65 protein-coding genes and 1 riboswitch (2 of these 66 cut by a window edge) are annotated in these 56833 nt (G+C 47.6%); of the genes, 62 read left to right on the top strand and 3 right to left on the bottom strand.

Features of this window, described 5'->3' with window-relative positions:
• The 5 genes from pknB to B3S86_RS08430 form a co-directional block, all read left to right on the top strand.
• On the top strand, positions 1–856 hold the 3' portion of the coding sequence (gene pknB, locus B3S86_RS08450; RefSeq protein ID WP_214854573.1) for a Stk1 family PASTA domain-containing Ser/Thr kinase. 1079 nt of this gene lie to the left of the window's left edge; the window shows 856 of its 1935 coding nt (coding positions 1080–1935); the start codon falls outside the window, past its left edge; the stop codon is at positions 854–856.
• A gap of 25 nt (positions 857–881) precedes the next feature.
• Positions 882–1787, top strand: a complete 906-nt coding sequence (gene rsgA, locus B3S86_RS08445) for a ribosome small subunit-dependent GTPase A (RefSeq protein ID WP_290751467.1) — start codon at positions 882–884, stop codon at positions 1785–1787.
• A gap of 2 nt (positions 1788–1789) precedes the next feature.
• Positions 1790–2446, top strand: coding sequence for a ribulose-phosphate 3-epimerase (gene rpe, locus B3S86_RS08440; RefSeq protein WP_290751464.1), 657 nt, complete (start codon positions 1790–1792; stop codon positions 2444–2446).
• Between the two features lie 22 nt (positions 2447–2468).
• A riboswitch (TPP riboswitch) is annotated at positions 2469–2578 on the top strand.
• A gap of 60 nt (positions 2579–2638) precedes the next feature.
• Complete coding sequence (gene thiT, locus B3S86_RS08435) at positions 2639–3199, top strand: energy-coupled thiamine transporter ThiT (RefSeq protein ID WP_023468761.1); 561 nt, start codon at positions 2639–2641, stop codon at positions 3197–3199.
• Between the two features lies 1 nt (position 3200).
• Entirely contained in the window at positions 3201–3803 is a 603-nt protein-coding gene (locus B3S86_RS08430) for a thiamine diphosphokinase (protein WP_290751460.1), read from the top strand.
• 54 nt (positions 3804–3857) lie between these two features.
• Here B3S86_RS08430 and B3S86_RS08425 read toward each other — a convergent pair whose 3' ends face one another.
• A complete protein-coding gene (locus B3S86_RS08425; protein WP_290751457.1) occupies positions 3858–5261 on the bottom strand; it encodes an amino acid permease in 1404 nt (467 codons plus the stop codon).
• 140 nt (positions 5262–5401) lie between these two features.
• The gene (gene rpmB, locus B3S86_RS08420; protein ID WP_023468758.1) at positions 5402–5590 is read right to left on the bottom strand and encodes a 50S ribosomal protein L28; all 189 of its coding nucleotides are present in this window, start codon (positions 5588–5590) and stop codon (positions 5402–5404) included.
• Positions 5591–5873: 283 nt separating this feature from the next.
• On the opposite strand from rpmB, the gene B3S86_RS08415 reads away from it, so the two are divergent.
• The 11 genes from B3S86_RS08415 (at position 5874) to rnc (ending at position 16062) form a co-directional block, all read left to right on the top strand.
• The gene (locus B3S86_RS08415) at positions 5874–6236 is read left to right on the top strand and encodes an Asp23/Gls24 family envelope stress response protein (protein ID WP_023468757.1); all 363 of its coding nucleotides are present in this window, start codon (positions 5874–5876) and stop codon (positions 6234–6236) included.
• 25 nt (positions 6237–6261) lie between these two features.
• Positions 6262–7935, top strand: coding sequence for a DAK2 domain-containing protein (locus B3S86_RS08410; RefSeq protein ID WP_414651170.1), 1674 nt, complete (start codon positions 6262–6264; stop codon positions 7933–7935).
• 100 nt (positions 7936–8035) lie between these two features.
• Positions 8036–8698, top strand: coding sequence for an L-serine ammonia-lyase, iron-sulfur-dependent subunit beta (gene sdaAB, locus B3S86_RS08405; protein WP_023468755.1), 663 nt, complete (start codon positions 8036–8038; stop codon positions 8696–8698).
• 4 nt (positions 8699–8702) lie between these two features.
• Complete coding sequence (gene sdaAA, locus B3S86_RS08400) at positions 8703–9599, top strand: L-serine ammonia-lyase, iron-sulfur-dependent, subunit alpha (protein ID WP_035406913.1); 897 nt, start codon at positions 8703–8705, stop codon at positions 9597–9599.
• Positions 9583–11613, top strand: coding sequence for an ATP-dependent DNA helicase RecG (recG, locus tag B3S86_RS08395; protein WP_290751449.1), 2031 nt, complete (start codon positions 9583–9585; stop codon positions 11611–11613). Before sdaAA ends, recG begins: the two co-directional genes overlap by 17 nt.
• Before the next feature lie 85 nt (positions 11614–11698).
• Positions 11699–12268 (top strand): transcription factor FapR, encoded by a 570-nt coding sequence (gene fapR, locus B3S86_RS08390; protein ID WP_035406919.1) that lies wholly within the window; start codon positions 11699–11701, stop codon positions 12266–12268.
• Entirely contained in the window at positions 12265–13260 is a 996-nt protein-coding gene (gene plsX, locus B3S86_RS08385; RefSeq protein WP_290751444.1) for a phosphate acyltransferase PlsX, read from the top strand. The genes fapR and plsX overlap by 4 nt, the downstream gene beginning before the upstream one ends.
• Positions 13261–13276: 16 nt before the next feature.
• Positions 13277–14197 (top strand): ACP S-malonyltransferase, encoded by a 921-nt coding sequence (gene fabD, locus B3S86_RS08380; protein ID WP_214854551.1) that lies wholly within the window; start codon positions 13277–13279, stop codon positions 14195–14197.
• Positions 14194–14925 carry a 3-oxoacyl-[acyl-carrier-protein] reductase gene (gene fabG, locus B3S86_RS08375; protein ID WP_290751438.1) on the top strand — a complete coding sequence of 244 codons (732 nt, stop codon included), beginning with the start codon at positions 14194–14196 and terminating at the stop codon, positions 14923–14925. Before fabD ends, fabG begins: the two co-directional genes overlap by 4 nt.
• 70 nt (positions 14926–14995) lie before the next feature.
• Positions 14996–15235: an acyl carrier protein gene (acpP, locus tag B3S86_RS08370; protein ID WP_029342095.1), complete on the top strand. Its 240-nt coding sequence runs from the start codon at positions 14996–14998 to the stop codon at positions 15233–15235.
• A 56-nt stretch (positions 15236–15291) separates the two neighbouring features.
• Positions 15292–16062 (top strand): ribonuclease III, encoded by a 771-nt coding sequence (gene rnc / locus B3S86_RS08365; protein ID WP_035406932.1) that lies wholly within the window; start codon positions 15292–15294, stop codon positions 16060–16062.
• A gap of 70 nt (positions 16063–16132) precedes the next feature.
• Here the strand turns inward: rnc and B3S86_RS08360 are convergent, their stop codons facing one another.
• Positions 16133–16333 carry a DUF1128 family protein gene (locus B3S86_RS08360; protein WP_023468746.1) on the bottom strand — a complete coding sequence of 67 codons (201 nt, stop codon included), beginning with the start codon at positions 16331–16333 and terminating at the stop codon, positions 16133–16135.
• A gap of 126 nt (positions 16334–16459) precedes the next feature.
• On the opposite strand from B3S86_RS08360, the gene smc reads away from it, so the two are divergent.
• The 46 genes from smc to B3S86_RS08130 all read left to right on the top strand — a co-directional run.
• A complete protein-coding gene (gene smc, locus B3S86_RS08355; protein ID WP_290751433.1) occupies positions 16460–20023 on the top strand; it encodes a chromosome segregation protein SMC in 3564 nt (1187 codons plus the stop codon).
• Positions 20020–21024, top strand: coding sequence for a signal recognition particle-docking protein FtsY (gene ftsY, locus B3S86_RS08350; RefSeq protein ID WP_035406938.1), 1005 nt, complete (start codon positions 20020–20022; stop codon positions 21022–21024). The genes smc and ftsY overlap by 4 nt, the downstream gene beginning before the upstream one ends.
• Before the next feature lie 99 nt (positions 21025–21123).
• Entirely contained in the window at positions 21124–21444 is a 321-nt protein-coding gene (locus tag B3S86_RS08345; RefSeq protein ID WP_023468743.1) for a putative DNA-binding protein, read from the top strand.
• 12 nt (positions 21445–21456) lie between these two features.
• A complete protein-coding gene (gene ffh, locus B3S86_RS08340) occupies positions 21457–22806 on the top strand; it encodes a signal recognition particle protein (RefSeq protein WP_290751424.1) in 1350 nt (449 codons plus the stop codon).
• A 93-nt stretch (positions 22807–22899) separates the two neighbouring features.
• Positions 22900–23175: a 30S ribosomal protein S16 gene (rpsP, locus tag B3S86_RS08335; RefSeq protein ID WP_023468741.1), complete on the top strand. Its 276-nt coding sequence runs from the start codon at positions 22900–22902 to the stop codon at positions 23173–23175.
• A 62-nt stretch (positions 23176–23237) separates the two neighbouring features.
• Positions 23238–23747, top strand: a complete 510-nt coding sequence (rimM, locus tag B3S86_RS08330) for a ribosome maturation factor RimM (protein ID WP_290751421.1) — start codon at positions 23238–23240, stop codon at positions 23745–23747.
• Positions 23744–24472 carry a tRNA (guanosine(37)-N1)-methyltransferase TrmD gene (gene trmD / locus B3S86_RS08325; RefSeq protein WP_290751418.1) on the top strand — a complete coding sequence of 243 codons (729 nt, stop codon included), beginning with the start codon at positions 23744–23746 and terminating at the stop codon, positions 24470–24472. The genes rimM and trmD overlap by 4 nt, the downstream gene beginning before the upstream one ends.
• 112 nt (positions 24473–24584) lie before the next feature.
• Positions 24585–24938, top strand: coding sequence for a 50S ribosomal protein L19 (gene rplS, locus B3S86_RS08320; protein ID WP_023468738.1), 354 nt, complete (start codon positions 24585–24587; stop codon positions 24936–24938).
• A gap of 104 nt (positions 24939–25042) precedes the next feature.
• Positions 25043–25582 (top strand): signal peptidase I, encoded by a 540-nt coding sequence (gene lepB / locus B3S86_RS08315; protein ID WP_035406947.1) that lies wholly within the window; start codon positions 25043–25045, stop codon positions 25580–25582.
• A 147-nt stretch (positions 25583–25729) separates the two neighbouring features.
• Positions 25730–26593, top strand: coding sequence for a ribosome biogenesis GTPase YlqF (gene ylqF / locus B3S86_RS08310; protein ID WP_035409511.1), 864 nt, complete (start codon positions 25730–25732; stop codon positions 26591–26593).
• Positions 26594–26644: 51 nt separating this feature from the next.
• The gene (locus B3S86_RS08305; protein ID WP_290751413.1) at positions 26645–27397 is read left to right on the top strand and encodes a ribonuclease HII; all 753 of its coding nucleotides are present in this window, start codon (positions 26645–26647) and stop codon (positions 27395–27397) included.
• A gap of 12 nt (positions 27398–27409) precedes the next feature.
• Positions 27410–28276 carry a flagellar hook-length control protein FliK gene (locus B3S86_RS08300; RefSeq protein ID WP_290751410.1) on the top strand — a complete coding sequence of 289 codons (867 nt, stop codon included), beginning with the start codon at positions 27410–27412 and terminating at the stop codon, positions 28274–28276.
• Complete coding sequence (locus tag B3S86_RS08295) at positions 28273–28533, top strand: EscU/YscU/HrcU family type III secretion system export apparatus switch protein (protein WP_035406955.1); 261 nt, start codon at positions 28273–28275, stop codon at positions 28531–28533. Before B3S86_RS08300 ends, B3S86_RS08295 begins: the two co-directional genes overlap by 4 nt.
• A gap of 87 nt (positions 28534–28620) precedes the next feature.
• The gene (gene sucC / locus B3S86_RS08290; RefSeq protein WP_023468732.1) at positions 28621–29781 is read left to right on the top strand and encodes an ADP-forming succinate--CoA ligase subunit beta; all 1161 of its coding nucleotides are present in this window, start codon (positions 28621–28623) and stop codon (positions 29779–29781) included.
• A 13-nt stretch (positions 29782–29794) separates the two neighbouring features.
• The gene (sucD, locus tag B3S86_RS08285) at positions 29795–30712 is read left to right on the top strand and encodes a succinate--CoA ligase subunit alpha (RefSeq protein WP_035406957.1); all 918 of its coding nucleotides are present in this window, start codon (positions 29795–29797) and stop codon (positions 30710–30712) included.
• A gap of 82 nt (positions 30713–30794) precedes the next feature.
• Positions 30795–31622 (top strand): DNA-processing protein DprA, encoded by an 828-nt coding sequence (dprA, locus tag B3S86_RS08280; RefSeq protein WP_035406959.1) that lies wholly within the window; start codon positions 30795–30797, stop codon positions 31620–31622.
• A gap of 48 nt (positions 31623–31670) precedes the next feature.
• Positions 31671–33767 (top strand): type I DNA topoisomerase, encoded by a 2097-nt coding sequence (gene topA / locus B3S86_RS08275; protein WP_035406961.1) that lies wholly within the window; start codon positions 31671–31673, stop codon positions 33765–33767.
• 3 nt (positions 33768–33770) lie between these two features.
• On the top strand, positions 33771–35075 hold the full coding sequence (gene trmFO / locus B3S86_RS08270; RefSeq protein WP_290751400.1) for an FADH(2)-oxidizing methylenetetrahydrofolate--tRNA-(uracil(54)-C(5))-methyltransferase TrmFO: 1305 nt from the start codon (positions 33771–33773) through the stop codon (positions 35073–35075).
• 145 nt (positions 35076–35220) lie between these two features.
• Positions 35221–36126 (top strand): tyrosine recombinase XerC, encoded by a 906-nt coding sequence (locus B3S86_RS08265; protein ID WP_231496840.1) that lies wholly within the window; start codon positions 35221–35223, stop codon positions 36124–36126.
• Positions 36127–36140: 14 nt separating this feature from the next.
• Positions 36141–36692, top strand: coding sequence for an ATP-dependent protease subunit HslV (gene hslV / locus B3S86_RS08260; RefSeq protein ID WP_023468727.1), 552 nt, complete (start codon positions 36141–36143; stop codon positions 36690–36692).
• The gene (gene hslU, locus B3S86_RS08255; RefSeq protein ID WP_035406964.1) at positions 36685–38058 is read left to right on the top strand and encodes an ATP-dependent protease ATPase subunit HslU; all 1374 of its coding nucleotides are present in this window, start codon (positions 36685–36687) and stop codon (positions 38056–38058) included. Before hslV ends, hslU begins: the two co-directional genes overlap by 8 nt.
• A gap of 16 nt (positions 38059–38074) precedes the next feature.
• Positions 38075–38854: a GTP-sensing pleiotropic transcriptional regulator CodY gene (codY, locus tag B3S86_RS08250; RefSeq protein WP_023468725.1), complete on the top strand. Its 780-nt coding sequence runs from the start codon at positions 38075–38077 to the stop codon at positions 38852–38854.
• Between the two features lie 251 nt (positions 38855–39105).
• Positions 39106–39468 carry a flagellar basal body rod protein FlgB gene (gene flgB / locus B3S86_RS08245; RefSeq protein WP_035406967.1) on the top strand — a complete coding sequence of 121 codons (363 nt, stop codon included), beginning with the start codon at positions 39106–39108 and terminating at the stop codon, positions 39466–39468.
• Between the two features lie 3 nt (positions 39469–39471).
• Positions 39472–39870 (top strand): flagellar basal body rod protein FlgC, encoded by a 399-nt coding sequence (gene flgC / locus B3S86_RS08240; protein WP_035406970.1) that lies wholly within the window; start codon positions 39472–39474, stop codon positions 39868–39870.
• Between the two features lie 17 nt (positions 39871–39887).
• Positions 39888–40175 carry a flagellar hook-basal body complex protein FliE gene (fliE, locus tag B3S86_RS08235; protein WP_035406973.1) on the top strand — a complete coding sequence of 96 codons (288 nt, stop codon included), beginning with the start codon at positions 39888–39890 and terminating at the stop codon, positions 40173–40175.
• A gap of 28 nt (positions 40176–40203) precedes the next feature.
• Positions 40204–41772 carry a flagellar basal-body MS-ring/collar protein FliF gene (fliF, locus tag B3S86_RS08230; protein ID WP_290751392.1) on the top strand — a complete coding sequence of 523 codons (1569 nt, stop codon included), beginning with the start codon at positions 40204–40206 and terminating at the stop codon, positions 41770–41772.
• 4 nt (positions 41773–41776) lie between these two features.
• On the top strand, positions 41777–42784 hold the full coding sequence (gene fliG, locus B3S86_RS08225) for a flagellar motor switch protein FliG (protein ID WP_035406978.1): 1008 nt from the start codon (positions 41777–41779) through the stop codon (positions 42782–42784).
• On the top strand, positions 42768–43493 hold the full coding sequence (locus B3S86_RS08220; protein ID WP_290751385.1) for a FliH/SctL family protein: 726 nt from the start codon (positions 42768–42770) through the stop codon (positions 43491–43493). Before fliG ends, B3S86_RS08220 begins: the two co-directional genes overlap by 17 nt.
• A gap of 10 nt (positions 43494–43503) precedes the next feature.
• A complete protein-coding gene (gene fliI, locus B3S86_RS08215; RefSeq protein WP_290753250.1) occupies positions 43504–44799 on the top strand; it encodes a flagellar protein export ATPase FliI in 1296 nt (431 codons plus the stop codon).
• A gap of 12 nt (positions 44800–44811) precedes the next feature.
• The gene (locus B3S86_RS08210; RefSeq protein WP_290751383.1) at positions 44812–45246 is read left to right on the top strand and encodes a flagellar export protein FliJ; all 435 of its coding nucleotides are present in this window, start codon (positions 44812–44814) and stop codon (positions 45244–45246) included.
• The gene (locus B3S86_RS08205) at positions 45243–45785 is read left to right on the top strand and encodes a magnesium transporter MgtE N-terminal domain-containing protein (protein ID WP_056062230.1); all 543 of its coding nucleotides are present in this window, start codon (positions 45243–45245) and stop codon (positions 45783–45785) included. Before B3S86_RS08210 ends, B3S86_RS08205 begins: the two co-directional genes overlap by 4 nt.
• 13 nt (positions 45786–45798) lie before the next feature.
• Positions 45799–46917, top strand: coding sequence for a flagellar hook-length control protein FliK (locus B3S86_RS08200; RefSeq protein WP_290751376.1), 1119 nt, complete (start codon positions 45799–45801; stop codon positions 46915–46917).
• On the top strand, positions 46910–47380 hold the full coding sequence (locus B3S86_RS08195; RefSeq protein ID WP_035406995.1) for a flagellar hook capping FlgD N-terminal domain-containing protein: 471 nt from the start codon (positions 46910–46912) through the stop codon (positions 47378–47380). Before B3S86_RS08200 ends, B3S86_RS08195 begins: the two co-directional genes overlap by 8 nt.
• Entirely contained in the window at positions 47380–48231 is an 852-nt protein-coding gene (flgG, locus tag B3S86_RS08190; protein ID WP_035406998.1) for a flagellar basal body rod protein FlgG, read from the top strand. Before B3S86_RS08195 ends, flgG begins: the two co-directional genes overlap by 1 nt.
• Complete coding sequence (locus B3S86_RS08185; RefSeq protein WP_035407001.1) at positions 48228–48464, top strand: flagellar FlbD family protein; 237 nt, start codon at positions 48228–48230, stop codon at positions 48462–48464. Before flgG ends, B3S86_RS08185 begins: the two co-directional genes overlap by 4 nt.
• Positions 48439–48888 (top strand): flagellar basal body-associated FliL family protein, encoded by a 450-nt coding sequence (locus B3S86_RS08180; RefSeq protein WP_035407004.1) that lies wholly within the window; start codon positions 48439–48441, stop codon positions 48886–48888. The genes B3S86_RS08185 and B3S86_RS08180 overlap by 26 nt, the downstream gene beginning before the upstream one ends.
• Positions 48889–48897: 9 nt before the next feature.
• Positions 48898–49881 carry a flagellar motor switch protein FliM gene (gene fliM / locus B3S86_RS08175; RefSeq protein WP_029342065.1) on the top strand — a complete coding sequence of 328 codons (984 nt, stop codon included), beginning with the start codon at positions 48898–48900 and terminating at the stop codon, positions 49879–49881.
• Position 49882: 1 nt separating this feature from the next.
• The gene (gene fliY, locus B3S86_RS08170; RefSeq protein WP_035407007.1) at positions 49883–51001 is read left to right on the top strand and encodes a flagellar motor switch phosphatase FliY; all 1119 of its coding nucleotides are present in this window, start codon (positions 49883–49885) and stop codon (positions 50999–51001) included.
• A 12-nt stretch (positions 51002–51013) separates the two neighbouring features.
• The gene (locus B3S86_RS08165; protein WP_035407009.1) at positions 51014–51379 is read left to right on the top strand and encodes a response regulator; all 366 of its coding nucleotides are present in this window, start codon (positions 51014–51016) and stop codon (positions 51377–51379) included.
• On the top strand, positions 51376–51867 hold the full coding sequence (locus tag B3S86_RS08160; protein ID WP_035407011.1) for a flagellar biosynthetic protein FliO: 492 nt from the start codon (positions 51376–51378) through the stop codon (positions 51865–51867). Before B3S86_RS08165 ends, B3S86_RS08160 begins: the two co-directional genes overlap by 4 nt.
• Entirely contained in the window at positions 51864–52532 is a 669-nt protein-coding gene (gene fliP, locus B3S86_RS08155; protein WP_035407016.1) for a flagellar type III secretion system pore protein FliP, read from the top strand. Before B3S86_RS08160 ends, fliP begins: the two co-directional genes overlap by 4 nt.
• 11 nt (positions 52533–52543) lie before the next feature.
• Complete coding sequence (fliQ, locus tag B3S86_RS08150; protein WP_023468705.1) at positions 52544–52816, top strand: flagellar biosynthesis protein FliQ; 273 nt, start codon at positions 52544–52546, stop codon at positions 52814–52816.
• Positions 52813–53580, top strand: coding sequence for a flagellar biosynthetic protein FliR (fliR, locus tag B3S86_RS08145; RefSeq protein WP_035407018.1), 768 nt, complete (start codon positions 52813–52815; stop codon positions 53578–53580). Before fliQ ends, fliR begins: the two co-directional genes overlap by 4 nt.
• 4 nt (positions 53581–53584) lie before the next feature.
• Entirely contained in the window at positions 53585–54676 is a 1092-nt protein-coding gene (gene flhB, locus B3S86_RS08140) for a flagellar biosynthesis protein FlhB (protein ID WP_035407021.1), read from the top strand.
• A gap of 14 nt (positions 54677–54690) precedes the next feature.
• The gene (flhA, locus tag B3S86_RS08135; protein WP_290751359.1) at positions 54691–56715 is read left to right on the top strand and encodes a flagellar biosynthesis protein FlhA; all 2025 of its coding nucleotides are present in this window, start codon (positions 54691–54693) and stop codon (positions 56713–56715) included.
• Between the two features lie 3 nt (positions 56716–56718).
• Positions 56719–56833 carry the beginning of a flagellar biosynthesis protein FlhF gene (locus B3S86_RS08130; RefSeq protein WP_290751354.1) on the top strand. 929 nt of this gene lie beyond the right edge of the window, so only the first 115 of its 1044 coding nucleotides appear in the window; the start codon lies at positions 56719–56721; its stop codon lies off the right edge, out of view.

Raw genomic sequence — 56833 nt, 5'->3', positions numbered from 1 at the left:
GGATGGAGATGAAGCGGAAACGAAGCTTGAGAAACTTGGATTCGTCGTTGAGACGACAGAACGAAACAGTGATACGGTCGATGAGGGAGACGTCATCAGTCAGACACCGCGTGAAAACGCGCAGGTGAAAAAGGGCTCGACAGTCAACTTGGTCGTCTCTACCGGAAGTGCTCCGGTCGAAGTACCGGATGTGACAGATGACGCTGAAAAAGAGGCGATTGAGACGCTAAAAGAGGCTGGATTCGCTAAAGTCGAGGTCGAACGTGAAAAGTCGGATGAAATCGAGCGAGGTAATGTGATCCGGCAATCGATCTCGGCTGGTACGGAGGTCATCGCGAAAGAACAAACGATTACGATCACCGTCTCGGAAGGAACATCTTCTTTCGAGTTGAAGGATTTGACGAACTTATCGAGTGACGAAGCAAAAGCCTACCTGGACGAAAAAGGGCTCGATGGAACGTTCGAGCAAGAATTTTCTAGCGACGTGAAACTCGATCAAGTTATCCGTCAATTCCCACAAGCAGGGACTCAAGTCGAACCGAACGACTCCGTGACGGTCTTCATCTCAAAAGGTGAGGAAGAAAAAACGTTGACAGCGACGTTCCCTGAAAAGGTCGTCTATGACGCGGTCAGCGAGAACGAGGACGAGGAACCACCGAAACAAGTCATCCGGATTGAGACGGAAGATGCGAAAGGGAAGCGGACCGTCATCGAGGAATCGATTGATCAAGATGAGACATTCGACGTGCCGGTGACGATTGATCCGGGAGAAGAAGGCAAGATTACGATTTATAAAGACGATACGGTGTATCGTTCAAAAACCATCACGTACAATCAAGCAAAAGACGCACAGTGAATGTGATGAAAAAGGAGTGCATAGGATGACGGAACAACGCATCGAAGAGAATCGAGAAGGAACGATCATACGCCTGCAGGGTGGCTTTTATGATGTCATGACACCAGAAGGAGAGGTCCGTTCACGGGCAAGAGGGAATTTCCGAAAACGCGGCATCAGTCCAGTCGTTGGAGACGAAGTCGTTCTTCATATCGAAAGTGAGACCGGGTATATTCTCGAAGTGAAGGAGCGGGACAACTTTTTAGTACGCCCGCCTGTCGCGAATATCGATCAAGCGTTGCTTGTCGTCTCGGCTGCAGAACCTGATTTTTCAGCGCACTTGCTCGATCGTTTCCTCGTCTTGATCGAAGCGAAGGAAATCCAACCCGTCATCCTGTTAACGAAGATGGACTTGCTTGATGATGTCAAAGGTCCTGCAGTTAGAGAGGCAATTGCCGCTTACCGGAAGATTGGTTATACGGTCATCGAGACATCAAGTGAGACATTGACAGGTGTTGAACAAGTCCGTCCGTTACTGGCCGGGAAAACGAGCGTTCTTGCCGGACAATCCGGTGTTGGGAAAAGTTCATTGCTCAATGCACTGGAGCCCTCTCTTGATTTAGAAACAAGTGCCATCTCGAAATCACTCGGACGCGGACGTCATACGACGCGCCACGTCACATTGATGCCGCTTGCCGAAGGATTGATTGCCGATACGCCAGGTTTCTCGAACCTCGATTTTCCGTATGATATGGAAATCGAGGATGTACGGTGGAGCTTCCCTGAATTCGTGGCTGTACAAGATGATTGCAAATACCGAGGTTGCTTGCATTTGAATGAACCCGGTTGTGCCGTCAAGGAAGCCGTCGAAGCCCAAGAAATCATGTCCTCTCGTTATGAGAACTATGGTATGTTTATAGACGAAATCAAGAATCGAGCCCGGAGGTATTGAAGATGATTAAAATTGCACCATCTATCTTATCAGCAGATTTTGCGAATCTCGAACGCGATGTTAAAGCAGTCGAAGCAGCAGGCGCGGACTATATCCATTTTGATGTCATGGACGGTCAGTTCGTACCGAACATCTCATTTGGATTACCTGTGCTTAGCAGCTTACGTCAAAAGACGGATATGATTCTCGATGTCCATTTGATGATCGACCAGCCAGAACGTTTCGTCGAGGATTTCGTCAAAGCAGGGGCGGACATCGTGACGTTCCACGTCGAAGCGACGAATCATGTCCATCGTGTCTTGCAACAAATCAAAGCAGCGGGCGCAAAGGCAGGAGTCGTCTTGAATCCCCATACGCCATTATCAACGATTGAACACGTCCTTGAGGATGTCGATATGGTCTTATTGATGACGGTCAATCCGGGCTTCGGTGGACAAGCCTTCATCGAGCGTGTCATGCCAAAACTCGCATCACTTGCGCAAATGAAAGCAGATCGCGGTCTGACATTTGAAATCGAGATTGACGGTGGCGTCAATCCGGAAACGGCAAAGCTTTGCATCGATAACGGTGCGAACGTTCTCGTCGCAGGATCAGCAATCTACAATGCACCAGATTATGCGGAAGCGATTACTAGCATTCGTCAAGGGGCTGCCGTATAATAAGAACGAGAAAACGAAATATGATGACCGCAAGGGGTGTCGCTTGAAAAGCGGCTGAGAGGAGTCTTTTAGACTTTAACCCTTCGAACCTGTTCCGTTCAAACGGACGTAGGGATGTGGCGCACGCAGGCAGTACGGCGTTCGTCGTACTGCCTTTTTGCGTCCTCTCGTACAATAAAGGAGGAAAATAGCATGAAACGGTTACAAATGATGATGGAAATTGCCATCTTCGCCAGTCTCGGAGTCGTCTTTGATTTACTGATTCCATTCAAAATGCCACAAGGTGGCTCGATCAGCTTAGCGATGTTACCGATCTTCGTCATGGCATTTCGCCACGGGGTCGTCGGAGGGGTCGTCACGGGAGCGCTTGTCGGTACGATTCAATTGATGTTCGCTCCACAAGTCTTGACGATCGTTCAACCGATGCTTGACTATACGATTGCGTATGGTGTCGTCGGATTAAGTGGTCTGTTCGCGCGTCAAGTCAGACTAGCCGCACGCAATGGACAAAAGAAAAGCTTGATGGCGTTCGTTCTCCTGGCGACGTTATTAGGCGCAGGACTCCGTTATATCTGTCATGTCATCAGTGGAATCGTCTTTTTTGCCGAGTATGCCGAAGGTCCAGTCGTACCGTATTCATTGATTTATAACGCGACATACATGGTACCGTCTTACGTTCTTTGTGGTGTCGTTGCGGGTCTTTTATTTACGACTGCGCCACGCTTACTCCGTTATTCGGCACGAGGCGTCTGAGATGCGGGCGATTCTCGTCTGTGCCGGTCCGCGAGAAGAAGCGCCGGATTTACGGACGTTTTGTCAGCCAGGTGATTTTATCGTCGGTGTCGACGGTGGTGTTCAGACGATTGAAGCGTTTGGGCTGACATGCGACCTGACGATTGGTGATTTTGATTCGCTTGGTTATGTACCAGAAGGGGCAATCGTTCATCCGGCCGAGAAAGATGAAACGGATCTCGAACTGGCACTTCGTACAGTCTCAGAGGAGAAACAGTTTGAGGATACCTTCATTATCGGGGCGACAGGTGGGCGGCTCGACATGACCGTCCAAAATGTATATCTATTGAAGCGATACCCAGAGGCACGACTCGTGACGAAACGAGAAGAGGTACGATACTTGGCTGAGGGAACGTATGCAGTCGAAGCAGGGAGCTATCATTATCTTTCGTTCATTCCACTCGTACCATCGACTTTAAGCTTATCCGGAGTCAAATATCCACTTGATGCACATCCAGTACCGGTCGGAGGTTCCTTGACCGTCAGTAATGAATGGTGTGCGTCAGAAGCGAAGGTAGAGCTCCATCAAGGAGAACTATTGATGATGCGGACGCTTAAGGAATAGCACAATCATAGGAAAGAGGCCGTGGATGACTCCGCGGCCTCTTTTTAGATGAAATTATTCTTCGAGTTGAGAAGGGGCGACACGGATGTCGCTTTGAGCGGATAGATGTTTTCCTTTGACGAAGAGATGATAACTTCCCCACATGACAAGGAAGAAAGGAACACCGATGTATAGAGCGATTCGTTGATCCGCTTGAAACGCAAGACTGACGAGGACGACGACGTTAAGTGTCAACGAAATCAGTGGTAACACCGGATAGAGTGGTGTCTTGAATTTCAGTTCGGATAGATCGTGTCCGTTTCGGACGAACTGACGACGAAATGCAAGCTGCGAAGCAGAGATTGAAATCCAGCCGACTTGAGCCCCGAGTCCGGCTAAGGACAAGAGCCAAATGAAGACGGTATCTTCTGCGAAAAATGCGGTCAGAAGCGATAACATCGCGAACATCATCGTAAAGAGCAACGCCCGCATCGGCACACCACGTGCATTGACGTAAGATAATTTCTTTGAAATCATCCCTTCTTGCGCCATTGCCCATAACATCCGAGTCGCCGCATATAATCCGGAGTTTCCGACGGACAACAGTGCCGTCAAGACGACGATGTTCATCAAATCAGCAGCGTACGGAATACCGATCGCATCAAAGACCATGATGAACGGACTGCTGACTCCGCCAGCTGTTTCATACGGAATTAATGCACCAACGATCGTAATCGATAAGACGAAGAAGATGAACGTCCGCCAGACTGTATTGCGGATCGCTTTTGGAATCGATTTTTCGGGCGTGTCGGACTCCCCAGCCGCAACACCAATCAATTCCGTTCCTTGGAAGGCGAAGTTGACGGCAATCATCGTCGTCAAGACACCGAGAATCCCGTTTGGAAACCAACCGCTTGCCGTAAAGTTCGCAAATAACGATGTTGGGCGATCTGCTTCCATCGGTAACCAGCCGAACCAAGCAGCGCCACCTAGAATGATGAAGAACAGGATCGCGAGGACCTTCAAACTCGAGAACCAGAATTCAGCTTCACCGAATGCTTTGGCGGAGACGGCATTCAGACCGAACAGTAAGACCGTAAAGACGGTACACCAGACGACAACGGGTACGTTCGGAAACCAGCGGTCCATCAAACTGCCGGCAGCTGTAATTTCGAGTGCCACCGTCACGGCCCAGCCGAGCCAATAAATCCAACCGACGGCAAAGCCGATTCCTGGTCCGATGAAGCGGGTCGTATAGGTCTGAAATGACCCCGAGACCGGCAGATAGACCGCTAATTCTCCTAGACATAACATCGTCAGATACATGATGGTCCCACCCACGATGTAACTGAGGACCGCCCCGAGAGGTCCTGCTTGTGAAATCGTTAACCCTGACCCTAAAAATAAGCCTGTTCCGATGATTCCGCCGAGTGAAATCATGAACAGGTGTCGACTCGTCATCTCTCGTTTGAGTTGCATGATGACTTCCCCCAATTCTGACAAAATAAAGTACGTTCCTATTGTAAGCGTTTTCAATAAAAGCGACAATTAGTTTATGAGAAAAATAAATGAGGGCATAAAAAAACCGGAAGGGAAGATTCCCATCCGGTGGTTGCGCCTTATACGCGTTCGACTTTACCTGATTTAAGAGCTCGAGCTGAAACCCAAACCTTTTTCGGCTTACCGTCGACGAGGATACGTACTTTTTGTACGTTGACTCCCCAAGTACGTTTTGTTTTGTTCAATGCGTGTGAACGGTTGTTACCCGACTTTGGCGATTTCCCAGTAACGTAGCATTTACGTGCCATGCGTTCCGCCTCCTTTTATGTTGTTTTGCGTTCGTCCTAATAGACACTTTGCTATCTTAGCATGGTGTCAGGGCGGTTGCAACATAAAAAAAGTAGCTGACAAGAAAAAAACTTGACAGACAACCTCGAAATTTAAAATAATGGATGAGGATGATGGTAAAAGTTCATTTGACCGCTACTATTTTTCACTTATTCATTGTATAGTCAGTACGGCGACTTTTCAATAGTAGGTCCTTATAGTAGAATTATGAGAAGAATACAATATTCAAAGGGGGCTACTCAGGTGGCGATCGAGATGAAAACGACCTATGGAAAGATTGATGTAGATAATGATGTCGTCGCGCAACTTGCGGGCGGCGCAGCAATGGAATGTTTTGGTGTCGTTGGTATGGCATCCCAGTCTCAAATCAAGGATGGTCTTGCTGAACTCTTAAAACGTGAGAACTTTGCACGCGGTGTCATTGTTCGACAGGCTTCAGAGCAGGTCCATATCGATATGCATATCATCGTAAGCTATGGAACGAAAATCTCAGAGGTGGCGAACAACGTACAGAGTCGCGTGAAATACACGCTCAGTCAGGCACTAGGTCTTGACGTGACATCTGTGAACATCTTTGTCCAAGGAGTCCGCTTGACGAATGTCTAAAGCGGGAATAGAGGAGGAAACTTTAGTGAGTGTAGATCGTTTAACAGGAGCGCAGTTAGTCAAGATGATTCAAAATGGTGCGGCGAATCTCTATCAAAATGCAGATTTCGTCGATTCATTGAACGTCTTCCCTGTGCCAGATGGTGATACGGGAACGAACATGAATTTGACGATGACTTCAGGTGCGAAAGAAGCAGGTAAATCAACTTCGGATTCTGTATCGGAAGTCGCGAACGTCTTCGCACGTGGATTATTGATGGGGGCGCGCGGAAACTCTGGCGTCATCTTAAGTCAATTGTTCCGTGGATTCTCGAAATCAATCGAAGGCAAAACAACGATTGATACGAAGGAATTCGCAGATGCGTTACAAAAAGGTGTCGATACAGCATACAAAGCAGTCATGAAACCGGTCGAAGGAACAATCTTGACGGTTGCCCGTGAAACAGCTGTCGCTGCTATCGCACAATCTGAGACGACGACGGATTTCTTAGAGTTGATGCGTCAACTCGTCGAAGCTTCGAAAGTATCGCTCGACGGTACACCAGAACTTCTTCCGGTATTAAAAGAAGTCGGCGTTGTTGACTCTGGTGGTCAAGGTCTCGTCTGTATCTATGAAGGATTCCTCGCGACACTCGAAGGAAAAGAACTCGACAAACCGCATGCGCCTGTCATGGAAGCACTCGTCGAAGCAGAGCATCATAAATCGGCTCAAAGCTTCATGTCGACAGAAGAGATCCATTACGGCTACTGTACGGAAATCATGGTTCGCTTCCAAGATGACAAGTTAGCAAATGCGCCGTTCAGTGAAGAAGCATTCCGGAACGAATTAGCGGAATTCGGTGATTCGTTGCTCGTCGTCGCGGACGAAGAGCTCCTTAAAGTTCACGTCCACGTCGAAACGCCAGGAGAAGTCATCACAAAAGGACAACGTTTCGGTGAGCTCGTTGCTGTTAAGATTGAAAATATGCGTCAACAACACTCGACGATCCTCGAAGAAGAGGGCGCGAACCAAGTCACTCCAGTCGCTGCACCGAAGACAAAAGCGAAAGCAGCCCTCGTGACAGTCGCAATGGGTGAAGGTATCAGTGAACTCTTTAAATCACTCGGTGTCAGTGTCGTCATCGAAGGCGGACAAACGATGAACCCGTCAACGGAAGACATCGTCAAGGCGATCGAGGATGCACACGCTGAACATGTCTATGTTTATCCGAACAACTCGAACATCATCATGGCCGCTGAACAAGCAGCTTCTGTTGCGAATTGTGGCGTAACTGTCGTGAAATCAAAGACAGTCCCACAAGGTTTGGCGGCGACGATCGTCTATAATCCGGAAGCGACTGTTGAAGAGAACGAAGCACACATGGAGGATGCGATCGCAGCTGTGAAGTCGGGTCAAGTCACATATGCCGTTCGTGATACGAATATTGATGGTGTTGAAATCAAGAAAGACGATCACATGGCGATTGCTGAAAAACAAATCGTTGCTACGGACACTTCGAGTCTTGGTGCTGTCAAGAAACTGGTCGATACACTCGTCACAGAGGACGACGAAATCATCACAGTTCTTTACGGTGAAGGCGTTTCGACAGAAGAAGTCGACGACCTCGTCGCGTACATCGAATCGGTTAATCCGGATGCTGAAGTGGAAGTCCACGACGGCAAACAACCACTTTATTCGTACATTTTAAGCGTCGAATAAAACCATCATACTGAAAAAGGGCGACTAGCCTTTTCACGAATCCCACCATCTGCGATAATAGAGGTGGGATTTCGTTTGTTTCATAGAGAGGGGAAAAGAAATGAAATATCGTAGCGTCTTTGACATCATCGGACCAGTCATGGTTGGTCCATCGAGCTCGCATACAGCAGGGGCTGCACGGATTGGATTGATGGCGGGTAAATTATTCGGGGAAACGCCTACTGTCATCCACATCACGTTTTACGGTTCATTCGCTGATACGTATCGTGGACATGGAACGGATGTCGCCATCATCGGCGGTGTTCTCGGATACGATACGTTTGACGACCGGATTCCGCAATCGATCGATATCGCGAAGTCGAAAGGGATTGAGATTCATTTCGAGACGAGTGAAGCGTTGACGGATCATCCGAATACGGCTCGTGTCCATTTGACGAATGGAGTAGAAGAGTTTGAATTGGTCGGTATTTCAATTGGTGGGGGAACGATTGAAATCACGGAATTAAATGGCGTACCGCTTCGTTTGTCCGGTGGGGGACCGGCACTTGTCGTCTTACACCATGACCGGTTCGGAGCAATTGCAGCCGTGACGAGCATTTTGGCTGATTACGAAATCAACATCGGGCATATGGAAGTATCACGGCACGAAAAAGGAAAACAAGCACTTATGGCAATTGAGATTGATGACCGGATAACGGCAGAAGTGTTGGAAGAAATCGATCGGTTACCTCAAGTCGAGCGTGCCGTCATGATGGGAGAGTGAAGAAATGTTTAAATCCGTTAAAGAACTCGTCGCCATCGCGACGGAACGAAATATTCCAATTTCGGAAGTCATGATCGAACAAGAGATGACGGTTCGTCATTTGGAGCGAGATGAAGTCTATGCGATGATGGAACGAAACCTACAAGTGATGGAAGATGCGGTCGCTCGTTCACTTGATGGCGACGGTGTCCAATCGGTGACAGGTTTAACTGGTGGAGATGCTGTCTTACTCCAGCGGTACCGTGCTTCAGGTAAAGGATTATCCGGTGATTTATTACTGGACGCCGTTAGTAAAGCAATCGGAACGAATGAAGTCAATGCTGCGATGGGAAAAATTTGTGCGACACCAACGGCAGGGAGTGCCGGCGTCGTGCCAGGTACGTTATTTGCGGTCAAAGATCGCTTAAACCCAACGCGTGAGCAAATGCTACGCTTCTTATTCACATCCGGTGCGTTCGGCTTCGTCGTCGCGAACAATGCGTCGATCTCCGGAGCGGCTGGTGGCTGTCAGGCAGAAGTTGGTTCAGCAACAGCGATGGCAGCTGCTGCCATCGTTGAGATGGCGGGCGGAACACCGGATCAGTCAGCACATGCCTTTGCGATCGCACTGAAGAACATGCTCGGACTCGTCTGTGATCCTGTCGCAGGACTCGTCGAAGTGCCATGCGTGAAACGCAATGCGATGGGCGGGGCGAATGCTGTTGTCGCTGCCGACATGGCACTCGCAGGAATCACGTCACGGATTCCGTGTGATGAAGTCATCTCAGCCATGCATGAGATTGGTCAGATGATGCCGTCTGCGCTTCGCGAGACAGCAAAAGGTGGACTCGCGAATACGCCGACGGGTCGCTGGCTCGAAGCGAAAATCTTCGGAGAGTTATCGAATGAATCCATCACGTGACGTCAAGACATTAAAAGGTGTCGGACGGGATTTGGCGAAAAAACTAGAAGAGATGAATATTCTCACCGTTGCGGACGTGCTCGAGCACGTCCCGTTTCGTTATGACGACTTCGTGACGGGAAGTCTAACGGAAGCAATCCATGAGGATAAAGTCAAGTTCACGGGTCAAGTCCAGTCTGAACCACTTGTGCGCTATTATGGCAAAGGAAAGAATCGTTTAACGTTCCGTCTGCTCGTTGAAGAACGGTATAGTGTGACCGTAACGATGTTCAACCGGGCATTCTACAAAGACCAATTGCAACTCGGAGCAGAAGTGACTGTCAGTGGCAAGTGGGATTTACACCGGATGACGATCTCTGCGACGGAATTGCAATTCGGGGCAATCGAAGGCGAATTGACACCCGTTTACTCGCTCCGGGGTGACATGCGGATGAAGACATTCCGACGCGTCGTCGACTTGGCGTTCAAGGAGACTGAGGCATTAGCTGAACGAATCCCGGATAGCATCCGGAAGACGTATCGGTTGCAAGACCGGATGACGATGTTGAAGTCGCTTCATTTCCCAACGAATCGACAAGAGTTGACGGCTGCTCGTCGCAGTTATGTCTACGAGGAGTGCCTCTATTTCCAGCTGAAATTACAGGCGTTACGTCTTGGACGACGGAAAGGTCGAGGGATGGCCTTGCCTTTACATGAAACGGATATCGCGAATTTCATCAAGAGCCTGCCGTTTCCGCTGACAGGTGCCCAGCAACGTGTGACAAAAGAGATCCTAGACGACATCGGTCGCGGCGAACGAATGAATCGGTTGCTGCAAGGGGATGTCGGAAGCGGGAAGACCGTCATTGCTGCCATCGCCTTGTTCGCGACGGTTCGTGCGGGAAGACAAGGCGCTTTGATGGTGCCGACCGAAATTTTAGCGGAACAGCATGCAGCGTCGCTTGCCCCATTGCTTGAACCACTTGGGATTCGTGTCGGTCTGCTGACGAGTTCAGTCAAAGGAAAAGCGCGCGCGCACTTGCTAGAAGCCCTCGTGACAGGAGAAATCGACGTCTTGGTCGGAACACATGCGCTGATTCAAGACACCGTCCAGTTCAAGGTATTACACCTCGTCATCACCGATGAACAACATCGCTTCGGTGTCGAACAACGGAAACGATTGCGCGCGAAAGCCGAACAGGCAGATGTATTATATATGACAGCGACACCGATTCCGCGTACGCTTGCGATATCGGTCTTTGGAGATATGGATGTTTCGATCATCGATGAGATGCCGGCGGGACGAAAGGAAATCGAGACCTACTGGGCGAAACCGCAACAGATGGAACGCGTTTTCGGGTTCGTCGAGAAAGAATTGTCGCAAGGTCGACAAGCCTACGTCATCACGCCATTGATCGAGGAATCCGAATCACTCGAAGTTCAAAATGCGATCGAATTACATGCGACATTGACCGAGCGGTTCAAGCCCTATCATGTCGGTTTGATGCATGGGCGCTTGACTTCTTCAGAAAAAGACGAGGTCATGCAGGCGTTCAAGGACAACACCGTTCAAATTCTTGTTTCGACGACGGTCGTCGAGGTCGGCGTGAACGTTCCGAATGCATCGATCATCGTCATTCATGATGCAGAACGCTTTGGGCTAGCTCAATTACATCAATTAAGAGGACGCGTCGGACGAGGCGATGCTCAGTCGTACTGTATTCTAATTGCTGATCCCTCTTCCGATACCGGAAAAGAACGGATTAAGACGATGACGGAGACGAACGATGGCTTCAAGCTAGCGGAAAAGGATTTGAAACTGCGCGGAGCCGGAAATTTCTTCGGTACCGAACAAAGTGGATTACCGAGATTCGTCTTAACCGATCCAGCACTTGATATTCAAGTCATGGAAACGGCCCGACAAGATGCAGTCCGATTACTGCGATCGGATGCTTTTTGGCAAGCGCCGGAATACGATGTCTTACGTGAATATATCGAACGGCAAGGGCTTCTTGAAGGAGAAAGAATCGAATAATACTTGAAAGTGAACAACAAGGGATATATACTACTGTTAGTACCAGGTAATAATAGTAGTCATCCTTCTTGTGGGAGGAACGTACATGCGGGTACCTAAAAAACAGAGACAACAAGAATTATTACAGACGATCGAGCAAAATCCGTTCATCACGGATGAAGCGCTGGCGACACGATTTCGTGTCAGTATCCAGACGATTCGTCTGGACCGGATGGAATTAAAAATTCCGGAATTACGGGAGCGAATTAAACATGTCGCGACTGAACGCCTGGATGATGTGCGTACGTTGACTGAAAATGAAGTCATTGGTGATATGATTGACCTGAAACTTGATACATCTGCCATCTCGATCCTTGAGGTTTTGCCGGAACATGCGTTTAGTCGAAATGCAATCGCCCGTGGACATATCTTGTTCGCACAGGCGAACTCGCTTGCGATTGCGCTCATCGATGATGAACTCGCGTTAACGACCCGTGCGAACGTTCAGTTCACACGCTCCGTCCACGTCGGAGAACGCGTTGTCGCGAAGGCATTCGTCAGTTCCCATCGCCAAGATGGGCGTTCTGACATCACGGTAGAGAGTTATGTCGGTGAAGAATGTGTCTTTATCGGCGAATTCACAGTGTATCGAAGTAGTAAGGAGGAATCGAAATGATTTTAGCAGTTGACGCCATGGGGGGCGACCATGCACCCCGTGCCATCGTAGAAGGGGTCGTTGCCTATCTGGCAGAACGTCCAAACGACAACATCGATATCCGACTAGTCGGAGATGAGTTGAAGTTACGCTCATACACAATCGAGGATTCGCGCGTGACGATCGTCCACGCAGCATCCGTCATCACCGGAGAAGATGAACCGGTACGTGCCATTCGCCGCAAGAAAGATAGCTCACTCGTTGTGGCTGCAAACCTGGTGAAATCAGGAGAAGCAGATGCCTTGATTTCAGCAGGCAACACGGGAGCGCTCATGACTGCCGGATTGTTCGTCATCGGTCGAATCGAAGGAGTTGACCGTCCTGCACTGGCCCCGACTTTCCCGACACGTAATGGGAAGGGTGTCGTCATCTTAGATGTCGGCGCCAACCCGGATGCGAAGGCAGAGCATTTGCTCGATTATGCCATCATGGGGTCTGTCTACGCAGAACAAGTTCGCGGTATCACACGTCCTAAAGTCGGGCTCCTGAATATCGGATCAGAAGCCGGTAAAGGGAATGCATTGACGAAGGAAACGTATCCGCTACTTGAGACAGCACCGATTCATTTCGTTGGGAACGTCGAGGCGAGAGAAGCGATGAGCGGTGACGTCGATGTCATCGTTACGGAAGGTTTTGCCGGCAACACGTTACTTAAGAGTACTGAAGGGGCAGCCAGTATGATCATGGGTGTCATGAAAGAACAATTCATGAGCTCGTGGACATCAAAGCTCGCCGCTCTCGTACTTAAACCGAAGTTGAAAAAAATGAAGCAGTTGCTCGCCTATGAAGAATATGGTGGTGCCGGACTATTCGGTATTGCGGCTCCGGTCATCAAGGCGCATGGATCAAGTAATGCCTATGCATTCAGCAGAGCGCTCGTTCAAGCTGAAAAGATGGTCGAACAAGAAGTCGTTGCCAAAATCGTTCAGGCGAAAGCAACTGAAGCACGTTAAGAAGGAGTGAGACGAGATGGGGAAAACAGTTTGGATGTTTCCGGGACAAGGGTCACAGACGCCTGGAATGGGACAGACGCTCATCACGCAAGACGAGACACGCCAAGCACTCGCTGACCTCGGAACGCGAATTGGTCTGGATCTGACGACGCTGATGACGACAGGGACGAAGGATGAATTGAAAGCGACGGATATCGCTCAACCAGCCATCGTCGCACACAGTGCATTACTCGCACAGCAGTACGCAGCACAAGGACATACACCTGATTTCGTACTCGGACACAGTGTTGGAGAATATAGTGCGCTCGTCGCAGCTTCTGTCATCACACCGTCTGAAGCCGTCTATCTCGTCCGCGAACGCGGAAAACTCATGAATCAAGTCACGGGTGGAACGATGGCAGCAGTCATTGGCATGAATGATGTCGAGGCAGCCCATCACGCGGTTGAATCAATTGCGGCAACGGGAGAAATCGTTCAAATCGCCAACTACAACTGTCCTGGACAATTCGTCATCTCTGGACAAATCGCGGCGGTCGAATCTGCCACAGCGAAGTTAAAAGAGCTCGGAGCAAAACGAGTCTTACCACTTGATGTCTCGGGTGCGTTCCATTCGTCGCTCATGACACCTTTCGCACCACGATTCGAAGATATTCTCGTATCATCACCGTTTAAAGCGGCGAAGACGAAATTCATCTCGAACGTTGATTGTGCATTTCACGATCAACCAGACGAATTGATTCGTTTGCTCGTTCAGCAACTCTATTCGCCGGTCCGGTTCGAATCATGCGTCGAGCGTCTCATCGAAGAGGGTGCGGATACGTTCATCGAGTTCGGTCCGTCATCTCCACTTAGCGGTCTCGTGAAACGAATCAAAAAAGATGCGAAAATCATCAGCATCACGACACTTGAGCAATTGGAAGCGGAGGGAATTCGTTGAGTAAAGTAGCACTCGTCACTGGCGCGTCACGCGGTATCGGAGCTGCCATCGCAAAGCGATTGGCAACAGATGGTTTCCGTGTCGTCGTCAACTATGCAGGAAGCACGGACAAGGCGGAAGCTGTCGTCCGTGAAATCAAGAAAGCAGGCGGTGAAGCACTCGCGATTCAAGCGAATGTCGCTGAAGCGGATGCTGTCAAACAGATGATCAAACAAACGATTGATGCGTTCGGTCAACTGGATTGTGTCGTCAATAATGCCGGCATTACGCGCGATGGTTTACTGATGCGTATGAAGGAAGCAGACTTTGATGCCGTCGTCGATACGAACCTGAAAGGGGCATTCCTCGTCACACAAGCCGCGACACGTCCATTGTTAAAAACAAGCGGTCGTATCATCAATATCGCATCAGTCGTCGGTATTTCCGGAAATCCAGGGCAAGCGAACTATGTCGCAGCGAAAGCGGGTCTGATCGGGCTGACGAAATCCGTCGCACGTGAACTCGCTAGTAAGGGCGTCACAGTCAATGCCATCTGTCCAGGCTTCATCGAGACGGACATGACGGATGAATTGACAGAAGAACAGCGGAACCTGTCACTCGGGCAAATTCCGTTGAAACGCTTCGGTCAAACCGACGATATCGCTTCACTCGTCAGCTTCATTGCTTCAGATGAAGCACGATACATCACAGGTCAAACTCTAGCCGTCGATGGCGGCATGACAATGTAACACAACTAACGGTAGTACTTTGCCAAATCGGCAATCATCTTATATACTCAACTCATGGAGGGATTTTAAAATGACAAAAGAACAAATCTTAGTAGACGTACAAGAAGCAATCGCAGAAAAATTAGGTAAAGAACAAAGTGAAATCACACTTGATAAGTCGTTCAAAGACGACCTCGGAGCTGACTCTCTTGAAGTCATGGAACTCGTCATGGACTTAGAAGACAAGTTCGAAATCACGATCGAAGATGAGCAAGCAGAAAACTTGAAGACTGTCGGCGATGTCGTCAACTACATCGAAACACAAGTCTGATCATTGAAGCTGACCCACCGCAATTTGCGGTGGGCTTTAGCTGTTTAGGAGGAACTATGACGAATCAAAAAGGACGTCGTGTCCGAAAAGGACCCTATGTAAAACGACGCAAGGATGCTCGGACGCTCGCTCAGATCGAGCAAAAATTCGAAGCGTTACAAGAGCGTCTGAATATCAGGTTTTCTAATGTTGAGCTATTGAAACAAGCCTTCACGCACTCTTCGTTCGTCAATGAACAACGTGAGTCGGAAGGGGATAACGAACGCCTAGAATTTTTAGGGGACGCTGTCTTAGAGTTGACGGTGTCACGCTATCTATTCGAACACTACCCGGAACGTTCCGAGGGGGAATTAACGAAATTGCGAGCGGCGATCGTCTGTGAACCGTCACTCGTCCAATTTGCGAATCACTATCAGTTTTCTGATATGATTCTGTTAGGTAAGGGGGAAGAACTGACCGGTGGTCGGAATCGTCCAGCCTTACTTGCGGATGTCTTCGAATCCTTCATTGGCGCCTTGTATCTTGACCAAGGCATCGAAGCAGCCGAACGATTCCTCGCCGAAGCGGTTTTTCCGAAAGTGGCGACAGGCTTTTTCGAAGAACAGACAGATTTCAAGAGTCAATTACAGGAAGCGATTCAACGTGTCGGCTTAGGTGTCATCGAATATGAAATTATAGAGGAACGCGGTCCGGCGCATAGTCGGGAGTTCATCTCTCGTGTTCAAGTCGCGGATGAGCTCGAAGGGATTGGAACGGGGCGTTCGAAAAAAGAGGCAGAACAACAGGCGGCAAAACAAGCCTTACTTGAATTAAAAAAACAGTTTTAAGCAAAAAAAGGCCGACCATCTCTCGAACGCACAAGAGATGATCGGCTTTTATCGTGTGGTGCTTACTCGATTAAACAGTCTTAAGGGATTTCAGTTCGTCGACGATCGCGTCGACCTCTGCAAGTGATAGCGAGTCTCGCATCATGACGAACTCATAAATCTCTTTTAAGTCCTCATTTTTTGAGCCATCGAACTGTTCTGCTTTAATGACCCCTTTGTTGATGATATTCAATTTATCTAAGATTGCTTCAATCATTTGTTCAATCGTCATCGTGTTATTCGCTCCTCTTCTTCTTGTTTCGCATGATACTACCTTAAAACCTATCATGTTGCTAGCGTTTCGGCTATGGTAAACTGAAAGAAATTCAAAAGAAATTTAAACATACGGGTGATCAAGATGTACTTAAAACGAATTGAAATCAATGGCTTCAAATCATTTGCGAGTCGAACTGAACTAGAATTCCTTCCGGGTGTCACGGCAGTCGTCGGACCGAACGGAAGTGGAAAATCAAATATATCGGACGCTGTCCGTTGGGTGCTCGGAGAACAATCTGCGAAGTCACTACGTGGGGCGAAGATGGAAGACGTCATTTTTGCCGGCAGTTTGTCTGAACACCGAAAACAATTTGCAGAAGTGACGCTCGTCTTAGATAACGAGTCGGGAACGGTCGCGTTACCTTATCAGGAGATCAGTGTTACACGTCGTGTCAGCCGTAATGGCGATAGCGATTATTTTTTAAATAAAAAACCATGTCGCCTGAAGGATGTCCTTGATTTGTTCATGGACACAGGCTTGTCGCGTGACGCCTTTGCGATTATCGGACAGGGTCGGGTCGAACAAGTCATTTCCGGAAAACCGGAAGAACGTCGTGCTGTCATTGAAGAAGCAGCAGGCGTCTTGAAGTATCGTCATCGCAAAAAGCAAGCCGAGCGGAAATTAAGTGATACGGAAGCGAATCTATCGCGTGTCGATGATATTTTATATGAACTTGGTGGACGAATCGAGCCGTTACGTGAACAAGCAGCGCTCGCGAAAGAGTATCTCGTCGCTCGAGAACGGCATGATGTACTGGAACGTGGCATCTTGGCGCATGAAATCACGACGTATCAGACGGAGCTCGAAACACTGGCGCGTGATATCGCACAATGTGAAGAACGTCTTGCATCTCAAAAGACAACTCACGAAGAGACCGTCGTGTCCCGGGAGAAACAAGAAGCGACGCTTGAAGAAGAACGACAACAAGAAAACGCTTTGCAGGAGCAACTTCGACATGTCTCGACGCGACTTGTTGAGATCCAAGGTGCCCTTAACCTAGCAAAAGAACGTGAAAAACACGGTACCGAGACGAAAGAGCGACTCGAACAAGAGGTCGCGATCGTCGAAGAACGCGTCAAGGAACTAGAACTCGAACTAACCGCTTTACAGGAACGCCAAGCAGAAGTCGATCAGGAAGCAAAACGGATTACGGCTGAGCGAGAACGAGCTGATCAAGCGTTGACACAAACTGATCGTGATTTTGATAAGGAAGCCGAAGCATTACGTTCGGAAGCCTTTGAAGTGGCGAGTCGATTGGCTGCGACGAATAATGCCTATAATCGGGCGAAGCAAGATCTCATGCAGGCAGAAGAACAACAACGTTCCTTTACGGTGGATAGCGGTACGAAGCAGTCGACCCGTCGTCAACTTGAGGAAGACGTCGCTCGATTAGAAGCGGACGTTGCTTCGATCCGGACAGAATTAGATCAAGCGACTGAGGAAGAGGCAACGGCACTCGCAGCACGAGACGAACAACAACATGCGTTACGCCAAGTTGAACAGTCCGTTGCGGATTTAGAGCGACGTCGTCATAAGACGGAAGATCGGATTGAATTTCTTGAATCCGTCAAAGCCGACTATAGCGGTTATTTCGGTGCCGTTAAGACGATATTAAAACAACGAGATCATTACCCAGGTATTCACGGAGCGGTCGCGGAGTTGATTTCGGTCCCTGCGCGATTTGAAGCGGCAATCGAGACGGCGCTTGGTGGGGCAATGCAAAACATCGTCGTTGATACCGATGCGACAGGACGTCGTCTAATCCAGGAACTGCGACGCTTAAATGCCGGTCGAGCGACGTTCATGCCGCTCGCCTCACTCCAAACACGTGAAGTCAACCGTTCGGTGCGAGAACAAGTCGGGGAGATGTCTGGATTCGTCGGGATCGCAAGTGATCTTGTGACGACAGACGAGACGCTGACGAAATTAAAGATGAACTTACTCGGTACGACACTCGTCGTCGAATCACTTGAACAAGCGAACCAAATTGCCCGTTCGACAGGACATCGCTATCGTCTCGTCACGCTCGAAGGAGATGTCGTCAACGTCGGTGGAACGATGACCGGCGGAAGTCGGAAAAAAGGCACACCATTGTTCAGTCAATCGCGCGAGCTCGACGAGTTAAAAGAGGGACTGACGCGAGGGCAAGCGGTCATTCGGGAGCAGATGCGCCGCTTGGAAGATCTAAGAGCGGCGATTCAGACGCTTGATGCTACTGCTCGGACGCGGACAGAAACGATTCAAGAATTACAAGGACAACTCGAGCAATCGCGGGATACGTTGGCAGATGCGAAGCGTCACCTCGCCGTCATGACGTCCGAATTATCGGTTGAAGATCGGCAGATGGCACGTGTGCTCGAACAAGAACAGGAAGCACGCCGTATCATCGAAATGTCAGAAGTCGAGATCGCGAAATGGACGGAACGTCAAACAGAGCTCAGACAAGCACTTGATCGTCTTAAGGATGCTCAAGCCCGTGGTGCCGTCACGATGGACGAACTGAAGAAGGAACAAGCAGAAGCAGTTCTTGAAGAGCGGACGATTCAAATGAAACAAGCGCAACTCACGCAAGAGATCGAGCGTCTGACGGAACAGGTCAGTCACGCGAAGCTTGAACGTGGTCATAAACGCCGTGACTTGCGTCATGTCCTTGAAGGCTTCGATGAAGCGAAAATCGATGCCTTGCACGGCGAGCAGCGTGAACAGGAACAGGAGCAGAAGCGGGTCGAGACCGAAATTGTCGCGATCGGGCAACGGATTCAAGTGCAGGCAGAATCCTTGCGCTTAATTCGAATTCGCGAAGCGAAGACGAAGGACGATCAACAAACGACGAAACAGGCACTCGAGCAGCTACGACTCTCGCAAGGGAAAACGAGCACGCGTCTTGAGACAAGACAAGAAATGCTCGAAGAGATGGGATTACTGCTCGAGTTGATCGCTCCGCTCGATCAATCGTATGATGAGGCGAAAGAGGAAATTCATCTGCTCAAGCGTCAACTCGAAGAAATCGGCATCGTCAATATCGGTGCAATCGAAGAATTCGCGGAAGTCGATGAGCGGTTTACGTTCCTATCGGCGCAACGAGATGATCTCGTCGCCGCTAAAACGGATCTCTATGGTGTCATTGAAGAGATGGACCGGGAAGTCATTCGATTGTTCCGACAAACGTATGATGCCGTCCGTGAGCATTTCCGAGAAACGTTCCGGGAGTTGTTCGGGGGTGGAGAAGCCGACCTTGTACTCGTCGATCCGACTGATCTACTGACGAGCGGAATCGATATCGTCGCGAAACCGCCAGGCAAAAAGCTACAAAATTTGTCGCTCTTGTCAGGTGGAGAGCGTGCCTTGACGGCGATCGCTCTCTTGTTCGCGATTCTAAAGACCCGTCCTGTCCCATTCTGTGTCCTCGATGAAGTCGAGGCGGCACTTGATGAAGCGAACGTCGCGCGATTCGGCGAATTCGTCCATCAGCTAGCGCGCGAGACACAGTTCGTCATCATCACCCATCGGAAAGGAACGATGGAGGCGGCAGACGTCTTGTACGGCGTCACGATGCAGCAAAACGGGATATCTGAAGTGTTATCCGTTAAACTAGAAGAGGCACGACGTACATTAAGTGAAGAACCAAAGGAGATTAAACAATGAGTTTCTTTAAAAAACTGAAAGACCGCTTGACGACTTCGACGCAAGAAGTCACGACGAAATTCACACAAGGACTGACAAAGACACGCGATGGACTGGCAAGTGCCGTCAATGATCTCGTCTATCGTTTCCGCGAAGTCGATGAGGATTTCTTCGAAGAATTAGAGGAAGTATTGATTCAAGCCGACGTCGGCGTGACGACGACAATGGATTTGGTCGAGGAGTTAAAGACAGAAGTTAAACGACGTAACGTCAAGGATCCAAAAGAAGTACGTGATGTCCTCGTTGAAGTCGTCGCGAAGATGTTAGTTGAAGAGGAAGAGACAGCACTCGATCTCGATCATGAGCTGAACGTCATTCTCTTCGTCGGTGTTAATGGGGTCGGGAAGACGACGACGATCGGGAAACTTGCGAACCGCTTGAAACAAGAAGGCAAGAGCGTCATGTTAGCAGCGGGTGATACGTTCCGTGCGGGTGCAATCGATCAACTGCAAGTCTGGGGCGAACGCTCCGGTGTACCGGTCATCCGTCAAGGAGAAGGATCGGATCCGGCCGCTGTTGTTTACGACGCTGTCCAAGCAGCTAAAGCACGTAAGGTCGATGTCCTGATTTGCGATACGGCAGGACGCCTTCAAAACAAGGTCAACCTGATGAACGAACTTGAAAAGGTCAAACGTGTCATCGAACGTGAAATTCCAGGCGCTCCCCACGAAGTATTGCTGGCGCTTGACGCGACGACTGGACAAAACGCGATGGTGCAGGCGAAAGCCTTCAAACAAGCGACGAACGTCAGCGGGATCGTTTTGACGAAGCTTGATGGAACGGCAAAAGGTGGAATCGTCCTTGCGATCAAGAACGAATTGAACCTCCCGGTCAAGTTCGTTGGTCTTGGTGAAAAAATCGATGATTTACAACCGTTTGATGCAGAACAATTCGTGTATGGATTGTTCGGTGATGTCTTTGAAGAAAAAGAAAACGTTGACACGGAAGAAAGCGCAGAATAAGCGACGTTTCATGTAAAGAAAAAAACTTGACAACACACTGTGAGGGCTGTACTATACTATCTGTAAAGGAATTTCACTTAACATTGCGGAGGTGCTCGGATGACACTTGATAAAACGAACCGGATGAACTATCTGATTGACTTTTATCAGGAGCTTTTGACGCCAAAACAACGGAATTACATGTCACTCTATTACTTAGATGACTTTTCCTTAGGTGAGATCGCCGATGAGTTTGAAGTCAGCCGACAAGCAGTCTACGACAACATAAAACGCACGGAAGCCATGCTCGAGCAGTATGAAGAACGACTATCCCTGTTCAAGAAACACGAACGGCGAAAGCAGTTACTCGATCAGCTGAAGCAATGCGACCTTCCGGGTGAAGCCCTAGTGATCATTGAGACATTGGAGCAATTAGAGTAGGAGGCATTCTTAATGGCATTCGAAGGATTATCGGAACGGCTTCAAGCCAGTCTCGCTAAAATGCGAGGTAAAGGTAAGATTTCTGAAGCAGACGTCAAAGAGATGATGCGCGAAGTTCGCTTAGCGCTACTCGAAGCCGACGTCAACTTCAAGGTCGTCAAACAATTCGTAAATGATGTAAAGGAACGTGCCGTCGGACAGTACGTCATGACATCTTTGACGCCAGGGCAACAAGTCGTCAAGATCGTCCATGATGAATTGACGAATCTGATGGGTGCGGAAGTGTCACCATTGACGCTTGCGAACCGTCCTCCGACCGTCATCATGATGACAGGTCTGCAAGGGGCAGGTAAAACAACGACAACGGGTAAGCTTGCCAATCATTTACGTAAAAAACATAATCGTAGTCCTTTGCTTGTTGCGGCGGATATTTATCGTCCGGCAGCAATCAAACAATTAGAGACACTCGGGAAACAATTGGAGTTGCCGGTCTTCTCAATGGGAGATCAGGTCAGTCCGCAAGAAATCGTTACCGGTGCACTCGATTATGCAAAAGAGCATCATCACGATATCGTGTTGATCGATACGGCAGGTCGTCTGCACGTCGATGAGGAACTAATGCAGGAACTCGTTGATGTTAAAGAGATCGCCAAACCGCATGAAATCTTCCTTGTCGTCGATTCGATGACGGGTCAGGACGCCGTCAATGTCGCAGAAAGCTTCAATGAGAAGCTTGGCGTGACGGGGGTTGTTCTGACGAAGCTCGACGGAGATACGCGAGGTGGTGCAGCACTCTCCATCAAGGCAGTCACCGGAGCACCGATTAAGTTCGTCGGTCTTGGAGAGAAGCTCGATGCCATCGAACCATTCTATCCCGAGCGGATGGCTTCTAGGATTCTAGGCATGGGAGACATGCTGACACTGATTGAAAAAGCAGAGTCACAAATGGACGCTTCGCGTGCCAAAGAGTTAGAAAGCAAAATGCGCGATGCATCGTTTACATTCGATGATTTCATCGAGCAGTTGCAGCAAGTGAAACAGATGGGTCCACTCGACGAACTGTTGGGAATGATCCCTGGGGCAGGTAAAGGGAAGATGAAGGGGTTGAAAAACGCCCAAATCGATGAGAAGCAACTCGTGTATGTCGAAGCGATTATCCAATCGATGACGAAACGAGAGCGGACTGAACCTGAAATCTTGAATGCGAGTCGTCGGAAGCGGATTGCCCGTGGTAGCGGACGCAGTATCCAAGAAGTCAACCGTCTCATTAAACAGTTCGAAGACATGCGGAAAATGATGAAACAATTTTCCGGACAGATGGGCAAAGGGAAAAAGAAAGGCTTTGGCCTTCCATTCTTTTAAAAGTCTTTTCTCTTTTGCTGTAACGTTGTATACTAATGAAGTTGTCAATTTGACTAAACGAAAAAATCATCTATTATTTGGAGGGACTTACGAATGGCAGTTAAAATTCGTCTTAAGCGCATGGGCGCAAAAAAATCACCTTTCTACCGTGTGGTAGTAGCAGACTCACGTGCACCACGTGATGGTCGTTTCATCGAGCAAATCGGATACTACAATCCAGTTGCTAAACCAGAAGCAGAAGTTAAAATCAACGAAGAGCTAGCTCTTAAATGGCTCTCTGAAGGTGCTAAACCTTCGGACACAGTTCGTAACCTCTTCTCACAAGCTGGTATCATGGAGAAATTCCACAACGCGAAACTCGCGAAGTAAGACGTTAGGAGGTGAGCAAAAGCTTACCTCCTTTTTTTAATTCAAGAAAGGAAGTGAAATGAATGGAATGGTTGGAAATTGCGAAAATCGCCAATACACATGGTCTAAAAGGTGAATTAAAGTTACTCGCGAGCACGGATTTTCCGGAGGAACGCTTTAAAGTCGGGAAGGAAGTTTTTCTTGGATCTGACGGAACGTACACACCGGTGACAATCAGTGGTTACCGAAAACACAAACAATTCATCATGGTGACGTTCAAAGGGATGCACCATATCAATGACGTCGAGAAGTATAAAGGATTGAAACTCTATGTCCACGCAGAAGATTTGCAAGACTTAGACGAGCATGAATTTTACTATCATGAGATCATCGGTTGTACGGTTTATGACGGTGAGACGAAAATCGGAATCGTATCCGACATTCTTGAAACAGGCGCAAACGACGTCTGGACGATCAAACGCGATGGGAAAAAGGATGTCCTGATCCCGTATATCGAGCAAGTCGTTGCTTCCGTCGATGTCGAGCAAAAACGTATCCAAATCACACCGCTTCCAGGATTGATTGAAGAATGAACATACGAGTGTTGACGCTGTTTCCGGAAATGTTTTCAGCGCTCGATCATTCAATAGTCAAACGAGCGCAAGATGATGAACGTGTCAGTCTTGAAACAATCAATTTTCGAGACTTCTCGACGAATCGTCATGGTAAAGTCGATGATTATCCGTATGGTGGGGGAGCAGGCATGCTGTTGACCCCTCAACCCGTCTTCGACGCGATGGCGAGTCTGCCGGAACGAAAACGACGAATCATCGTCATGACACCGACCGGTAAACGTTTTTCGCAACGGATGGCAGAAGAGTGGGCACAAGAAGAAGAACTGGTCTTCCTATGTGGTCATTACGAAGGATTTGATCAGCGGATTCATGATCACCTTGTAACGGATGAGGTCTCGCTTGGGGACTTCGTCTTGACGGGAGGGGAACTGGCTGCGATGACAATGATTGACGCTGTCGTCCGCCTCTTACCGGATGTCCTCGGTGCGTCTGAGAGTCATGAAGATGATTCCTTTTCGACGGGACTTCTTGAATATCCACACTATACACGTCCTGCTGAATATGCCGGATACCAGGTACCCGACGTCTTGTTATCAGGCAACCATGCCCGGATTGCAAAATGGCGACGGGAACAGTCGCTGAAGCGGACATTTGAGCGTCGTCCGGATCTGTTGGCTGATGCTCCATTAACCGAGGATGATCGTCTTTATTTAGAATCGATTTCAGGATTGTCAAACGATTGAATCTATGATAAGTTAAAACATGTGGCAAAAGCCACCCATTAACGATGTTCCGCTGTCGGATGCTGAAAGCAAATGAAGATAAGAACATTGGTGAAAAAAGGAGAAATCATTCATGAACACACAACAATTGTTCCGTGAACTTACACAAGAACAAATCAAGTCAGACGTCCCTGCGTTCCGTCCTGGGGATACAGTCCGTGTACACGTTAAAGTCGTCGAGGGTACGCGTGAGCGTATTCAGCTCTTCGAAGGCGTAGTCATCAAACGTCACGGTGGCGGCATCAGTGAAACATTCACAGTCCGTAAAATTTCTTACGGAGTTGGCGTTGAGCGTGCTTTCCCGCTCCACTCACCACGTGTTGCACAAATCGAAGTTGTTCGCTACGGTAAAGTCCGTCGTGCGAAACTTTACTACCTCCGTAACCTTCGTGGTAAAGCGGCGCGTATTAAAGAAATTCGTCGTTAATCATGTGAAAAAGTGGCTTGTCTCCGGACAAGCTTCTTTTTTTTGTTGTTTATGCGTATACTAGTCCATAGGAAGAAATTGCGTTAATCAAGGGAGTGGAATTCGTGAAGGAGTTATTCAGTTGGGTAAAAGCGCTCGTCGTAGCGCTTGTCATCGCGTTCATCATTCGAACGTTCCTGTTCGTACCCGTCATCGTCGATGGGGAATCGATGATGCCGACCTTACACAATGCGGATCGGATGATCGTCAATAAGATTCCGTATTATTTTAATGAACCAGAAAGAGGCGATATCGTCGTCTTTCATGCAACGGAAACACGCGACTATATCAAACGAGTGATCGCTGTTCCGGGAGATACGATGTATTATAAAGACGATACGTTGTACGTCAACGATAAGAAAGTAGCTGAACCGTATTTAAAAGAGTACAAAGCTCAGATGAATGGTGTTCCATTGACGGAGGACTTTACACTTGAGGAACGGACAGGAAAAACGACTGTTCCAAAAGGGAAGGTATTCGTCATGGGAGATAATCGTCAAAATTCAAAAGATAGTCGTGATATCGGTTTTGTGGATGAGGATCAAATCGTCGGAACGACGAACTTCGTATTCTATCCATTCAATGATGTACGCTCTGTCGATTAAAACGAAAGAAGATGAGACGCTTACCGTGAAAAGTAAGTACCTCATCTTCTTTTCTTGTCTTAAGTTGCGTATACTAGAGAGTGGATGTTTTTTCAAGTATCGTATGATCAGCAAGAAGTCCAGGAATATATGAACGAGGTGAAGGATATGACGATTCAATGGTTCCCCGGTCACATGGCCAAAGCACGGCGGGAAGTTACAGAAAAATTAAAGTTGATCGATGTCGTGATCGAACTTGTCGATGCACGTCTTCCAATGTCGAGCCGTAACCCGATGGTCGAACAAATCACGGCAGGTAAGCCACGATTGATCGTCCTCAACAAAGCGGATATGGCGGACAAACGAGTGACAGAACAGTGGATGCACGCATTACGGGCAGATGGTGTCGATGTCGTCGCGGTCGACGCGAAGCACAATAAAGGATTGAATCAAATTCATGAAGGTGCTTTACGACTAATGAAAGAAAAACATGCACGAATGCGGGAGAAAGGTCGGAATCCGAGTGCGATTCGTGCCTTGATCATCGGCATTCCAAACGTTGGGAAGTCGACACTCATCAATCGACTCGCCGGTCGGAACATTGCGATCACGGGTGACCGCCCAGGTGTGACGAAACGCCAGCAATGGATCAAGATGAAGACAGGTGAGATGGAATTACTCGATACACCAGGTATCCTCTGGCCGAAGTTCGACGATCAAGTCGTCGGGTATCGGTTGGCAGCGACAGGAGCGATCAAGGATGATATCTTAAACATCGACGATATCGCGCTGTTTGCCCTTCGTGAGCTAAAGACGCGTTATCCAGAGCAGTTACGTGAGCGTTATCGTCTCGACGAAGTATCAGGAGAAGCGGTTGATGTACTCGAAGCCATCGGTAAAAAGCGCGGATTCGTTTCGGGTGGCTACGTCGATTTCGAACGGACGAGTGAAATGCTTCTGCATGAACTACGGACGGAAAAGCTAGGGCGTGTGACGCTCGAAACAGTGGAAGAATGGGAAACGCATGCATAACGGACTTGGACATCCTTTGATGTCCAAGTTTTTTTCAAAGGAGCGAAACAGATGAAGATTACGGAATTAAAGGAACGTCTACACGACATCACGATCGAGGAGTTTTCACAATTGAAGCAGGAACTCGCATCGGACGCGCGAAAAGGGGTGCATACACTGTTTCGTCAGACAGAACGACGATTTGCCCTCGAAGAGCAACAACGGATCGATTTCAAGGAGCGGTTCACGTTCGAAGAACAGTATCATCAGCAAGGATATAGACGGATTGCCGGAGTGGATGAAGTGGGACGGGGACCGCTTGCTGGTCCAGTCGTCGCGGCAGCTGTCATCTTACCAGAAGGGTTCTATCATCCAGGACTAACAGATTCAAAACAAATGAGTAAAATACAACGACAAGCGGCATTTAAACACCTACAAGACGTTGCAGAGATTGCGGTCGGCATCATCGAACCAGCTGAAATTGACGAGATCAACATCTATCAAGCATCGAAACGGGCAATGCAAGTCGCGGTTCGTCAACTCAAACCTGATGCCTTGCTGGTTGATGCAATGACACTCGACGATGACACACCACAACTCTCTCTCATCAAAGGAGATGCGAGAAGTGTCTCCATCGCAGCAGCAAGCGTCGTCGCAAAAGAGACACGAGATGCGATGATGGAACAATACGCGATCGAGTATCCGGGATACGGATTTGAAACTCACGCAGGTTACGGGACTGCGACGCATTTACAAGCGCTTGATACACTGGGCGTCACACCGATTCACCGAAAAACATTCCGTCCTGTCAAAGAACGTCTCTAGGAGGGATCGAGCATGCACATCGAACATCGTGCCTTACTACCATTTAAAATCATCGATCATGCGAACTTACCGTTACGGGAAGGCGCAAACATCGTCGGCAAAGTCTTAAAACTGTTGCCGGACGGATTAATGGAACTACAGGTCGGTCAACGCGTCTTGACGGCAGGGACGACGGCTGAACTAAAAGAAGGGAGCATGTATCGCTTTCAAGTCGTTTCAGCAGAAGGACAACCGGTCTTAAAAATCATCTCGACTGAGTCTGTCCCGCAAAAATCAGCATTACCCCAGTTACTCGGTTCCTTTTTACAGCGCCAGACGGTACCGACTGCGGAAACACGGGAACTACTAAGGCAAATCGGTCAACCCGTGACGGAAGGAGAAGCGAAGCAGTTAAAACACGCTCTTACTGAACTCGTTCAATTGGCAAAGGGCGACGAGGCAGGTCGATCGCTTGATCGAAAGACGAGTGATCAGATTTTGGCGCAACAACTCGTTCAAGCAACAAATGAAGTAGGAAAAGGAGTATATTTATTTCAATTACCTCAATTCGGACCTTTCGAAGATGTTGATCTCATGATGGAAGCACCGTTCGAACGAACGTTTGATCCAAATCATGCCCTGGTCGTCTTATACTTACAATTACCGACGCTTGGTGAGGTCGCAATTGATGTCTTGATCGTAGACCGGAACGTTTCGATTTCCGTCTTTCATCCAAACGCACACGTCAATACGTTCATGCAAGCCTATACGCCTCAGATTCAAGCACGACTCGAGGAACAGGGCTATGCGTTGACACGATTCGATTGGGTCGAACAGACGAAAGAACGCATACCACATGATATCTCGACGCGTAATGGAAGGGTGGATCTCCATATATGAAAAAAGCGATTGCTCTATCATACGAAGAACAAATGCATGCGCCGAAAGTCGTCGCTAAGGGATCAGAACACATCGCGGAACGGATTTTAGAAGAGGCATTAAAGCACGATATTCCGATCCGGCAGGACGAAACGCTGATGACGTTACTGGATGCTGTTCAAGTATCAGAACAGATCCCAGAAGAACTATACGGTGTCATTGCCGAATTATTCGCCTTTTTATATCGTCTTGATCAAGATGGAATTCTGAAAAAATAAAGCTTTCGGTCGATAACGATAGACAGCGCTTCCAATTTTAACTACAATGAAAGAGCCGAAACTAAAGGGGTTAAGGGGGATTTTTTCATGAATGTACATGAGTATCAGGCAAAAGAATTACTTCGTTCGTACGGGGTACCCGTACCAAACGGAATCGCAGCCTTCACCGTCGAAGAGGCGGTCGATGCATCAGAACAATTGTCAGGCCCGATTAAAGTCGTCAAAGCTCAAATTCACGCGGGGGGACGCGGTAAAGCAGGTGGCGTCAAGCTTGCGAAATCGCAAGAAGAAGTGAAGGAATATGCGACGGAGTTACTCGGCAAAACGCTCGTCACGCACCAAACAGGTCCCGAAGGAAAAGTCGTTCAACGTCTTCTCGTCGAAGAAGGCTGTGCGATTGATAAAGAATACTATCTTGGAATCGTACTTGATCGTGTGACAGGACGTGTCGTCATCATGGGATCAAGCGAAGGTGGTATGGACATCGAAGAGGTGGCGGAAGCGACACCGGAAAAAATCATTAAAGAAGTCGTCGATCCTGCAGTTGGTCTTCAAGGATTCCAAGCGCGTAAACTTGCGTTCGCAATGGGTGTTCCTGTGAAGCTCGTCAACAAGTTCGTCGGTATGGTCACGAAACTTTATAATTTCTTCGTCGACAAGGATTGTTCAATCGCAGAAATTAACCCACTCGTTACGACGAAGGATGGCGAAGTTCTCGCGCTGGACGCGAAGTTGAACTTCGACTCGAACGCATTATATCGTCATGCGGACATCGTGGCGTTACGTGATGAAACAGAAGAAGATCCACGCGAAGTCGAAGCATCGAAGAGTGATTTGAACTACATCGCGCTCGATGGAAATATCGGCTGCCTCGTCAATGGTGCTGGTCTTGCCATGGCAACGATGGATATCATCAAACACTTCAGTGGTGATCCTGCGAACTTCCTTGATGTCGGTGGTGGTGCGACGAAGGAGAAGGTAACAGAAGCCTTCAAACTGATCTTGTCGGATGAGAACGTTAAAGGGATTTTCGTTAACATTTTCGGTGGAATCATGAAATGTGACGTCATCGCAGAAGGTATCGTTGCGGCGACAAAAGAAGTCGGTCTCGAATTGCCGCTCGTCGTTCGTCTTGAAGGGACGAATGTTGATGCAGGAAAACAAATTCTCAAAGATTCAGGTCTAGCGATTACAGCAGCTACATCAATGGCAGACGGCGCAGAAAAAATTGCTGCGCTCGTGAAGTAAGGGGGAGCTAAAGATGAGTATTTGGGTGAACGAATCGACGAAAGTCATTATTCAAGGGATTACAGGTAATCAAGGGATGTTCCATGGTGAACAGATGATCGACTACGGAACAAACCTCGTAGGTGGTGTCACACCAGGAAAAGGCGGTACGGAAGTACTTGGTGGTGTTCCTGTCTTCGATACGGTCGCACAAGCGGTCGACAAAACAGGTGCGAACGCATCGATTATCTACGTGCCACCAGCATTCGCAGCAGATGCGATCATGGAAGCAGCAGATGCGAACATCGCATTGATCATCTGTATCACGGAAGGTATTCCAGTTCTTGATATGGTTAAAGTAAAACGTTACCTTGAGGGCAAGCCAGTTCGTCTTATCGGACCAAACTGTCCAGGCGTCATCACTCCAGGTGTCGCAAAACTTGGTATCATGCCAGGATACATCCATACACCGGGACATGTCGGAATCGTTTCGCGTTCTGGAACGTTGACGTATGAAGCCGTTCATCAATTGACGACGGCAGGCATCGGTCAATCGACAGCTGTCGGTATCGGGGGCGACCCAGTCAATGGAACAGACTTCATCGATACACTAAAAGCGTTCAATGAAGATCCAGAAACAAAAGCCGTCATCATGTTAGGTGAAATCGGTGGAACAGCGGAAGAAGAAGCGGCTGAGTGGGTCAAAGCGAACATGACGAAGCCAGTCATCGGTTTCATTGGTGGTCAAACGGCTCCTGCCGGTAAACGGATGGGTCACGCAGGTGCGATCATTTCCGGCGGTAAAGGAACAGCTGCTGAAAAAATCAAGACACTCCGTGCAAACGGAATTGAAGTGGCAGAAACACCAGCTGTCATTGGTGAGACGTTAATCCGTGTCATCAAAGAAGCAGGGATCTATGACGAGTGCGTGACGAACAGCACAGTCAAATAAATCAAAAAAAGAGCTGTCCTGATCAAATCAGGACGGCTTTCTTCTATATAAATAAGAAGCTTAAAGAAGGAGCGTTGATCTCATGAATCGAGAACTGTATGTCCGCTTCGCCATGTGTCAGGTACCGTATCCGATTGTTCAATTGATTGAACGGTTCGGAATCGTTCCAAGTCATGAATTACCCGTTTCAAATCGGCTTCGAAAACGATATGAACAAGCACTGCAACTTGATCGGATCGAAGAGTCGATTCTAGTTAAAGGAGATCCACTGTTTCCAACCGTACTACTGACGATTCCTCAACCTATCTATGCCCTCTTTTACCGCGGTGATCCGTCCCGCCTAACTCTTCCACGCATCAGTATCATCGGTAGTCGAACTCCCTCACCGCAACACCTTTCCCGCATGCATTTTCTACAACCCTTCTTTCATCCAGATCTCGCCACCGTTTCCGGAGGCGCATATGGCATCGATGCCCTCGTCCATCGTCTATCCTTAAAACATCAACAGACAACGATTGCGGTTCTGGCCGGCGGACTTGATCGTCTATATCCTACTTCCCATGCTGCTCTTTTTGAACGTATCTTCTCGAATGGTCTTCTTCTCTCCGAATATCCACCTGGCACACCCATTCAAAAATTTCAATTTCTAGAACGAAATCGGATTATTGCCGGCTTGTCCTCGTCGTTGATCATCGTCGAGGCAGCAAAACGAAGTGGTACGATGAACACAGCAAGTCACGCGCTTGATCAAGGAAAAGATGTCTATTGTTTACCGGGGTGTCCGACTGAAACGTTCTTTGCCGGAACGAATCAATTGATCGCAGAAGGAGCGATTCCACTCCTTGATCCGGAAGAAGTTTCAAAAACTATTCGGCTGAACGTTGACAAATGGGAATCGAGACTACTATGATAAGTGAGATTAAAATACGGAGTACGCCTCTAATAGGGAGCGATTGCAATGGCAAAATATCTAGTAATCGTCGAGTCACCCGCTAAGGCAAAAACCATTAAACGTTATCTCGGATCCAACTATACCGTGAAAGCGTCGATGGGGCACGTCATTGACTTGCCGAAAAGCCAAATGGGAGTCGACGTCGAACATGACTATGAACCGAAATATATCACGATCCGTGGTAAAGGTCCGGTCTTAAAAGAACTCAAGACAGCTGCGAAAAAAGCACAAAAAATCTATCTCGCAGCCGACCCCGACCGTGAAGGGGAAGCGATCGCATGGCATTTAGCCAAAGCATTAGGCGTTGATGAATCAACAGAGTGCCGCGTCGTTTTCAATGAAATCACGAAAGATGCCATCAAGGATTCGTTCAAGCGACCACGCAAGCTCAATTATGATCTTGTGGATGCACAGCAAGCACGTCGTATCTTGGACCGCCTTGTTGGTTATAGCATGAGTCCGTTATTATGGAAGAAGATCAAAAAAGGTTTATCTGCAGGACGTGTACAATCGGTTGCCGTTAAGATGATTATCGACCGGGAACAAGAAATCAATGCGTTCATGCCAGAAGAATACTGGACGATCAAACTCGAACTCGATGCAAACGGTGAAAAGCTCGAAGCAAACTTCTACGGAGTGGATGGTAAGAAACGTGAACTTCATTCGCAAGAAGAAGTCGATCAAATCTTGAATCAACTCTCAGAAGACTTCACAGTTGATTCCGTCACGAAAAAAGAGCGGAAACGGAATCCAGCGTTACCGTTTACGACTAGTTCTTTGCAACAGGAAGCAGCACGTAAACTGAATTTCCGAGCGAAGAAGACAATGATGATCGCACAACAGCTATACGAAGGAATCGAGATCGGAAAAGAAGGTACGGTCGGTTTGATCACGTATATGCGTACCGATTCAACACGGACGTCTGAATCGGCGAACCTCGAAGCACACGGGTTCATCGAGCAGGCGTATGGAAAAGAATACATCGCAAGTGAAAAACGCAAAGAAAAAAAATCAGCGAACTCACAGGATGCGCACGAAGCGGTTCGCCCGACTTCGACAATGCGTGAACCACAACTCGTTAAATCGTATCTATCGCGTGACCAATTCCGTTTATATAAACTGATCTGGGAACGATTCGTCGCAAGTCAGATGGCGCCAGCAATTCTCGATACCGTCAAAATCGACCTTGTCTCGAACGATGTTATGTTCCGTGCGAACGGATCAACTGTTAAATTCCCAGGCTTCATGAAGGTTTACATCGAAGATACCGATGATGAGGCCGTCACCGACGTCAAGGAAGGATTACTTCCTCCACTTGATAAAGGGGAAGAGTTGAAACAATCAGCAATCGAACCGAAGCAACACTTTACTCAACCACCACCACGTTATACGGAAGCGCGTCTTGTCCGGGCGATGGAAGAACTCGGAATTGGTCGTCCGTCGACGTATGCGCCGACACTTGATACGATTCAAAAACGGGGTTACGTGACGCTTGAAGAGAAGAAATTCTTACCAACGGAACTTGGTGAACTCGTCATCGATATGATCAGCGACTATTTCCAAGAGTTCATCACTGTCCAGTTCACGGCAGACATGGAAGCTTTACTCGATGCGATCGAAAAAGGCGACATGCAGTGGACGGAAGTCGTCGATCCAATCTATAAATCCTTTGCGAAACGTCTGACACGAGCGGAAGCAGAGATCGAGAAGATTGAAATCAAAGATGAACCAGCTGGAGAAGATTGTGAAGTCTGCGGTCATCCGATGGTCATAAAGATGGGACGTTATGGTAAGTTCATGGCGTGCTCGAATTTCCCAGAGTGTCGTAACACGAAACCGATCCAAGTCGAGATTGGTGTGAAGTGTCCGACATGTGGAACGGGCGATATCGTCGAACGACGAAGTAAAAAAGGACGTTTGTTCTACGGTTGTTCGAACTATCCGGAATGTGAGTTCGTTTCGTGGGATAAACCGGTCGAAGAACCATGTCCGGTATGTAGCAGTATGATGGTACAAAAGAAAATCAAGAACGGTGTGAAAGTAGAATGTACATCTTGTGGACATCATGAAACACGCATCGATCAGGAGCAAGAGGAGGAATGACCGTTGAAACGTGTAACGGTAATCGGCGCGGGACTTGCAGGTTCTGAAGCAGCATGGCAACTTGCAAAACGCGGCGTACAAGTAGATTTATATGAAATGCGGCCAGTCAAACAGACACCCGCGCACCATACAGACCAATTCGCAGAACTCGTCTGTTCGAACTCACTTCGGGCAAATCAGCTGACGAACGCAGTCGGTGTATTAAAGGAAGAAATGCGTCAGCTCGATTCCTTGATCATGAAGGCGGCAGACTTAGCGAGCGTCCCAGCAGGTGGAGCACTTGCTGTCGATCGGCATGACTTTGCAGGATACGTGACGGAAACGTTGAAAAACCATCCGAACGTTACAGTCCACCATGAAGAAATCGAAGCGATTCCAGATGGTCCGACGATCGTTGCGACGGGTCCGTTGACGAGTGCGGCATTATCGGAATCACTTAAACAATTCACAGGCGAAGATTACCTGTACTTCTTCGATGCAGCGGCACCGATTCTCGACGGGGATACAATCGATCGTGAGAAGGTGTACCTAAAATCGCGTTACGATAAAGGGGAAGCTGCCTACTTGAATTGCCCAATGACGGAAGAAGAATTCCAACTCTTCTATGACGAGCTAATCAATGCGGAAGTCGTTCCGTTGAAGGAATTCGAAAAAGAGATTTACTTCGAAGGATGCATGCCTTTTGAAGTACTCGCTTCTCGTGGTCCGAAAACGCTCTTATTCGGACCAATGAAGCCAGTCGGACTCGAAGATCCGAAAACAGGAAAACGACCATATGCTGTCGTTCAACTGCGTCAAGACAATTCAGCAGGGACACTGTTTAATCTCGTCGGCTTCCAGACACATTTAAAATGGGGCGAACAAAAGCGGATCATTCGTTTGATTCCAGGTCTTGAAAATGCAGAAATCGTCCGTTATGGTGTTATGCATCGGAACACGTTCGTCAACTCACCGAACTTGTTGAAACCGACTTATCAAACACGTACGCGTGACGACTTGTTCTTTGCTGGTCAAATGACAGGGGTCGAAGGATACGTCGAGTCAGCAGCATCCGGCTTGACTGCCGGAATCAATGCGGCGCGTCTTGTTAACGAGGCAGAACTGGTTACATTCCCGCAAGAGACGATGATGGGTGCAATGTCGCATTACATCACGACGACGGAGGGGAAAAATTTCCAGCCAATGAATGCCAACTTCGGTTTGGTTCCGGCACTTGTCGGTCACCCGGTTCGGATGAAAAAACCAGAGAAGTATGCGCTCTATGCAGAGCGAGCGCTTGAAGCGATCAAAGATTTCACGGATATGTGATTGTTGATGGGGAGAAAGGCGTGATTCAGCGCTCTTTCTCCCCATTTCTTAATTTGTCATAAAAGCGTGATAATTTCGTTAATTTTTCGGTTTTTGGTCTATTGTCAGACTACTTGGTCTGTGCTATGCTAAGGGCGATTCGAGAATGAAATGGTCAGAAGGGGGCGCATTCATGGGGATAGACACTGCTTTTGAGCGACTGCTAGAAGATTTCATGCGGTATGTTCATATTGAACGTCAATTATCTCCGAATACAGGTCGCTCTTATGATCAAACACTTCGACAATACGCCGCTTTTTGCCGCGATCATCAATTACGATCGATTGAATTGGCAAGTGCACGGCGTTATTTGTATGCTCTTTACGATCAGGAGCTGGCGCGAGCAACGATTGCGCAAAAAGTTTCCTGCCTCAAACAATTTGGTCGTTTTTTGACACGTGACACCGATGAACCTAATCCATTTGATGGATTAAAAGCACCAAAACGACAACAAGGACTTCCGACATTCCTTGTCCCAACGGAATATGAACGTTTCCTCGATGCATTTCGATCGAGTGATACGCTTGGTAACCGGAATGTCGCGTTAGTGGAACTTTTATATGCGACGGGTATGCGAGTCAGCGAGGTCGTTCAACTGGATCTTCGTGATCTCGCAACTGATCATTCCTACGTCCATGTGTATGGAAAAGGTGGGAAAGAGCGCATTGCGCCAATTGGAACCTTTGCGAAAGATGCATTAGAACTGTACTTACCATCACGAGATCCAGTTGCAGGTCATGAGCAAGCATTGTTCTTGTCTCATTCAGGACGTCGATTGACGACGGATGCGATTCGGAAAATCATGAAAAAAGGAGAACAACTCGTTGGGAAACATGTGACACCCCATGCGCTTCGTCATAGTTTCGCGACGGATTTGCTAGAAAGAGGAGCCGATTTGCGAGCGGTCCAGGAGCTACTTGGACATGCATCTCTTTCGACGACCGGTCAGTATACACACGTAACAACGGAACGATTACGACATGTTTATCAACAAGCACATCCTCGTGCCTAAGGGAGGAAACATTGATGTTTCATGCAACGACGATTTTTGCGATTCAACATAACGGACAATCCGCGATGAGTGGAGACGGACAGGTGACTTTCGGAAACCAAGTCATCATGAAGAAAAGTGCGAAAAAAGTACGGCGCCTCTATGGTGGCAAAGTCATTGCCGGATTTGCTGGAAGTGTCGCGGACGCGTTTACACTCTTTGAAAAATTCGAAGCGAAGCTTGAAATGTATAACGGGAACTTACAACGGGCAGCTGTTGAACTGGCGAAGGAATGGCGAGGCGATAAGATGTTGCGTCAACTAGAAGCACTCTTACTCGTCATGGATGGAACACATCTGTTACTTGTATCCGGAAACGGAGAAGTCATCGAACCGGATGACGGCATTCTTGCGATCGGTTCAGGTGGTAATTATGCGCTTGCTGCAGGTCGCGCGTTAGCTCGACACGCAAGTCATCTCACGGCAGAAGAAATCGCTCGTGCGGCGCTTGAGACGGCTGGAGAACTCTGTGTCTTTACGAACGATCAAATCATCTTAGAAACGATCGGAGGCAATGACCATGCATGAATTGACGCCAAGACAAATCGTCGAGAAGTTGAATGAACATGTCATCGGACAAGCTGATGCTAAACGTGCGGTGGCGATCGCTTTACGTAATCGATACCGTCGACAATTACTCGATGCATCGATGCGGGATGAAGTCACGCCAAAAAATATCCTGATGATCGGACCTACCGGTGTCGGAAAAACAGAGATTGCGCGACGTCTCGCGAAACTCGTCCGAGCGCCGTTCGTCAAAATCGAAGCGACGAAGTTCACGGAAGTAGGATATGTCGGTCGCGACGTAGAATCGATGGTACGAGATCTTGTGGAAGCGTCTCTACGTCTTGTCAAAGATGAGAAAAAAGAAGCGCTTAAAGATCGGGCGGAGGCAGTGGCGAACGAACGAATCGTTGATGCGTTGTCTGGCAAAAAAGCGTCATCTGGTCTCGGTGGTGGAACGAATCCGTTTGAGATGTTGTTCGGTGGGAACCAAAAGCAACAAGAGCCAGATACATCGGAAGCAACAGCTGATCGTTCGCTACTCCGTCAGCAATTGCTGACAGGTCAACTCGAAGATCGAATGATCGAGGTCGATGTTGAAGAACGTCAAGTTGATTTATTCTCCGGACAACAAGGCATGGAGGGGCTCGCAAATCTTCAGGATATGCTTGGACAAGTCATGCCGAAGAAAACGAAGAAGCGCCAGCTCACGGTTAAAGAAGCACGTCCGATTTTGACCGCAGAAGAAGCGGAACGATTGCTTGACTTAAATGAAGTTCATGACGAAGCGGTCCGCCGTGCAGAACAAATGGGCATCATTTTCGTTGATGAGATTGATAAGATTGCGACAAAGGGACATGATTCAGCAGGTGTTTCACGAGAAGGTGTTCAACGAGATATTTTGCCGATCGTTGAGGGATCGACGATCGTCACGAAATATGGACCAGTCAAGACGGATCATATCTTGTTTATCGCTGCCGGTGCATTCCATATGGCGAAACCGTCTGATCTAATTCCTGAACTCCAAGGTCGTTTCCCGATCCGTGTCGAACTCGACAGTTTGACGGAAGATGACTTTGTTAAAATTTTAACTGAACCGAATCAAGCATTACTCAAACAATATAAAGCATTACTAGGGGCAGAGCACGTTCATGTCACCTTTACAGAAGAGGCCATTCGTGAAATTGCACGGATTGCTGCACAGGTAAACGATGAGACGGATAATATCGGAGCGCGGCGCTTGTATACGATCATGGAGCGCGTACTTGAAGAATTATCCTTCGAAGCAGCAGACATGCCTGAAACGGATGTAACGATCACGCCACAATACGTGACGGATCGTGTTGGAAAAGTAGCAGATGATCGAGACTTAAGTCAGTTCATCTTATAAAGTGGAGGAAGAAAAAATGAATTTATTGGCGAAAACGCGGAAGCTGAATACGATGTTACAACAAGAAGCAAGCACACATGTTGATTTCAAGGTCATGGCTGATCGGCTCAGCGAAGTCATGGAATCGAACACATTCATCGTAAGTCGACGCGGTAAGTTACTAGGTATCGCAATTAAGCAACAAATCGAAAATGACCGGGTCCGTGGTTTCTTGGAAGAACGCCAATTCCCGGAAGATTACACGAAAAAATTATTTAACGTCACTGAAACGACAGCAAACATTGCCATCGATAGCGAACACACGGCATTCCCAGTCGACAACCGTGATACGTTCGAAACGTCGAAAACGACGATCGTACCAATCATCGGTGGTGGAGAACGCCTTGGTACGCTTGTCCTAGGCCGTATGGTAGAAGATTTCAACGAAGAAGATCTCGTGCTTGCAGAGTATGGGGCGACAGTCGTTGGGATGGAAATCCTTCGTGAGAAGGCTCATGAAGCGGAAGACAAGGCACGTAAGAAAGCAGTCGTTCAGATGGCGATCAATTCGTTATCTTATTCAGAACTCGAAGCAATCGAACATATCTTCGAAGAACTCGAGGGTAATGAAGGACTACTTGTCGCTTCAAAAATTGCCGATCGTGTTGGTATTACGCGTTCTGTTATCGTCAATGCACTTCGTAAACTCGAAAGTGCAGGAGTCATCGAGTCACGTTCGCTTGGTATGAAGGGAACGTATATTAAAATCTTAAATGATAACTTCCTATATGAATTAGAGCGAATTAAATCAAACTAAAAATAGAAAATGGATATTAATAAATAAGAGACCTAGTAAAGTACTAGGTCTCTTTTGTTTGACTAGGTATTATTTATCATTTTTATAAGAAAAGGGAATAAAAAACAGAATATTAGCATCTCATTACCCTATTTTTCAAAAAACTTCTTTTCAAACATTGACCTATTTGTTTCAATTATTTCAGATGTGTTACTAATGACTTAATATTTGTCGCAAATTCGAATACTAGTTCCATGAGTGGAGGAAAGAACATGAATTGGTTAGGGTCTGACTACAGTTTGATGACGCAAGCCGTCAATCGAACGGTCATGGCACAAGAAGTTATTGCTAAAAATATCGCGAATGTCGATACACCGGGTTATAAGGCGAAGCGAGTGGCGTTTGGAGATGTTCTCGATTCAGAGATGAAGATGAGCCTGAAACGTCATGCAACAATCGGAACGACCGGTAGTATCGTCGATCGACCAAATACGATGCGTAATGATGGAAACGGTGTCGATATCGATCTTGAGATGTCTGAATTATCACGCAATCAAATTGAGTATGAGGCGCTCGTGGAGCAATTAAATCGTAAGTTCTCGGGTATCCAGTCTGTCATCCGGGGAGGAAAATAATCGATGAGTATGTTCAATGGCTTTCATACATCTGCGTCTGGGCTTACTGCCCAGCGTTTACGACTGGATACTGTCTCAGCAAACATCGCCAATGCTCAAACGACACGTGGTGAGCTTGTCAACGGTCAATGGCAACCCTATGCAAGGAAACTTGCTGTTTTAAAAGAAACTGCTAATGGGGTCACGGTCAGCGAATTGAAGAAAGATCCTGAACCATTCAAATTAGAATATAATCCGACGCATCCAGATGCGGATGAACTTGGATACGTCAAGATGCCGAATGTCGATCTATTGAAAGAAATGGTCGACATGATGGGAGCGACACGTTCTTACGAAGCGAACGTAACGGCCTTAAATGCAACAAAAGCGATGCTCGTCAAAGCGATGGAGATCGGTAAATAAATAGAGGAGATGACGGGATGGCAATTCAACCTATTCAAAACATGCAAATGGTCTTACCCACTCAGACAATCGCGAAGACGACACCAAGTGATTTCAGTGAGGTGCTCAGCGAGGCGATGAACGGACTGAATGCAACACAGCAAGCCTCATCTCAAGCGCGTGTCGACCTAGCGACAGGGAAGACGACGGATCTACATAACATCATGATTAAAACAGAAGAGGCATCGCTTTCTATGCAACTCGCCCTTGAAGTCCGAAACAAAGGCATCGAAGCATACCAAGAAATGATGCGTATGCAACTGTGACTGTTAAGGAAAGCGTGGGAGATGTTGAATGAACGAACGAATAAAAGCTCGATTCGGAGCTATGAATACGACATGGAAAGAGTGGTCACTTGCGAAAAAAGCGATGATTCTTGGAAGCATCGTCGTCGTTTTAGCAGCGTTGATTGTCGCCACTATCTGGTTATCTAAACCAACGATGACGCCACTTTATTCGAAATTGTCACCTCAAGAGGCAGGGCAAGTAACAGAAAAGCTAAATGAGGATGGAATCGCGTCGGAAGTCGTCAGCTCAGCAAACGGTGTGACGATTCTCGTTCCGGAAGCAAACGTGGAAAACTTGAAAGTCGAATTAGCAACGGCAGGTATTCCGAAGTCTGGTCAGATTGATTATTCCTTCTTTAGTGAGAATGCTGGATTTGGTACGACAGATAAAGAAATGAATATTCTTGAACGCGATACGATGCAGACAGAACTTGAAAACTTGATTACACAAGTTAACGGAATCGAGTCTGCAAAAGTCATGATTACTCTTCCAGAAAAGAGCGTCTTTCTCTCCGATGAAAAAGAATCTTCAACGGTTTCTGTCGTCTTGACTTCTAGTGCGGGTAGTAATCTGAACAATCAAACAGTCCAAGGTCTTTACCATCTGATTGCAAAGAGTATCCCGAACTTAAAAGAAGAAAATATTACGATCATGGATCAGTACTTTACGTACTACGAGCCAGGTAACGCTACGCAAACAGCGGGCGGGACAGATCCGATGGCGCTGAAAAAAACGACGGAAAACGATTTACGTAAACAGATTCAACAAATGTTGTCTGTCGTTCTCGGTCCACAAAAAGCACTCGTTTCGGTTACGGCAGATGTCGATGTCACGAAACGTCAGGAAGAACAAAAGCTTGTTGAACCAGTAGATCCCGATAAAATCGAAGGGATTGTCACATCGGCAGAAAAAGTAGCAGAGGCGTATACAGGGTCTGCGAATGCCGGAACAGCAGGTACGGGACAAAATGAGACGACGAACTTCCCAGCAGGTACTGGAACGACCGGTGATACGAGTGAGAAGACGCACGACATCATCAACTATGAAGTCAATCGCATCACGAAACAGATTACAGGTGCTCCTTATGAAATTCGGGATTTAGGAATTCAAATCATCGTCGAGCCGCCAAAAGGTCAAAATCAAATCGATCCGCAATTACAGACGGATTTACAAACGATGATGTATTCCATCATCCGGACGTCGTTAACGAAGACGGATGCGAAAACGACGCTGACGGATGCAGAACTTGCTAATAAAGTCGTTGTCATGTCTCGACCGTTCGCTAAAACAACGACGGCGACGAAAACGACGACAATGACACCGATGTGGGTATGGTTCGCGCTTGGTGGTGCAGCAATCCTCGTCATTGGAGCAGTCATTCTCCTCATGCGTCGACGGAGAGCGAATGAAATCGAAGAACTTGAGGAATGGACGCCGATCGAAACCGAAATTCCTGAACTCTCAACAGAAGATACAAGCGATGGTGCGGTCAAACGCAAACAGCTTGAGAAACTCGCCGCGTCTAATCCGGATGAGTTCGCAAAATTATTACGTACTTGGTTAGCGGAGGATTGATGAGATGAAGAAGCTAGAAATGAACAGTCGTGAAAAGGCTGCGATTCTCATGATTTCGTTAGGTCCTGAAGTCGCTGCCAGTGTATATAAACATTTATCGGAAGAAGAGATGGAATGGTTAACCCTTCAAATCTCTAGCATGAAACGGATTGATCCAGAAGAGAAGTTAGTCGTCCTTGATGAGTTTCATGAACTAGCGATGGCGCAGAACTATATCACGCAAGGTGGAATCGGATTTGCTAAATCTGTCCTTGAAAAAGCACTTGGCGAAGAAAAAGCGATGGAACTCATCTATCGCCTGACGTCGACGTTACAAGTCCGTCCGTTTGAGTTTGCACGCAAGGCAGATCCGAAACAGCTTCTGAACTTCATTCAAAATGAACATCCACAAACGATCGCACTTGTTCTTGCTCATCTCGATCCTGCAAAATCAGGTCAGATTCTCTCGGAGCTCCCGGCAGAAGCACAGTCCGATGTAGCAAGACGGATTGCGACGATGGACCGGATGAATCCGGAAATCATCAGCGAGGTAGAACAAATTCTTGAACGGAATCTATCACAAGCAGGGATGCAAGATTTTGCTCAATCGGGAGGCATCGAGGCTGTCGTTCAAGTATTAAATGGCGTCGACCGCACAACGGAACGAACGATTCTCGATACGCTCGAGATTCAGGATCCAGAACTTGCGGAAGAAATCAAAAAACGGATGTTCGTCTTCGAAGACATCGTCACACTCGATGCTCGGGCGATACAGCGAATCATTCGCGAAGTCTCAAACGAGGATTTACTATTGGCACTCAAAGTATCGTCAGACGATGTCAAAGACATGGTCTATCGCAACATGTCACAACGGATGGTCGAGTCGTTCAAAGAGGACATGGAATTCATGGGTCCTGTGCGTCTCCGAGACGTCGAAGAAGCTCAAAGTCGAATCGTCGGAATCATCCGCCGCTTAGAGGACATGGGTGAGATCGTCGTTGCTCGTGGTGGAGGAGATGATATTGTTGTCTAACGTCATCAAAAGACAAGCAGTAATTGAACGACAGGAGCGAACGCTCGTGCAGGTTCGGACTAGTCAGGAAGAGCCTACGATCGTTCCAGATACATTCTACGAAGAGAAGATGGCAGAAGGACACGCTGAGTTAGAGCGCCTTAGACAGGCGATGCTCCTAGATTTCGAACAGCGTCAACAGCAGTTCGAGCAAGAACGCCTTCAAGCGTTAGAAGAAGCACGTCAACAAGGGTATCAAGCTGGATTTGAAACAGGACATGCGGAAGGACAAGCAACGTTTGAAGAGCGGATTGCCAAAACGAATTCGTTTGCTGATCGCCTAGAAGAGCAGAGTCAAGAACGATTGATGCGACTAGAACATGAATTATGTGTCCTCGGACTCCAAGTGACACATCAATTTTTAGAACAGTTACATGATGAAGAGGAAGAAGCGTTATACCAATTGTTACATCAATTGATCATTCAGTTCCGCGATCGTGAAAAAATCATCATCTATGCGTCACCGGCGGATTTTGAACGGGTCGTGTTACTTGAAGAACGACTACAAGGCGTTCTAGGTGCCAACGCAACGATTCAATTGCGATTTGATCCAGCGTTAAAGGCACGCGATTATCGGATTGATTCGGAGAATGGAGCGATCACTGGCGGTTTAACCAGTGGCTTTGAAGCATTGCAAACCAAAATCAATGAGGTTTTACATCATGTTTAATCTCAATGCGATGCAGGCCGCGGTTCGAGAAATTCGCTCAGAAGAACTTGTACAGCACTCTGGTAAGGTCGTCCAAGTGATCGGGTTGATGATCGAATCGCGAGGACCGACAGCAGTGGCAATCGGTGAGCGGTGTTTAATCCAAATCCAACAACGTCAGACAATCGAAGCAGAAGTCGTCGGATTTAGAGAAGGGCATGTCCTACTCATGCCATACGGTGAAACGACATCGATTGCTCCAGGCTCGATTGTTCTTGCGACAGGAAAACCACTCCACGTTCCAGTAGGGAACGAACTGATTGGTAAGGTGCTTGATGGTCTAGGAAGACCACTAGATGGTGAGTCATTAGAAAATTTACGCACGACATCGATCGTTCGTAAACCACCTAGTCCACTCGAACGTCCTCGCATCAGTGATGTTCTCTCGACTGGCATTCGTGCCATTGATGGACTGTTGACAGTCGGTCAAGGACAACGTGTGGGTTTGTTCGCAGGATCAGGTGTCGGAAAATCGACATTACTCGGGATGATCGCGAAACGATCGACAGCAGACATCAATGTCATCGCTTTGATTGGTGAACGAGGACGTGAAGTCAAGGAATTTGTAGAGGCAGAACTTGGTGAAGAGGGGATGAAACGATCTATTTTAGTCGTAGCAACGAGCGATCAACCTCCACTTGTTCGTCTAAAAGGTGCCTATACGGCAACGGCAATCGCTGAATATTTTCGAGATCAAGGGAAAAATGTGGTCTTGATGATGGACTCAGTTACTCGTTTTGCGATGGCACAGCGGGAAATCGGTCTTGCAACAGGTGAACCCCCTGCGTCGAAAGGATATACACCAAGCGTATTCGCTCTGCTTCCTCAGCTACTTGAACGGAGCGGGAAAACACAAGACGGTTCGATTACTGCTTTCTACACAGTCCTCGTCGATGGAGACGACATGAATGAACCAATCGCCGACGCCGTACGAGGGATCTTAGACGGTCACTTCGTTCTGGATCGTAACCTTGCGAACAAAGGGCAGTTCCCAGCGATTCATGTCTTACGGTCCATCAGCCGTGTCATGAATCAAATTACGACATCTGAACAAAAGACCGCTGCTGTCGCATTTCGACAATTGTTATCGACGTATCTCGATTCGGAGGACTTAATCAATATCGGAGCATACAAAACAGGAACGAACCCGGAAATTGACCGTGCCGTCGATACGTATCCGGAGCTGATTCGTTTCTTGAAACAACAAATTCATGAAGACAGTGATTTCGAAGCGGCTTGTCATCAACTCATGGCAACGATTCAGTAAGGAGGACGAATGATGAAGACGATCTATGAACGAATCATTCCTTTAGCTGAAGCGGAGAAGGATCGCGTCGCTAAAGAACTGAGCCTTCATAAAAAGCAATATGAGCTTGAAGTCGAAAAATTATATCATCTGCTCGTTCGATATGAGTCCTTTCTGAAGGCACAAGATGAGATTGGCGTCGTGGAACTGACGTCTTCGCAATATCGAGAACGCGCTCGGGATGTCGTGAAGCAGGAAATCGAACGACAGCAATTGTACGTGACACAATCGAAAAATCGTTACGAACGTACACAAGAAGCACTCGAACGAGCGTTAATCGAAGAGAAGAAATTTAGTCGTCTCCAAGAGAATCATTCAGTCGAAACGAAACGAATCGAAGCATTGACGGAACAAAATCAATTAGATGAACTGGCATTGTTACAGTTTGGAAGAGGACGGATGATATGAGTGAAAATAAAACATCAAAAGGGTGGATTTTACCTTTATTGGTCATTCCTTTGATTTTAATCTTGTTGACGGCTTATTTCGTATTGAATTATGCGAATGGACGTCCACTACTATCCTTACCGTTCGCAACCGAAAAAACGACTACGAATCAGGCGAATCCATCAGCAGAACTCGAACGTCGTCTGAAAGTAGCGAATCAAGAGATCAAAAAATTACGCAATCAAAGTAAGGAACAATCGGATACCTTAAAAGCGAAAGAGCAGGAAGTTGAACGTTTGATTGCTGAGAGGGATCAGTTAAAACAGACACCTGCGCAAACAACGGATCAAACAAAAACGACGAAGAAAAAAACAGCATCCGTGACGGATGTATATGCTGAAATGGCACCAAAGGATGCTGCGCTGATTTTAAATGAACTCAGTCCGACCGAAGTCGTACCAATCATCGAGGACATCGATGCGGAACAACAGGCGGCGATCATTGCCAAGATGGATGCTAAGAAAGCAGCCGCCTTGACACAGTTACTCGCGACGAAGTAAGGAGGGAAGCCTGATGAACATGACGGAAGTAACACAACCATCCTTCCCGACCTTAAATACAGGATCAGGAAAAAAAGGAGAGATGACTACGGTTGGTGGTCAATTCGCCTCATTACTTGATTATCTGACAAAACTGCCGACGGCGTTACCGTCATCAGTCTCAGCGGATGCGATGACACTCGAGCCGGAAACGGAGACGCAACCCTTACCGGACTGGATGCAACAACTTGTAGACCAGCCGGATGAGATTCTCTCCTTACTGAAACAACCAGAAGTAGAGGCGTTAAAACAAGACCCAAAGAAAATGGAGCAACTTCTAGCGTTCGTCAAACAATTGCTCGAAGGAAATATGGAGCAGGCGAAAGGTCAGTTCGATCAATTGCCACCATCACTTCAACAGTTCGTCTTGCAGACAATGACGAATGATACGATCAAAGTAAAAGATTATGACACGAACATGTTAAAGCAGTCGCCAGTTTCAACAATGGACGGAGTGGTTTCTGCGATGCCAGTGAAACAGACACTCCCGCAAACTGGTTCTGTTGTCGAAACGATCAAGCCGGACACTGTAGCTGTAGCCGAGCAGGCAAAAGGAAAAACACCGCTTCCGTTAGCATTCGCTTCACTCATGCGAAAAGCGACCATGCCCGTCGATCCAGAAGGAAAAGCCGCACCGCCTCCGATGAGTATGCCGATTTACAGAGGCACTCCGTTGCAAACGATTCGTCCAGTGCCGCTACCTGTCCCAGAACAGATTCAACAACGGATTGAAGCCGCACTGCAGCAAGCACCATTCATAAAAGGTGCGGATGGGTCCACACGATTGTCGATTCGCCTGTACCCAGAGCAACTTGGTGAGGTTGTCGTTCAACTCGATCGTAAAGAAGGGGCATTGACTGTCAAACTATTTGCGAGCACCGAGCAAGCAAAACAATCAATCGAGCAACAACTTGGGAAATTACAAACCGTCTTGCATCAACAGACACCAGTCGTAAAGATCGAGACGGGGATGATTGCTTCGAGTGCGCGGGAGTTCCAACAATCTTTCACACGTGATCAGCAGGAGCATGAGTCACCGTATCAAGAGACACCCGTTCCAGTAGACGAAGAAGAGGAGGAAGACGATGACTGACGCAATCAAAACGGATAGTAGTTCATACCAGCTTCCTGAAAAATCACAGGTACCGACGAATAAAGCGATGGATAAGGATATGTTCATGAAAATTCTGATTGCCCAGCTTTCGAATCAGGATCCAACAGCACCGATGGAAGACAAGGATTTCATCGCTCAAATGGCCCAGTTTTCTTCGCTGGAACAGATGCAAGCAATCGGGAAGACGATGGATACGATGGTCTTGAACCAACATGCAACAGCATTGCTGTCCTACAGCAATCTGATTGGTAAAAAAGTCAGTTATGAAGCGGAGTCGAAGACGACGGATGCTTCAGGTGCTGAGCAGACGACCACCGTCGAAGAGACAGCCAGTGTCGTTAGTGTAAAACGGGATGGGCTGGATATCATGGCCGAACTATCGAACGGAAAACAGATCAGTGTTTACGAGTTGACGCAGATTCAATCAAAGGAGGAAAAATAATGTTACGTTCAATGTATTCAGGAATCAGTGGGCTTAAGAACTTCCAGACAAAACTGGATGTCGTCGGGAATAACATCGCGAACGTCAACACGTTCGGTTATAAAAAAGGACGGGTGACGTTTAAAGACCTCGTCAGTCAATCGGTCGGCTCATCATCTGGTGCAGGCGGCAATGTCGGTGGGACGAACCCGAAACAGGTCGGTCTTGGAGCATCGATGTCAACAGTCGATAATGTGTATAACCAAGGTGCGCTTCAGAATACAGGTCGCGTCCTCGATGTCGGGATCTCTGGGGAAGGATTCTTCCAGGTCGTCACGGCGGAAGGGATTCGTTATACCCGTTCAGGTAACTTCTATACGGATCTTGATGGAAACTTAGTTACAGGTGACGGAAACTACTTAATCGGTACCGGGACACAAGCAGCTGCAAACGGTACTCCGCCAGTACCACTCCCGGAAGCAGGTGGTGCAGGATTCCAAAAACTAAAAGTACCAACGGATGCACGTAACTTATCGATTGGTAAAGACGGTCTCGTCACTTACGTCGATACGACGGGAGCATTGCAAAACGTCGGTTATATCACGATCGCGAACTTTGCTAACCCGGGTGGTCTAGAAAAATCAGGTGTCAACGTATTCGCCGCATCACAGAACTCAGGTCCACCGGTACTCGGAACACCGAGCTTGAACGGAATGGGACAGTTGACGTCGGGAACGCTTGAGATGTCGAACGTCGACTTATCAGAAGAATTCACGGAGATGATCATTGCTCAACGTGGTTTCCAGGCGAATACACGAATCATCACGACATCGGACCAGGTTCTTGAGGAACTGGTCAATTTGAAACGATGATCACGTTAACGACGTTACGTAACGCACCACTCGTACTGAACGCCGTGTTGATCGAATCCGTCCGTTCTACACCGGATACGACGATTCAACTCATCGGAGGACAGATTTATGTCGTGAAGGAATCAATGGAAGAGGTCAAAGCAATCGCAATCGCTTTTTATCAACAAATCGGATTAGCGGGCTTGAACAGTGTAAGGAGGCTCGAAGATGGCCGAGGAAAAGAAGAAGAGTAAACTGAAAATCCCCTTGATCATGATCATTGTTGCAGCATTGATGATCGGGGCAGGATACATGATCATGAATTATTTTTTAGCAAATGACACGACGGAAGCAAAAGTTGAACAACCGACAGGTGAAGAACTTGATGCACGAAGTCTGCAAACGGACGACTTGACAACGAACATCGCTGACGAACGTTTCTTAAATGTCCAGTTCACGATCGTCACCGATGATCAAGCAACGCGTGACGATTTAGAATTACGAAAGTTTCAAATCAATAACATCATCTTGGGTGACCTTTCGGCTATGAAAAAGTCGGACTTAGACTCAAAAGCGGATATGGAGAAGCTTGAAGAGCGGTTACGGATGCAATTCAAAAAGCTCATCCAAGAAGGCGATGTCCAGCGTGTCTACACGACGAAAAAAATCATCCAGTGAGGTGGCAGCATGAGCGAAGTATTATCCCAACATGAAATCGATGCCTTGCTATCAGCCATTTCAAGCGGAGATATGGAAGTCGAGGAAATCCGAAGTCAAGAGGAGCAGCGTCGAGTCAAGGTCTATGACTTTAAACGAGCACTCCGTTTCTCAAAAGATCAATTACGGAATTTGACGCGTATTCATGAACAGTTCGCCCGAGTCTTGACGACACATTTTTCTGCACAACTTCGGACATATGTTCAGTTCACGGTTAATACGGTCGAACAACTTCCGTATGATGAATTCATTCATTCCATTCCGAACATGACGTTGATCAATCTAGTCAATCTTCATCCGCTCGATGGAAAAGTCTTATTTGAAGTCAATCCGAACATCGCCTATGCGATGCTCGATCGTTTACTTGGGGGACCAGGTGAAGGAATGAACAAGATCGAGAATTTGACGGAAATCGAGACACGTATACTAACACAACTGTTCAAGCGTGCCTTCGTTCAATACGGGGCGGCTTGGGAGTCGGTAACAGAAGTCGAAGCGGAATACGATGATTTGGAAATCAATCCGCAGTTTCTGCAACTGGTCTCTCCAAATGAGACAGTCATTCTCGTCTCGATTTACGTAACGGTCGGAGAAGTGAGCGGTACGTTGAATGTCTGCTTGCCGTTCGTGACCCTTGAATCCGTTCTTCCGAAATTATCAAGTCATTATTGGATGCAACAAGAAAAGCGAACGACAGCAGATAATCAAGAGTCTGAACACATGCAAACGCAGTTGATGAGTTCCGTCGTCGATTTAAAAGCAGTGCTCGGCCAAACAGAGCTTTCGTTTGGTGAATTGTTACACCTCGAAGTAGGCGATTGTTTATCCCTGAAGACACGAGCCTCGGATGCCGTCGATGTATTCGTCGACGACCGGAAGATGTTCAAGGCGCGACCGGGATTAAACGGGAAACACCTCGCTTTGCAAGTCTTACAACGAATTGAGGAGGAATAACATGAGCGATATGCTTTCGCAAGATGAAATCGATGCGTTATTACGCGGAACGCCATCCACCGATGAACCGCAAGAGCCAGACGTAAAGGAAATACTAGATGACATGGAGATTGATGCATTAGGGGAGGTCGGAAATATCTCACTTGGTAATTCGGCAACGGCCTTATCGGCATTGTTGAATCAAAAAGTAGAGATTACGACACCGCACGTCCGAATGATCTCCATGGAAGAATTACGCAGTCGTTATCCGATCCCGCACGTCGCGCTACGTGTCGGTTATACGGAAGGATTCAAAGGAGAAAACGTCCTGATCCTGACACAGCGAGATGCTTCCGTCATCGCGAACCTGATGATGGGAGGCGATGGCGTCATCGACGAGTCACTGGAGATGGACCCGATTGCTCTATCTGCCGTACAGGAAGCGATGAACCAGATGATGGGAGCAGCTGCTACCTCGATGTCGACTGTATTCTCGATGCGAATCGATATTTCGCCGCCAGCAGTTGAAATCTTCGACTTTTCTCAAGATAAGAGTATCGTCGATAGCTTTTCTCTTTGGGAGAACATGGTCATCATCGAGTTTGATCTTAAGATTGGCACGATGATCGATTCAAAAATCGTTCAATTAGCACCACTGGACTTCTCGAAACAATTGATTCAAAAACTCTTTAGCGCGAGTACGACTCAACAAGCAGAGCCTGCACCACAAGTAACGGAGCAAGCACAACCATCACCATCACCACCATCGGCACCAGCAATGGCACAACAAACTACAGTTGCATCACCTGAACCGAAAGCAACGCCAGTCGGTGTCAGTCCGGTTCAATTCAGCCAATTAGGTGAGATGGAAGTAGAGGGTACGCCAGGAAATATTGGGATGTTATATGACGTTCCGTTGAACGTCACGGTTGAGTTAGGACGGACACGTCGCTCCGTTCGTGACATATTGGAATTGACACAAGGTTCCGTGATTGAGCTGGATAAACTGGCAGGAGAACCGGTTGACGTTCTCGTCAACAATACATTGATCGCAACAGGTGAAGTGGTCGTCATCGAAGAAAACTTCGGTGTACGCATTACAGAAATCGTAAATACAAAAGAACGTCTTCGGATGTTCTAAGGAGGAACTAATATGAGTGCAAAAGTATTAATCGTAGACGACGCCGCTTTCATGCGGATGATGATCAAGGAAATCTTATCGAAGAACGGCTATGATGTCGTCGGTGAAGCAGAAAACGGACGCGAAGCGGTCTCTAAGTACAAGGAATTGACACCGGACCTCGTCACGCTAGACATTACGATGCCTGAAATGGACGGAATCTCTGCGCTTAAAGAAATCAAAGCATTTAACCCTGCCGCTAAAGTCATCATGTGTTCAGCGATGGGGCAACAGTCGATGGTCATCGATGCGATTCAAGCAGGTGCAAAAGATTTCATCGTTAAACCGTTCCAAGCGGATCGTGTGCTTGAAGCGGTCTCGAAAACTGTCTCGTCATGAAAAAAGTGACTTTGCTGATTTGTCTCCTGTTTCTGCTTGCGCTTCCTGTGCAAGCGGAAACAGTCGAAGAAAAATTGAATCCAACTCAGAGCGATACACCAACGACTCAGCAAGTCGATGAGAGTCCTTCCATGGCGTTGACTATCTTCAAAGGAGTCGTCGTTCTCGTCGTTTTGATCGGCGGATTCATCCTTGTGACACGATTCATTCATGAACGGACACGAGGTGTGAGACATTCTGGTCGATTGACTCACCTAGGTGGTGTACCACTAGGAAAGGATCGATCCGTCCAGTTAGTGAAGGTGCAGGACAGGATTTATGTCGTAGGTGTTGGAGAGAACGTACAGTTGTTAGATACACTTGATGATTTAGAGGGATATGAGCCGATGGATCTTGAAGAGTCTTCATCTAAAACGGGATCTTCACCGTTTCTTGAGACGTTCAAACAACAACTCGAACAATTGCAAAAGAATCGAGGACGCTCATGAACACGATTGAAAATCTAATCTCACTTGATACTCCTTCAGGAACGGCGACATCGATCAAACTACTCGTATTGCTGACATTATTGTCGTTAGCCCCTTCATTACTGATCTTGATGACTTGTTTTACGCGTGTCGTCGTCGTGTTGTCTTTTGTCCGTTCTGCCCTTGGAACACAACAAACGCCGCCGAACCAGCTACTCGTTGGACTGGCACTGTTCATCACGCTGTTCGTCATGTCACCCGTTTTATCAGAATTGAACACGACAGCCTTGAAACCGTATATGGCAGATAAAATCAGTCAAGATGAGGCATTTGATAAAGCTGGGGATACGATGAAGCGATTCATGTCAAAACACACGCGAACGAATGATTTAGAGTTGTTCTTAAAATACGGCAATTATGAAAAACCGAAAAAGATTGAAGATATCCCACTCGTCGCACTCGTTCCAGCATATGCGATTAGTGAATTGAAGACGGCTTTTCAAATCGGATTCATGATCTTCATTCCATTCCTTGTCATTGATATGGTCGTCTCGAGTGTCTTGATGTCGATGGGGATGATGATGTTACCGCCGGTCATGATTGCCTTACCGTTTAAACTTTTGTTATTTATTTTAGTCGATGGCTGGCACCTGATCGTTGAATCACTGCTCGTCAGTATGCGTTAGGGGGAGAGAAGATGACTCAAGAAATGATTATTCAGTTGGCAAGCTCTGCTGTCTGGACATTACTAAAAGTATCAGCTCCCTTATTACTGGTCTCGCTCGTCGTCGGTCTGCTCGTCAGTATTTTGCAGGCGACGACACAGATTCAGGAACAGACGCTATCGTTCGTTCCAAAGATCGTTGCCGTATTTTTAGCACTCGTTTTTTTCGGACCATGGATCATGCAGGAATTACAGACCTTTACGATTGACTTATTTAAGCAAATCGCTGAGGTTTCCCGCAAATGACGTTATTATCTTTCCTGAGTGTTTTTTTGCTCGTCTTTGGACGAATCGTCGGTTTTCTTGTCGCGGCTCCATTGTTTTCCTCAAAGCAATTACCAGCGCAACATAAATTAGCGCTTGCGGCCGGTCTTGCTTACTTTGCGAGTTACGCTGTAAAGACAGACGTTCGAGTAGAAGACTTCGATTTTTTCTTTCGGATGGGAACGGAAGTTTTAGTGGGTCTAGCGCTTGGTTTACTTGCTAGTTTTTTATTGTATGCGCCACAAATTGCTGGTTCGATCATCGATTTGCAGATGGGTCTCGCGATGGCTTCCGCTTATGACCCGATGTTTGGTGGACAGTCACCGATCGTCGGACGATTTTATTACATGTTGACGTTACTTGTTCTACTCGCTTCTGATATGCATTTAATCCTGCTTGACGGAATCTACACGAGTTTTCAAATCTTTCCGCCGGGCAGTCTGCTTGCGGTATCGGGCGACGCTGGGATGAGTCTTGTCATTCGGGTCGTTGGGCTTGCCATGTTAACTGCGTTACAAATGGCGATGCCACTTGTCGTTTCCCTTTTTTTAGTGGATCTCGCACTCGGTTTCTTAGCGAAGACGGCACCTCAGTTCAACATTTTTGCAATTGGTTTTTCCGTCAAACTGCTGATGGGATATGTGATTCTATTTTTATTAGCAGGTGCAACGATCACAGGAATCGGTCGATTCGTTCCGTTGTTGCAGGATGTACTTGCAGATGCCATTCGATTACTAGGAGGTTGAGGACATGCATTCATATCGATTACGCCTTGATCTTCAGTATTTCGCTGGTGAAAAGACGGAAAAGGCGACACCTCGAAAGCGGGATGACTCCCGTAAGAAGGGACAAGTCGCAAAATCAGCAGATTTAACAAGCAGTTTCATGTTGTTCGCCATGTTTCTCGTCCTCTATTTTTTTGGTCCGTTTCTAGGACGGCGTTTCGTTCTCGTCCTGCAAGATGGTCTTAGTGCTAGTCAAGTCCTGCAAGCGGTTGAAGAAGGACGAGTTGAACAGATTCTCATCGAGATGCTGATGCAAATGGGGATTTTAGTCGCACCTTTCTTTTTAACAGCGGTCGTGATTGGTATTCTCGGAAACTTCGTCCAAATCGGTGTGCTCTTAAGCGGTGAGGCGATTCAGCCGAAACTGGACCGGATCAATCCGCTTCAAGGCGTCAAACGGATTGTGAGCGTCAAAGCACTCGTCGAGTTTTTGAAATCGGTCTTTAAACTGCTGGTGATCGGTGTAACAAGTGGAACAGTCTTATGGAACAACAAGGTCGAGATTTCGAGATTGACCTCTGAACCGATTGGCGATGCGTTAGCTATCATTGGTCATTTAACATTTTTACTCGGTTTATCGGTCAGTATCGCCTTGATTGCATTAGCCATTCTTGATTTTGCCTATCAGAAATTTGATTTCGAGAAGTCGATCCGAATGAGTAAGCAGGATTTAAAGGATGAGCATAAAAACACAGAGGGTGACCCTCAAATCAAAGGAAAGATTAAACAACAACAACGGGAGATGGCGATGCGGCGGATGATGCAAGAAATACCAAATGCCGACGTCGTTATCACGAACCCGACCCATTATGCGGTAGCAATCCAATACGATGACGGTAAACATATGGCACCGATCGTCGTTGCGAAAGGCGTAGATGCTGTCGCGTTCCGGATTCGGGAGAAGGCGACAGCAGCTGAGGTCCCGATTGTTGAAAACCGTCCGCTCGCGCGGGCGTTGTTCGCTCAATCAGAAATTGGTATGGCAGTGGATGAAACGTTCTATCAGGCGCTCGCTGAAACACTCGCCTTTGTCTATCAACTGAAACAAGCAAAATGAAAGGATGAAGCATCATGAGTATATCAACAAGAGATTTAACGGTCCTGCTAGGCGTCATCATGATCGTCTTCATGCTCGTCATTCCACTGCCCGCTATCATGCTCGACTTTTTAATCATCATCAATATTCTCATTGCCTTGATGGTATTACTCGTTGCGATGAATGCCAAAGAGGCACTAGAGTTTTCTGTCTTTCCGACATTGTTATTGATCGTTACCTTGTTTCGTCTTGCGCTTAACGTCTCGACGACACGGGCAATCCTGTCAAACGGAAACGGTGGCGAAGTCATCGAGGCTTTCGGTAACTTCGTGGTCGGCGGTAAGCCGCTCGTCGGCTTCGTCGTCTTCTTGATTCTCGTCTTAATCCAGTTCCTCGTCATCACGAAGGGTTCGGAACGGGTCTCGGAAGTGTCGGCACGTTTTACGCTTGATGCGATGCCAGGGAAACAGATGGCGATCGATGCCGATTTGAATTCCGGTATGATCGATGAATTACAAGCTCGGACCCGCCGCCAAAAAATCCAGTCTGAAGCAGACTTTTACGGTGCGATGGATGGTGCCTCGAAGTTCGTTAAAGGAGATGCGATCGCCGGGATCATCATCGTCATCATCAACTTAATCTTCGGAATGATCATCGGTGTCGTTCAGCAAGGTTTACCGATGGCAGATTCAGTCGAACTGTACACGTTACTGACGGTCGGAGACGGTCTTGTCAGTCAAATCCCAGCCCTTTTAATTTCGGTGGCGACCGGGATCATCGTCACGCGCTCGACTTCAGACGGAAACCTCGGTGAGGATGTCATCGGTCAATTGGCACGGACACCTTTACTTGTCGGAATCGCAGCTGGGGCGATCTTCTTTCTCGGATTGTTCACGGCGATTCCCGACTACGTCACGATGCCGATTGCAGCCCTGTTCGGCTTCTTCGCTTGGCGGATGAAGCAGACGACGAAGACGATGCAAGAAGAAGTTGCGGTCGAAGAAGCACCGAGTGAAAACTTACGATCAAGCGAATCAGTCATTTCCTTACTCAATGTCGATACGATTGAATTCGAATTCGGTTACGGATTGATTCCACTCGCTGATGAAGCCCAAGGCGGCGATTTACTCGATCGTGTCGTCATGATTCGTCGGCAGCTAGCGCTTGAACTTGGATTCGTTCTACCGACCGTTCGGATTCGCGATCATCTGCAGTTATCCCCGAACCAGTATCGAATCAAGATTCGCGGAAGTGAGATGGCAAGTGGTGAGCTTTTACTGGATCATTACTTAGCGATGAGCCCAGGTGTCGATGATCCAGAAATTCGAGGTATCGAAACGGTCGAACCAGCCTTTGGTATGCCAGCACTCTGGATTGATGAACAGACACGTAGTCGAGCAGAGATGTCAGGGTATACGGTCGTTGATCCACCATCTGTCGTCGCGACACATTTGACGGAGCTCTTGAAGAAACATGCCGCTGAATTACTCGGACGAGAAGAGACGAAACAATTGGTCGACCATTTGAAGGAATCGCATCCGATTCTAGTCGAAGAAGTCACACCACAGCTGTTATCGATCGGTGAACTTCAAAAAGTATTCGTTCAATTACTAAAAGAAAAAGTCTCGATTCGAAATCTACCATTGATTTTCGAAACGCTCGCAGACTATGCAGCTGTGACGAAAGACAGCGAATTGCTCGCGGAATATGTTCGTCAATCCTTATCGCGTCAAATTACGGAACAGGTCATGCAAGGAGATGTCTTGCACGTCGTGACGATCTCAAGTGAGATGGAACTGGATATCCAGTCGGCCATCCAAAAGACTGAGTTCGGTAATTATTTAGCGCTTGATCCCGAAAAGGCGACACGTTTCATCGAGACGTTGCAAGAGCGAGCAATGGAATTCGAACGATACGGGGCGCATCCGATCATCCTGACTTCTCCAAGTATCCGGATGTTCGTTCGTCAATTGACAGAACGCTATTTTCCAGATATTCCGATTTTGTCCTATAACGAATTAATGCCGACGATCGAAGTCAAGAGTATTGGGGTGATTTAAGAGATGATAGTCAAAAAAGTCACGGCGGATTCTGTTAGCGAGGCCATGGAACGGATCAAACGCGAACTCGGGAACGATGCCATTATATTAAATACTCGCCACATCAAAGTGGGCGGAT

The sequence above is a fragment of the Exiguobacterium sp. UBA3968 genome (assembly GCF_002385115.1).
In the GTDB taxonomy this organism is placed as follows: domain Bacteria; phylum Bacillota; class Bacilli; order Exiguobacteriales; family Exiguobacteriaceae; genus Exiguobacterium_A.
This window is presented reverse-complemented; position numbering and strand designations above follow the sequence as displayed.

What these genes read in the sequence shown, in the direction of transcription:
- rimM (WP_290751421.1), top strand. Translation starts at nt 23,238, where the DNA reads ATGGAATGGTTGGAAATTGCGAAAATCGCCAATACACATGGTCTAAAA.
- ftsY (WP_035406938.1), top strand. Translation starts at nt 20,020, where the DNA reads ATGAGTTTCTTTAAAAAACTGAAAGACCGCTTGACGACTTCGACGCAA.
- fapR (WP_035406919.1), top strand. Translation starts at nt 11,699, where the DNA reads ATGCGGGTACCTAAAAAACAGAGACAACAAGAATTATTACAGACGATC.
- B3S86_RS08430 (WP_290751460.1), top strand. Translation starts at nt 3,201, where the DNA reads ATGCGGGCGATTCTCGTCTGTGCCGGTCCGCGAGAAGAAGCGCCGGAT.
- B3S86_RS08180 (WP_035407004.1), top strand. Translation starts at nt 48,439, where the DNA reads ATGGCCGAGGAAAAGAAGAAGAGTAAACTGAAAATCCCCTTGATCATG.
- sucD (WP_035406957.1), top strand. Translation starts at nt 29,795, where the DNA reads ATGAGTATTTGGGTGAACGAATCGACGAAAGTCATTATTCAAGGGATT.
- fliE (WP_035406973.1), top strand. Translation starts at nt 39,888, where the DNA reads ATGGCAATTCAACCTATTCAAAACATGCAAATGGTCTTACCCACTCAG.
- ffh (WP_290751424.1), top strand. Translation starts at nt 21,457, where the DNA reads ATGGCATTCGAAGGATTATCGGAACGGCTTCAAGCCAGTCTCGCTAAA.
- rpe (WP_290751464.1), top strand. Translation starts at nt 1,790, where the DNA reads ATGATTAAAATTGCACCATCTATCTTATCAGCAGATTTTGCGAATCTC.
- B3S86_RS08160 (WP_035407011.1), top strand. Translation starts at nt 51,376, where the DNA reads ATGAAAAAAGTGACTTTGCTGATTTGTCTCCTGTTTCTGCTTGCGCTT.
- fliY (WP_035407007.1), top strand. Translation starts at nt 49,883, where the DNA reads ATGAGCGATATGCTTTCGCAAGATGAAATCGATGCGTTATTACGCGGA.
- codY (WP_023468725.1), top strand. Translation starts at nt 38,075, where the DNA reads ATGAATTTATTGGCGAAAACGCGGAAGCTGAATACGATGTTACAACAA.
- dprA (WP_035406959.1), top strand. Translation starts at nt 30,795, where the DNA reads ATGAATCGAGAACTGTATGTCCGCTTCGCCATGTGTCAGGTACCGTAT.
- acpP (WP_029342095.1), top strand. Translation starts at nt 14,996, where the DNA reads ATGACAAAAGAACAAATCTTAGTAGACGTACAAGAAGCAATCGCAGAA.
- recG (WP_290751449.1), top strand. Translation starts at nt 9,583, where the DNA reads ATGAATCCATCACGTGACGTCAAGACATTAAAAGGTGTCGGACGGGAT.
- thiT (WP_023468761.1), top strand. Translation starts at nt 2,639, where the DNA reads ATGAAACGGTTACAAATGATGATGGAAATTGCCATCTTCGCCAGTCTC.
- sucC (WP_023468732.1), top strand. Translation starts at nt 28,621, where the DNA reads ATGAATGTACATGAGTATCAGGCAAAAGAATTACTTCGTTCGTACGGG.
- hslV (WP_023468727.1), top strand. Translation starts at nt 36,141, where the DNA reads ATGTTTCATGCAACGACGATTTTTGCGATTCAACATAACGGACAATCC.
- B3S86_RS08220 (WP_290751385.1), top strand. Translation starts at nt 42,768, where the DNA reads ATGATATTGTTGTCTAACGTCATCAAAAGACAAGCAGTAATTGAACGA.
- flgG (WP_035406998.1), top strand. Translation starts at nt 47,380, where the DNA reads ATGTTACGTTCAATGTATTCAGGAATCAGTGGGCTTAAGAACTTCCAG.
- B3S86_RS08205 (WP_056062230.1), top strand. Translation starts at nt 45,243, where the DNA reads ATGAGTGAAAATAAAACATCAAAAGGGTGGATTTTACCTTTATTGGTC.
- flhA (WP_290751359.1), top strand. Translation starts at nt 54,691, where the DNA reads ATGAGTATATCAACAAGAGATTTAACGGTCCTGCTAGGCGTCATCATG.
- ylqF (WP_035409511.1), top strand. Translation starts at nt 25,730, where the DNA reads ATGACGATTCAATGGTTCCCCGGTCACATGGCCAAAGCACGGCGGGAA.
- flhB (WP_035407021.1), top strand. Translation starts at nt 53,585, where the DNA reads ATGCATTCATATCGATTACGCCTTGATCTTCAGTATTTCGCTGGTGAA.
- B3S86_RS08295 (WP_035406955.1), top strand. Translation starts at nt 28,273, where the DNA reads ATGAAAAAAGCGATTGCTCTATCATACGAAGAACAAATGCATGCGCCG.
- rsgA (WP_290751467.1), top strand. Translation starts at nt 882, where the DNA reads ATGACGGAACAACGCATCGAAGAGAATCGAGAAGGAACGATCATACGC.
- B3S86_RS08300 (WP_290751410.1), top strand. Translation starts at nt 27,410, where the DNA reads ATGCACATCGAACATCGTGCCTTACTACCATTTAAAATCATCGATCAT.
- fliQ (WP_023468705.1), top strand. Translation starts at nt 52,544, where the DNA reads ATGACTCAAGAAATGATTATTCAGTTGGCAAGCTCTGCTGTCTGGACA.
- flgC (WP_035406970.1), top strand. Translation starts at nt 39,472, where the DNA reads ATGAGTATGTTCAATGGCTTTCATACATCTGCGTCTGGGCTTACTGCC.
- sdaAA (WP_035406913.1), top strand. Translation starts at nt 8,703, where the DNA reads ATGTTTAAATCCGTTAAAGAACTCGTCGCCATCGCGACGGAACGAAAT.
- B3S86_RS08210 (WP_290751383.1), top strand. Translation starts at nt 44,812, where the DNA reads ATGAAGACGATCTATGAACGAATCATTCCTTTAGCTGAAGCGGAGAAG.
- fliI (WP_290753250.1), top strand. Translation starts at nt 43,504, where the DNA reads ATGCAGGCCGCGGTTCGAGAAATTCGCTCAGAAGAACTTGTACAGCAC.
- rpsP (WP_023468741.1), top strand. Translation starts at nt 22,900, where the DNA reads ATGGCAGTTAAAATTCGTCTTAAGCGCATGGGCGCAAAAAAATCACCT.
- sdaAB (WP_023468755.1), top strand. Translation starts at nt 8,036, where the DNA reads ATGAAATATCGTAGCGTCTTTGACATCATCGGACCAGTCATGGTTGGT.
- rnc (WP_035406932.1), top strand. Translation starts at nt 15,292, where the DNA reads ATGACGAATCAAAAAGGACGTCGTGTCCGAAAAGGACCCTATGTAAAA.
- fliR (WP_035407018.1), top strand. Translation starts at nt 52,813, where the DNA reads ATGACGTTATTATCTTTCCTGAGTGTTTTTTTGCTCGTCTTTGGACGA.
- fliG (WP_035406978.1), top strand. Translation starts at nt 41,777, where the DNA reads ATGAAGAAGCTAGAAATGAACAGTCGTGAAAAGGCTGCGATTCTCATG.
- B3S86_RS08200 (WP_290751376.1), top strand. Translation starts at nt 45,799, where the DNA reads ATGAACATGACGGAAGTAACACAACCATCCTTCCCGACCTTAAATACA.
- B3S86_RS08195 (WP_035406995.1), top strand. Translation starts at nt 46,910, where the DNA reads ATGACTGACGCAATCAAAACGGATAGTAGTTCATACCAGCTTCCTGAA.
- topA (WP_035406961.1), top strand. Translation starts at nt 31,671, where the DNA reads ATGGCAAAATATCTAGTAATCGTCGAGTCACCCGCTAAGGCAAAAACC.
- rpmB (WP_023468758.1), bottom strand. Translation starts at nt 5,590, where the DNA reads ATGGCACGTAAATGCTACGTTACTGGGAAATCGCCAAAGTCGGGTAAC.
- B3S86_RS08425 (WP_290751457.1), bottom strand. Translation starts at nt 5,261, where the DNA reads ATGCAACTCAAACGAGAGATGACGAGTCGACACCTGTTCATGATTTCA.
- B3S86_RS08345 (WP_023468743.1), top strand. Translation starts at nt 21,124, where the DNA reads ATGACACTTGATAAAACGAACCGGATGAACTATCTGATTGACTTTTAT.
- B3S86_RS08305 (WP_290751413.1), top strand. Translation starts at nt 26,645, where the DNA reads ATGAAGATTACGGAATTAAAGGAACGTCTACACGACATCACGATCGAG.
- fliM (WP_029342065.1), top strand. Translation starts at nt 48,898, where the DNA reads ATGAGCGAAGTATTATCCCAACATGAAATCGATGCCTTGCTATCAGCC.
- fliF (WP_290751392.1), top strand. Translation starts at nt 40,204, where the DNA reads ATGAACGAACGAATAAAAGCTCGATTCGGAGCTATGAATACGACATGG.
- B3S86_RS08165 (WP_035407009.1), top strand. Translation starts at nt 51,014, where the DNA reads ATGAGTGCAAAAGTATTAATCGTAGACGACGCCGCTTTCATGCGGATG.
- B3S86_RS08265 (WP_231496840.1), top strand. Translation starts at nt 35,221, where the DNA reads ATGAAATGGTCAGAAGGGGGCGCATTCATGGGGATAGACACTGCTTTT.
- plsX (WP_290751444.1), top strand. Translation starts at nt 12,265, where the DNA reads ATGATTTTAGCAGTTGACGCCATGGGGGGCGACCATGCACCCCGTGCC.
- B3S86_RS08360 (WP_023468746.1), bottom strand. Translation starts at nt 16,333, where the DNA reads ATGACGATTGAACAAATGATTGAAGCAATCTTAGATAAATTGAATATC.
- smc (WP_290751433.1), top strand. Translation starts at nt 16,460, where the DNA reads ATGTACTTAAAACGAATTGAAATCAATGGCTTCAAATCATTTGCGAGT.
- B3S86_RS08185 (WP_035407001.1), top strand. Translation starts at nt 48,228, where the DNA reads ATGATCACGTTAACGACGTTACGTAACGCACCACTCGTACTGAACGCC.
- fliP (WP_035407016.1), top strand. Translation starts at nt 51,864, where the DNA reads ATGAACACGATTGAAAATCTAATCTCACTTGATACTCCTTCAGGAACG.
- trmD (WP_290751418.1), top strand. Translation starts at nt 23,744, where the DNA reads ATGAACATACGAGTGTTGACGCTGTTTCCGGAAATGTTTTCAGCGCTC.
- rplS (WP_023468738.1), top strand. Translation starts at nt 24,585, where the DNA reads ATGAACACACAACAATTGTTCCGTGAACTTACACAAGAACAAATCAAG.
- hslU (WP_035406964.1), top strand. Translation starts at nt 36,685, where the DNA reads ATGCATGAATTGACGCCAAGACAAATCGTCGAGAAGTTGAATGAACAT.
- fabD (WP_214854551.1), top strand. Translation starts at nt 13,277, where the DNA reads ATGGGGAAAACAGTTTGGATGTTTCCGGGACAAGGGTCACAGACGCCT.
- flgB (WP_035406967.1), top strand. Translation starts at nt 39,106, where the DNA reads ATGAATTGGTTAGGGTCTGACTACAGTTTGATGACGCAAGCCGTCAAT.